The 56,294-nt window shown below is 72.1% G+C and carries 47 protein-coding genes (2 of these 47 running past the window's edge); 16 read left to right on the top strand and 31 right to left on the bottom strand.

Annotated elements, in window-relative coordinates; all coding sequences use genetic code 11:
• Positions 1-507, top strand: partial view of a hypothetical protein gene (locus tag ACZ63F_RS01775; protein ID WP_469707717.1) — the 3' portion only. Its footprint begins 282 nt before the window's first position; 507 of the gene's 789 nt are visible here — the last part of the coding sequence; the start codon falls outside the window, past its left edge; its stop codon occupies positions 505-507.
• Between the two features lie 65 nt (positions 508-572).
• On the opposite strand, the gene ACZ63F_RS01770 is transcribed toward ACZ63F_RS01775, so the two are convergent.
• Positions 573-1,340 carry a hypothetical protein gene (locus ACZ63F_RS01770; protein WP_469707715.1) on the bottom strand — a complete coding sequence of 256 codons (768 nt, stop codon included), beginning with the start codon at positions 1,338-1,340 and terminating at the stop codon, positions 573-575.
• A gap of 335 nt (positions 1,341-1,675) precedes the next feature.
• On the opposite strand from ACZ63F_RS01770, the gene ACZ63F_RS01765 reads away from it, so the two are divergent.
• Positions 1,676-2,350: a class F sortase gene (locus ACZ63F_RS01765; protein WP_469707714.1), complete on the top strand. Its 675-nt coding sequence runs from the start codon at positions 1,676-1,678 to the stop codon at positions 2,348-2,350.
• A 28-nt stretch (positions 2,351-2,378) separates the two neighbouring features.
• Here ACZ63F_RS01765 and ACZ63F_RS01760 read toward each other — a convergent pair whose 3' ends face one another.
• Entirely contained in the window at positions 2,379-3,215 is an 837-nt protein-coding gene (locus ACZ63F_RS01760; RefSeq protein ID WP_469707712.1) for a polysaccharide deacetylase family protein, read from the bottom strand.
• Positions 3,216-3,331: 116 nt separating this feature from the next.
• Entirely contained in the window at positions 3,332-6,604 is a 3,273-nt protein-coding gene (gene lysX / locus ACZ63F_RS01755) for a bifunctional lysylphosphatidylglycerol synthetase/lysine--tRNA ligase LysX (protein WP_469707711.1), read from the bottom strand.
• 201 nt (positions 6,605-6,805) lie between these two features.
• Between lysX and ACZ63F_RS01750 the strand changes: the two genes are divergently transcribed.
• Positions 6,806-7,261: a universal stress protein gene (locus tag ACZ63F_RS01750; RefSeq protein ID WP_469707709.1), complete on the top strand. Its 456-nt coding sequence runs from the start codon at positions 6,806-6,808 to the stop codon at positions 7,259-7,261.
• Here ACZ63F_RS01750 and ACZ63F_RS01745 read toward each other — a convergent pair.
• Positions 7,197-8,444: an MFS transporter gene (locus ACZ63F_RS01745; protein WP_469707708.1), complete on the bottom strand. Its 1,248-nt coding sequence runs from the start codon at positions 8,442-8,444 to the stop codon at positions 7,197-7,199. The two genes, ACZ63F_RS01750 and ACZ63F_RS01745, sit on opposite strands and share 65 nt — an antisense overlap.
• Positions 8,445-8,546: 102 nt before the next feature.
• Between ACZ63F_RS01745 and ACZ63F_RS01740 the strand changes: the two genes are divergently transcribed.
• Together ACZ63F_RS01740 and ACZ63F_RS01735 are read left to right on the top strand one after the other, a co-directional pair.
• Positions 8,547-9,497, top strand: a complete 951-nt coding sequence (locus tag ACZ63F_RS01740) for a LysR family transcriptional regulator (protein ID WP_469707706.1) — start codon at positions 8,547-8,549, stop codon at positions 9,495-9,497.
• Positions 9,498-9,557: 60 nt separating this feature from the next.
• A complete protein-coding gene (locus ACZ63F_RS01735) occupies positions 9,558-10,970 on the top strand; it encodes an amino acid permease (protein WP_469707703.1) in 1,413 nt (470 codons plus the stop codon).
• A 201-nt stretch (positions 10,971-11,171) separates the two neighbouring features.
• On the opposite strand, the gene ACZ63F_RS01730 is transcribed toward ACZ63F_RS01735, so the two are convergent.
• On the bottom strand, positions 11,172-11,987 hold the full coding sequence (locus ACZ63F_RS01730; protein WP_469707702.1) for an alpha/beta fold hydrolase: 816 nt from the start codon (positions 11,985-11,987) through the stop codon (positions 11,172-11,174).
• Positions 11,988-12,061: 74 nt separating this feature from the next.
• Between ACZ63F_RS01730 and ACZ63F_RS01725 the strand changes: the two genes are divergently transcribed.
• On the top strand, positions 12,062-12,535 hold the full coding sequence (locus ACZ63F_RS01725) for a MarR family winged helix-turn-helix transcriptional regulator (protein ID WP_469707700.1): 474 nt from the start codon (positions 12,062-12,064) through the stop codon (positions 12,533-12,535).
• A 22-nt stretch (positions 12,536-12,557) separates the two neighbouring features.
• On the opposite strand, the gene ACZ63F_RS01720 is transcribed toward ACZ63F_RS01725, so the two are convergent.
• Positions 12,558-13,706 (bottom strand): CapA family protein, encoded by a 1,149-nt coding sequence (locus ACZ63F_RS01720; protein ID WP_469707698.1) that lies wholly within the window; start codon positions 13,704-13,706, stop codon positions 12,558-12,560.
• A 221-nt stretch (positions 13,707-13,927) separates the two neighbouring features.
• On the opposite strand from ACZ63F_RS01720, the gene ACZ63F_RS01715 reads away from it, so the two are divergent.
• The 3 genes from ACZ63F_RS01715 to ACZ63F_RS01705 all read left to right on the top strand — a co-directional run bounded on the left by ACZ63F_RS01715 (position 13,928) and on the right by ACZ63F_RS01705 (position 15,942).
• On the top strand, positions 13,928-14,476 hold the full coding sequence (locus ACZ63F_RS01715) for a sigma-70 family RNA polymerase sigma factor (protein WP_352356260.1): 549 nt from the start codon (positions 13,928-13,930) through the stop codon (positions 14,474-14,476).
• A gap of 144 nt (positions 14,477-14,620) precedes the next feature.
• On the top strand, positions 14,621-15,136 hold the full coding sequence (locus tag ACZ63F_RS01710; RefSeq protein ID WP_352356258.1) for a hypothetical protein: 516 nt from the start codon (positions 14,621-14,623) through the stop codon (positions 15,134-15,136).
• A 149-nt stretch (positions 15,137-15,285) separates the two neighbouring features.
• Positions 15,286-15,942 (top strand): zf-HC2 domain-containing protein, encoded by a 657-nt coding sequence (locus ACZ63F_RS01705; protein ID WP_469707696.1) that lies wholly within the window; start codon positions 15,286-15,288, stop codon positions 15,940-15,942.
• A 7-nt stretch (positions 15,943-15,949) separates the two neighbouring features.
• Here the strand turns inward: ACZ63F_RS01705 and ACZ63F_RS01700 are convergent, their stop codons facing one another.
• Complete coding sequence (locus ACZ63F_RS01700; protein ID WP_469707694.1) at positions 15,950-16,813, bottom strand: Fpg/Nei family DNA glycosylase; 864 nt, start codon at positions 16,811-16,813, stop codon at positions 15,950-15,952.
• Between the two features lie 78 nt (positions 16,814-16,891).
• A complete protein-coding gene (locus tag ACZ63F_RS01695) occupies positions 16,892-18,997 on the bottom strand; it encodes a SpoIIE family protein phosphatase (RefSeq protein ID WP_469707692.1) in 2,106 nt (701 codons plus the stop codon).
• A gap of 158 nt (positions 18,998-19,155) precedes the next feature.
• Here ACZ63F_RS01695 and ACZ63F_RS01690 point away from each other — a divergent pair, with 158 nt between their 5' ends.
• Positions 19,156-20,577 (top strand): lipase maturation factor family protein, encoded by a 1,422-nt coding sequence (locus tag ACZ63F_RS01690; protein WP_469707691.1) that lies wholly within the window; start codon positions 19,156-19,158, stop codon positions 20,575-20,577.
• Here the strand turns inward: ACZ63F_RS01690 and ACZ63F_RS01685 are convergent.
• The 8 genes from ACZ63F_RS01685 to ACZ63F_RS01650 are packed head-to-tail and all read right to left on the bottom strand — an operon-like array spanning position 20,565 to position 28,455.
• Entirely contained in the window at positions 20,565-21,395 is an 831-nt protein-coding gene (locus ACZ63F_RS01685; protein WP_469707690.1) for an amidohydrolase family protein, read from the bottom strand. The genes ACZ63F_RS01690 and ACZ63F_RS01685 overlap by 13 nt on opposite strands.
• Complete coding sequence (locus ACZ63F_RS01680) at positions 21,392-21,742, bottom strand: L-rhamnose mutarotase (protein ID WP_469707688.1); 351 nt, start codon at positions 21,740-21,742, stop codon at positions 21,392-21,394. Before ACZ63F_RS01680 ends, ACZ63F_RS01685 begins: the two co-directional genes overlap by 4 nt.
• The gene (locus tag ACZ63F_RS01675; RefSeq protein WP_469707687.1) at positions 21,739-22,725 is read right to left on the bottom strand and encodes an aldo/keto reductase; all 987 of its coding nucleotides are present in this window, start codon (positions 22,723-22,725) and stop codon (positions 21,739-21,741) included. The genes ACZ63F_RS01680 and ACZ63F_RS01675 overlap by 4 nt, the downstream gene beginning before the upstream one ends.
• Positions 22,722-23,477 carry an SDR family NAD(P)-dependent oxidoreductase gene (locus tag ACZ63F_RS01670; protein ID WP_469707686.1) on the bottom strand — a complete coding sequence of 252 codons (756 nt, stop codon included), beginning with the start codon at positions 23,475-23,477 and terminating at the stop codon, positions 22,722-22,724. Before ACZ63F_RS01670 ends, ACZ63F_RS01675 begins: the two co-directional genes overlap by 4 nt.
• Positions 23,474-24,814 carry an L-fuconate dehydratase gene (locus ACZ63F_RS01665; protein ID WP_469707684.1) on the bottom strand — a complete coding sequence of 447 codons (1,341 nt, stop codon included), beginning with the start codon at positions 24,812-24,814 and terminating at the stop codon, positions 23,474-23,476. The genes ACZ63F_RS01670 and ACZ63F_RS01665 overlap by 4 nt, the downstream gene beginning before the upstream one ends.
• Positions 24,815-24,855: 41 nt before the next feature.
• Positions 24,856-25,881: an ABC transporter permease gene (locus ACZ63F_RS01660; RefSeq protein WP_388601099.1), complete on the bottom strand. Its 1,026-nt coding sequence runs from the start codon at positions 25,879-25,881 to the stop codon at positions 24,856-24,858.
• The gene (locus ACZ63F_RS01655; protein WP_469707682.1) at positions 25,874-27,388 is read right to left on the bottom strand and encodes a sugar ABC transporter ATP-binding protein; all 1,515 of its coding nucleotides are present in this window, start codon (positions 27,386-27,388) and stop codon (positions 25,874-25,876) included. The genes ACZ63F_RS01660 and ACZ63F_RS01655 overlap by 8 nt, the downstream gene beginning before the upstream one ends.
• Entirely contained in the window at positions 27,385-28,455 is a 1,071-nt protein-coding gene (locus ACZ63F_RS01650; protein WP_469707680.1) for a sugar ABC transporter substrate-binding protein, read from the bottom strand. The genes ACZ63F_RS01655 and ACZ63F_RS01650 overlap by 4 nt, the downstream gene beginning before the upstream one ends.
• A 175-nt stretch (positions 28,456-28,630) precedes the next feature.
• Between ACZ63F_RS01650 and ACZ63F_RS01645 the strand changes: the two genes are divergently transcribed.
• On the top strand, positions 28,631-29,332 hold the full coding sequence (locus ACZ63F_RS01645; protein ID WP_469707677.1) for a FadR/GntR family transcriptional regulator: 702 nt from the start codon (positions 28,631-28,633) through the stop codon (positions 29,330-29,332).
• A gap of 219 nt (positions 29,333-29,551) precedes the next feature.
• Here the strand turns inward: ACZ63F_RS01645 and ACZ63F_RS01640 are convergent, their stop codons facing one another.
• Genes ACZ63F_RS01640 through ACZ63F_RS01615 form a run of 6 tightly spaced genes read right to left on the bottom strand, consistent with a single transcriptional unit; the run spans position 29,552 to position 38,952 of the window.
• Positions 29,552-32,560 (bottom strand): alpha-mannosidase, encoded by a 3,009-nt coding sequence (locus ACZ63F_RS01640; RefSeq protein ID WP_469707675.1) that lies wholly within the window; start codon positions 32,558-32,560, stop codon positions 29,552-29,554.
• Between the two features lie 28 nt (positions 32,561-32,588).
• Positions 32,589-34,598: an endo-beta-N-acetylglucosaminidase gene (locus ACZ63F_RS01635; RefSeq protein WP_469707673.1), complete on the bottom strand. Its 2,010-nt coding sequence runs from the start codon at positions 34,596-34,598 to the stop codon at positions 32,589-32,591.
• Entirely contained in the window at positions 34,595-35,842 is a 1,248-nt protein-coding gene (locus ACZ63F_RS01630; RefSeq protein ID WP_469707672.1) for a glycoside hydrolase 5 family protein, read from the bottom strand. The genes ACZ63F_RS01635 and ACZ63F_RS01630 overlap by 4 nt, the downstream gene beginning before the upstream one ends.
• A 26-nt stretch (positions 35,843-35,868) precedes the next feature.
• Positions 35,869-36,768: a carbohydrate ABC transporter permease gene (locus tag ACZ63F_RS01625; RefSeq protein WP_469707670.1), complete on the bottom strand. Its 900-nt coding sequence runs from the start codon at positions 36,766-36,768 to the stop codon at positions 35,869-35,871.
• Entirely contained in the window at positions 36,765-37,652 is an 888-nt protein-coding gene (locus ACZ63F_RS01620; protein ID WP_469707668.1) for a carbohydrate ABC transporter permease, read from the bottom strand. The genes ACZ63F_RS01625 and ACZ63F_RS01620 overlap by 4 nt, the downstream gene beginning before the upstream one ends.
• A 7-nt stretch (positions 37,653-37,659) precedes the next feature.
• Complete coding sequence (locus tag ACZ63F_RS01615; protein WP_469707666.1) at positions 37,660-38,952, bottom strand: ABC transporter substrate-binding protein; 1,293 nt, start codon at positions 38,950-38,952, stop codon at positions 37,660-37,662.
• Positions 38,953-39,216: 264 nt separating this feature from the next.
• Between ACZ63F_RS01615 and ACZ63F_RS01610 the strand changes: the two genes are divergently transcribed.
• Entirely contained in the window at positions 39,217-40,224 is a 1,008-nt protein-coding gene (locus ACZ63F_RS01610; protein ID WP_469709285.1) for a LacI family DNA-binding transcriptional regulator, read from the top strand.
• 28 nt (positions 40,225-40,252) lie between these two features.
• Here the strand turns inward: ACZ63F_RS01610 and ACZ63F_RS01605 are convergent, their stop codons facing one another.
• Entirely contained in the window at positions 40,253-42,631 is a 2,379-nt protein-coding gene (locus tag ACZ63F_RS01605) for an alpha-L-fucosidase (RefSeq protein WP_469709283.1), read from the bottom strand.
• Between the two features lie 257 nt (positions 42,632-42,888).
• On the opposite strand from ACZ63F_RS01605, the gene ACZ63F_RS01600 reads away from it, so the two are divergent.
• A complete protein-coding gene (locus ACZ63F_RS01600; protein ID WP_469707664.1) occupies positions 42,889-44,232 on the top strand; it encodes an amidase in 1,344 nt (447 codons plus the stop codon).
• A 93-nt stretch (positions 44,233-44,325) separates the two neighbouring features.
• On the opposite strand, the gene ACZ63F_RS01595 is transcribed toward ACZ63F_RS01600, so the two are convergent.
• Positions 44,326-44,907: a TetR/AcrR family transcriptional regulator gene (locus ACZ63F_RS01595; protein WP_469707662.1), complete on the bottom strand. Its 582-nt coding sequence runs from the start codon at positions 44,905-44,907 to the stop codon at positions 44,326-44,328.
• A 359-nt stretch (positions 44,908-45,266) separates the two neighbouring features.
• On the opposite strand from ACZ63F_RS01595, the gene ACZ63F_RS01590 reads away from it, so the two are divergent.
• Complete coding sequence (locus ACZ63F_RS01590) at positions 45,267-46,223, top strand: SDR family NAD(P)-dependent oxidoreductase (RefSeq protein ID WP_469707661.1); 957 nt, start codon at positions 45,267-45,269, stop codon at positions 46,221-46,223.
• Between the two features lie 25 nt (positions 46,224-46,248).
• On the opposite strand, the gene ACZ63F_RS01585 is transcribed toward ACZ63F_RS01590, so the two are convergent.
• Both ACZ63F_RS01585 and ACZ63F_RS01580 read right to left on the bottom strand, forming a co-directional pair.
• Positions 46,249-46,731: a GNAT family N-acetyltransferase gene (locus ACZ63F_RS01585; protein ID WP_469707659.1), complete on the bottom strand. Its 483-nt coding sequence runs from the start codon at positions 46,729-46,731 to the stop codon at positions 46,249-46,251.
• Positions 46,732-46,789: 58 nt separating this feature from the next.
• Complete coding sequence (locus ACZ63F_RS01580) at positions 46,790-46,963, bottom strand: hypothetical protein (protein WP_352356208.1); 174 nt, start codon at positions 46,961-46,963, stop codon at positions 46,790-46,792.
• Positions 46,964-47,468: 505 nt separating this feature from the next.
• On the opposite strand from ACZ63F_RS01580, the gene ACZ63F_RS01575 reads away from it, so the two are divergent.
• The gene (locus ACZ63F_RS01575; protein ID WP_469707657.1) at positions 47,469-47,846 is read left to right on the top strand and encodes a hypothetical protein; all 378 of its coding nucleotides are present in this window, start codon (positions 47,469-47,471) and stop codon (positions 47,844-47,846) included.
• Positions 47,847-47,871: 25 nt separating this feature from the next.
• Complete coding sequence (locus ACZ63F_RS01570; RefSeq protein WP_469707656.1) at positions 47,872-48,642, top strand: SDR family oxidoreductase; 771 nt, start codon at positions 47,872-47,874, stop codon at positions 48,640-48,642.
• Between the two features lie 90 nt (positions 48,643-48,732).
• Here the strand turns inward: ACZ63F_RS01570 and ACZ63F_RS01565 are convergent, their stop codons facing one another.
• The 5 genes from ACZ63F_RS01565 to glgA all read right to left on the bottom strand — a co-directional run.
• A complete protein-coding gene (locus ACZ63F_RS01565; RefSeq protein WP_469707654.1) occupies positions 48,733-50,259 on the bottom strand; it encodes an SDR family NAD(P)-dependent oxidoreductase in 1,527 nt (508 codons plus the stop codon).
• Between the two features lie 103 nt (positions 50,260-50,362).
• Positions 50,363-51,694: a wax ester/triacylglycerol synthase family O-acyltransferase gene (locus ACZ63F_RS01560; protein WP_352356200.1), complete on the bottom strand. Its 1,332-nt coding sequence runs from the start codon at positions 51,692-51,694 to the stop codon at positions 50,363-50,365.
• A 149-nt stretch (positions 51,695-51,843) separates the two neighbouring features.
• Entirely contained in the window at positions 51,844-54,177 is a 2,334-nt protein-coding gene (locus ACZ63F_RS01555; RefSeq protein WP_469707652.1) for a GH92 family glycosyl hydrolase, read from the bottom strand.
• Positions 54,178-54,327: 150 nt separating this feature from the next.
• Entirely contained in the window at positions 54,328-55,548 is a 1,221-nt protein-coding gene (gene glgC, locus ACZ63F_RS01550; RefSeq protein ID WP_469707650.1) for a glucose-1-phosphate adenylyltransferase, read from the bottom strand.
• A 104-nt stretch (positions 55,549-55,652) separates the two neighbouring features.
• Positions 55,653-56,294 carry the 3' portion of a glycogen synthase gene (glgA, locus tag ACZ63F_RS01545; protein WP_351955773.1) on the bottom strand. It continues 510 nt past the right edge of the window, so the window shows 642 of its 1,152 coding nt (coding positions 511-1,152); its start codon lies beyond the right edge, outside the window; the stop codon is at positions 55,653-55,655.

The following is a 56,294-nucleotide window of genomic DNA, read 5'->3' as shown; positions in this document are numbered from 1 at the left end:
ACGGTCGACCGGACGGCGAAGTCGCAGTCGTCGTACCGGGTGACGTTCAACTGCGACGGCACCAGCGCGTCCACCGAGCTGGCCATCGCGAGCAGCACGCCGGCCGGACGGGACGCCGTGCACGCGGCCGGGAACGGCGACGGGAACGGCGTGGGAAGCGCGCGCACCGACGGGCGGACCGGCGGAGGTACGGACAGCGGTACCGATGCGCACGCGGACAGCGGCACCGACGGCGGTACGGACGCAATGACGCACAGCGGCAGCGGTACGGACGGTCGCGCCGACGGTGTGGCCGACGGCCGTGCGGACACCGCCGGTTCCGGCAGCCGCCAGGCGCTCAACCCGCAGCCCCTGCCGCCCGGGCGGGGTGTGCAGGCCGGTGAGGGCGGCAGCGTCGGCGGGTTCGATCTCGGGGAGATCGGCTTCGGTGCGGCGCTCGTCGCGCTGTCGGTCGGTACGGCGTACCGGCGCTCGCGCAGACACGCCGGCGACGAGGAGGGCGCCTGATCATGGTGCGGCCGGGCGGGTCCGTGTCCCGGTCCGCCGCGGAACCGGGACACGGACCCGCCGGCTCAGAGCCGCTTCTCGCCCCGGCGGCGCAGCCAGAACCCGCAGCCGGCGAGCACGGACGCACCCACCAGGCCGCCGCCGATCGCCATGTCCGCGGGGGTGGCCCCGCTGGAGACGCTGCCGCCGAGTCCGCCGTGGACGCCGCCGAGCACGAAGAACGCGTCCCGCCGCAGCAGGGTGCGTCCGTCGCAGCGCACGGTCAGGTCGTACGGGCCGGGGCTGGCGTTGCGGTCGATGGTGGCGACACCGCGCGCCATGTCGCCGCCGAACGGGAACAGCGATGTCGTACGGAAGGCGCGCGAGGTCATGGTGCCGCTGCGGCAGTTGTTGACGGTGACGGTGATCCGCTGGCCGGTGGCGATCGACCGGGGCTGGACGTCGATGTCGCGGGCGCCGTCGCCCCGGTCGCCCCGGTCGTCGAAGTCGTCGAAGCGGCCGTCGTCGCCCCGGCCGCGGTTGCCGTTGTCGAAACGCCGGTCGCCGAACCCGCCCACCCCGTATCCGGGGACCACGACGCCCGGGACCGCGATCCCGGGGGCCACGCCGAAACCGCCGACGCCGGGGGCGACCCCGACCCCGCCGACGCCCGGACCGACGCCGACCCCGCCGACTCCGGTCCCGGGGGCGACGCCCGCCCCACCGACGACCGGGGCCTGGGTGTTGGGCGGGCCGCCGGGGTTGCCCAGGCCGTCGGCGACGGCCACGGGGGCGGCGGCGCCGAGAACGGCGACCACGGTGCACGCGGCCGCCAGCGCACGTGAGTTTCGCATCTCTTCCTCCGCGGAAGGCGCCCCGGGAACGGTCCCCGGTGGATCGGCGAGAAAGCACCTCCCGAATAGACCCTCAGTTGCCCGGAACACGCCCGCATTTCGAGAATGGTCCGTCCTGGTGAGGGGACACGCCGAACGAAAAGCGCACAATCAGATATTGCCGCAGGTCACGGACCGTCAGAAAAATCCTGAGAACGGCAACTCGGATGGCGCACCCGAATACCCGCGGGCCACCCGTTCGCCCGTCGCCCCGTCGCCGCACGCGCGTGGGGGACTTAGCTTTTTCCCATGCGTGATACGGACCCGAGCGCGGCCGCGTCGAGAGGGGATGGCGAATGTCTGCGTCCGAACTTTCCGAGCTCGCCGAAGAGGAGGAGCGCCGGAGGAAGCGTGCCCCCTGGGGCGTGATAGCGCTCGTTCTGCTGACCGGTCTGGCGCTCATTCGCAACGGTTCGGGAGAGTTCGACGTCGGCCCGCCGCAGCCGGCCTCGGCCGCCGCACCTGACAGCCGTATCACGGTTCCGGGCACCTTCGCCACGGCGCCGGCCGCGCTGCCGTTCGCCGCGGCGGACCGGATCAGGATCCCGGCGATCCGGGTCGACGCGCCGGTGATGCCGGTGGGTCTGGACACGGACGGCTGGATCGCGGCGCCGCCGCCGGACGACCCGAACCTGGCCGGATGGTTCAGCGGTGGCGTCTCGCCCGGGGAAAAGGGCACGTCCGTCGTCGTGGGCCATGTCGACAACACGAAGGGCCCGGCCGTCTTCTACGGGCTCGGTGCCCTGAAGAAGGGAAACCGGATCGAGGTCGACCGCCAGGACGGCCGGACGGCGGTGTTCGAGATCTACGGAATCGAGGTCTTCGCGAAGGCCAGCTTCCCGGGCGACCGGGTCTACGGCTCCAAGGGCACACCGGAGTTGCGGGTCATCACCTGCGGCGGCGGTTTCTCGAAGCAGAACGGCTACGACGGGAACGTCGTGGTCTTCGCCCGCCTGGTCGAGGCCCGCTGAGGCCGCCACCCGGCGGGCGTGGGCCCGTTCAGGTCCGGCGGCGGGGCACGGTCAGGTGGTAGCCGTTGTCCAGCAGGTAGGGCAGGTACTCGCGCAGGGCCTTGACGCTCTGCGAGCGGTCGCCCCCGGCGTCGTGGGAGAGGACCACGACACCGGGGGCGGCGCCGTTCTCGATCGTGTCGACGATGGTGCGGGTGCCCGGCTCGGTCCAGTCGGTGCTGTCCACGGTCCAGGCCATCGGCTCCATGCCCATCTCGGCGCCGAGTTGGAAGGCGGCGCGGTTCCAGGCGCCGTAGGGGGCGCGGAACCACTGCGGGCGTTCGCCGTAGGTGTCCTCGATGGCGTCGCTGGTACTCGTCATCTCGTCGCGGATCGCACGGCGGTTCAGGGTGGTCAGCAGCGGATGCGTCCAGGTGTGGTTGCCCACGACGTGGCCCGCCTCGGCCATCCGCGCGACCAGTTCCCGGTTCACGACGATGCACTCCCCGCACAGGAAGAACATCGCCCGCACGTCGTACTTGGCGAGGGTGTCCAGGATGTGCGGGGTGTAGTTCGGGTTGGGGCCGTCGTCGAAGGTGAGCATCATGCGCCGGCCGCTGCGGGAGATCTCCGTGATGGGTTCCGTGCGGACCTTGAGCTTGCGCGGCGCGGTGCGCGGCGGCCCGTACCCGGTGAGCGGCTGGAGCCGGAAGGCGGAGGACTTGAGTGCCGCACGGGCCTGCGGGCCCGCGGCCGGGGCGGCCGCCCCGCCGGCCGTCTCCGCGGCGCTGCCCGCCAGCACGATGCCCGCGGTGCCCGCGGCTCCCAGAGCGGCGCCGCCGGCGAGGAGCAGCCGGCGCCGGGTGAACAACTGATCCTTCTGCATGACTCATCACTCGCCCGGCAGGACTCCGGCGCAGCACATCAACACCGGTGCGGCGGTGGGAAAGCACCCGCACGGACCAGCAACAAAAGGTTTCGGTAAGAAAAGGCCAAGAAGCGTCAGCGGTGGCGGACCAACGGGAAGGGAAGCGTCTCACGGATGGTCAGGCCGGTGAGGAACATGACCAGCCGGTCGACGCCGAGGCCGAGTCCGCCGGTGGGAGGCATCGCGTACTCGAGGGCGTCGAGGAAGTCCTCGTCGAGCTCCATCGCCTCGGGGTCGCCGCCGGCGGCGAGCAGCGACTGGGCGGTGAGCCGACGACGCTGTTCGAGCGGGTCGGTCAGTTCGGTGTAGGCGGTGCCCAGTTCGGTGCCGAAGGCGACCAGGTCCCAGCGCTCGGCGAGCCGGGGGTCGGTGCGGTGCTGCCGGGTGAGCGGGGAGACGTCGGTGGGGAAGTCCTTGTAGAAGGTGGGCAGCCGGGTCCGCTCCTCCACCAGGCGCTCGTACATCTCCAGGACCACGTCGCCGGGCCCGTCGTCGGCGGTGTACGGCACCCCGGTCCGATCGCAGTGCCGGTGCAGCCGCAGCAGTTCGGTGCCGGGGCCGATCTCCTCGCCCAGCACGTCGGAGATCGCCCCGTACACGGTCCGGACCGGCCAGGCGCCCGAGATGTCGTACTCCTGTCCGTCCCTGCGGGCCACCGGTGTGCCGAAGGCGGCGGTCGCGGCGCCCTGGACCAGTTCGCGGGCGAGGTCGAGCATCACGTCGTAGTCGGCGTACGCCTGGTAGGCCTCCAGCATCGTGAACTCGGGGTTGTGCTTGTGGGAGACGCCCTCGTTGCGGAAGGTCCGGCCGAGTTCGAAGACTTTCTCCAGGCCGCCGACGCAGAGCCGTTTGAGGTACAGCTCGGGGGCGATGCGCAGGTGCAGGTCGAGGTCGTAGGCGTTGCTGTGGGTGGTGAAGGGCCGGGCGTTGGCGCCGCCGTGGATCTGCTGGAGGACCGGGGTCTCGACCTCCAGGTAGCCCCGGTCCAGGAGTCCCTGGCGCAGCGCCTGCACGAGGGTGGAGCGGGTACGGACGACGGTGCGGGCGGCGGGGCTGGTGGCGAGGTCGAGGTAGCGGCGGCGGACCCTGGCCTCGGGGTCGGCGAGCCCGCGGTGCTTGTCGGGCAGCGGGCGCAGGCACTTCGCGGTGAGCTGCCAGTCGGTGACGAAGAGGGTCGGCTCGCCCCGGTCGCTGACGCCCATGCGGCCGGTCGCGGTGATCTGGTCGCCGATGTCGGTGTCGGCGGTGAACCGGTCGAGGGCGGCACCCGACCCGTCGCGGGTCAGGGCCAGTTGGCGGTCGCCGGACCAGTCGCGCAGCGTCACGAAGACGATGCCGCCGAAGTCTCGGACCAGCATGACCCGCCCGCCCACGGTGGCCGTCTCGCCCTCGCGCACCTCGGCGAGGGCACGGGGCGGTGGACCGGTGGCCACCGGGTAGGGGTCGGCGCCCGCCGCCCGCAGCCGCTCCAGCTTGCGGCGCCGGACCCGGAACTGGTCCGGCAGGCCGGCGTCCGGCGCGCCGGGCCCGGTTCCGTCCCCTCCGTCGACACCGGGCACCGGCGCGGACTGCGGCGCCTCGACGGGCCGCGGTCCGGTCTGCGGGTGCCCCTTTCCCCAGAGTTTGCGCAGGGACGGTACGGAGACGAAGCCCTCGGCGATTCCGGAGGCGAGGCCGATCCGGGCGAGGGAGCCGGCCTCGCCGTAGCAGAGGAAGCGCGGGTACCACTCGGGGCGGTACTTGGCGTTGGAGCGGTACAGGGCCTCCAGCTGCCACCAGCGGGAGAAGAACAGCAGCAGCCGGCGCCACAGCCGCAGCACCGGTCCGGCGCCGATGCGGGCGCCCTCCTCGAAGACCGAGCGGAAGACGGCGAAGTTCAGCGAGATGCGGCGCACGCCCAGTTTGGGGGCGGCCTCGCACAGGTCGGCGACCATGAACTCCATGACCCCGTTGGGGGCGGCGCGGTCACGGCGCATCAGGTCCAGGGAGATGCCGTCGCCGCCCCAGGGCACGAAGGAGAGCAGGGCGAGCAGCCGGCCGTCCTCGGACACGGCCTCGACGAGCAGGCAGTCGCCGTCGGCGGGGTCGCCGAGCCGGTCCAGGGCCATGGAGAAGCCGCGCTCGGTCTCGGTGTCGCGCCAGGCGTCGGCCTTGTCGACGACCTCCTCCATCTCCGTCTCGGTGAGGGTGGCGTGGCGGTGGATGCGGGTGGTCGCACCGGTGCGCCGGACGCGGTTGACGGCCTGCCGGGTGACCCGCATCTCGCGGCCGCCCAGGTCGAAGTCGGCGACGTGCAGGATCGCCTCGTCGCCGAGTTGCAGGGCGCCGAGCCCGGCGCGGACGTAGGCCTTGGCGCCGTCCTCGGAGGCGCCCATCACCGCGGGCACCCAGGCGTGCCTGCGGGCCACGTCCAGCCAGGCGGCGATGGCGTGCGGCCAGGCCTCCGGGTCGCCGACGGGGTCGCCGCTGGCCAGGCAGACCCCGGCCTCCACCCGGTAGGTGACGGCGGCCTTGCCGCTGGGTGAGAAGACCACGGCCTTGTCGCGCCGGGTGGCGAAGTAGCCGAGGGAGTCCCGGTCGCCGTAGGCCTTGAGGAGGGCGCGGATGCGGGTCTCCTCGTCGCCGTGCAGGGCCGCTTCGAGGCGCTGCGAACGGAACAGGGTGGCGGCGGCGTTGAGCAGGGCGAGGGCGCCGAAGAGGCCGAGCAGGAACGCGACGAAGCGGGGCGGACGGCCGCCGTAGCTGCCGCCGGAGACAAGGCCGCCGCAGACCCGGTCGGCGGCCCAGGCCAGGTGCTGGCCGTGCGGGAGCGAGCCGGGGAAGAGCGAGACCAGACCCCAGCCGGCCAGGATCGCCACGAGCAGGCCGATCAGCAGGACGGCGAGGGCGCGGCGGACGGCGGCTCTGCGGGAGGCCGCGTAGAACTCCCGGCGGGCCACGATCAGCAGGGCCAGGGCGAGTCCGCAGACCACCAGTGAGCTGAACGGGTACCAGCCGAAGCCGAAGGCGACGGTCAGGACGTCGGCCAGCACCAGCAGGCCGAGGTAGATCACCACCAGCCACCAGGCGACCTTCTTGCGGGCGGCGGTGGCGCCGCCGAGCAGGAACAGGAAGACCGCGTAGGCCAGGTTGGGGCTGACGGGCACCACGACGGCGTCGACGAAGTGCACGACCGGGTGGAGCAGCACGCGCAGCGGGGCGATGAAGGAGAGCAGGGCGCACAGCAGGGCGAGGCCGCCGAAGAACGTCCCGAAGGCCTCGGGCACCCAGGTCAGCCGCCCGCCGCGAGGCGGGCGTATCGGCCCCGCCGGCTCTCTGCCCGTGGCGGGCTGCACGGCGGCACTCATGTCTCCGACTGTAGGAAGAGCCCGCCGGGCCCGCCCGTCGAGCCGCCCGCGGCCGTCGGGCGGCTGCGGGCCGGTGGGTGGTTGCTCGCGCAGTTCCCCGCGCCCCTGAAGGGGCGCTGGCCGCACCCGTACGGCGCACGGTGAACCCGGCGGGAGGCCCCGGGCACTGACCGGACCTGCGTATTCCGATAGCCTCGGATCGTGGCGGAACAACACCAGTTCGAGCGGGGCACGGACGGCCCCAAGGTCATCGTGGTCGGTATGGACGGCTCGGACTCCTCGTGGCGCGCAACCTCCTACGCCGCGGGGCTGGCCCGGCGACAGCACGCACTGCTGGCCATCGTGTACGTCCAGCCGGTCCTGGCGGCCGGCGCGGCGCTCGGGGCGCCGGTGGCGGAGACCACGGACGAGATCGCGGAGGAGTTGATCGGGCAGATCCGGGAGGCGGCCGAGCGGCTCAAGGGGATATTCGAGGTGCGCTGGGAGTTCCACACCTTCCGGGGCGACGCCTACAGCGGCATGGTGAAGGCGGCCGACGAACTGAAGGCCGACGCGGTCGTGGTGGGCGCCTCCGAGCAGGCCGGGCACCGGTTCATCGGCTCGGTCGCGATCCGTCTGGTGAAGGCGGGACGGTGGCCGGTGACGGTCGTGCCGTAGTGGTCTCCCGCAGGAGCAGCAGCGGGGTCGCCAGGAGCAGGAGGCCGGCCAGGGCGATCGCGGTGCGCGGTCCGGTGAGGCTCGCCAGCAGGCCCCACAGGGCGGTCAGGGCGGCCGTGGTGGCCTTGCCGGTGACCGACCACGCGGACAGGGTGCGGGCCACCCGGTCGTCCGGGGTGTGCTCCAGGCGGCGGGTGGCGTAGACCGGACTGTAGACGGCCGAGCAGGTGATCACCCCGAGCTCCAGGACCATCACCAGCAGCAGTCCTGGCAGCCCGGGCCCGACGAAGGCCAGCCCGAGGGGCCAGACGGCACGCAGGGCGCTCGCGGCGCGCAGCACCCGCCACTGGCCGTACCGGGCGACCAGCGGCCGGGCGGCCCGGGCGCCGAGGAGGCCGCCCAGGCAGGGCACGGCGAAGGCGAGGCCGTACTGCCAGGGGGTGAAGCCGAGCCGGCCGAGCATGAGGACCGCCAGCGGGGGTGCGGCGACCATGATCAGGGCGTTGCCGGCGAGGCTGTTGAAGAAGAGGGGCCGCAGGGCGGGGCTGGTGAGGATGTGCCGCCAGCCGTCGAGCAGGTCCGCGGCGCGCAGCCGCTGCACCTCCCGCTGTGCGGGGCGCGGCTCGCCGCCGCCGACGGCCCGGATGCCCAGCGCCGACAGCAGGAAGCTGACCGCGTTCGCCGCGACGGTCGTCACCGGCCCGAACAGGCCGATCGCGGCGCCGCCGAGGGGCGGGCCGAGGACCAGCGCGGTCCAGTTGGTGGACTCGAACCGTGCGTTCGCGGTGAGCAGCCGGTCGGCCGGGACGAGCGACTTCAGGAAGGCGCCGGAGGCCGCGTTGAAGGTGATGTCGGCGGCCGCGACGACCACCGAGACAAGCAGCAGCTGGCCGAGGCCGAGGGCGCCGAGCGCGTAGGCGGCGGGGACGGTGAGCAGGGCCGCGAACCTGATCAGGTCCATCGCCGTCATCACCGGCCGCTTGCGCCGGAACTCCACCCACGGCCCCAGCGGCAGCGCGGCCACCGCGCCCACGGCCGGGCCGGCCGCGGCGAGCAGCGCCACCTCGGCCGGTCCCGCGTGCAGCGCGATGACGGCGATCACCGAGAACGCGTCGAAGGCGAGCCAGGTGCCGAGCGCACTCACCGAGTACGCGGCCCACAGCCACCCGAACCGCCGCCCCATGCACAACCTCCCGTTGACCCGGGACATGAAAACGCGCAGGTGGCTGCCGGATCAAACAACCTTCAGGCCCGCCGCCACAACCATCGGTTGTACGGTGTGGAGGTGGACCTCACCGCCGTGCGCACCTTCGTCGCCGTGGCCGACTCCGGGCAGTTCCAGGAGGCCGCGGCGGTGCTGGGGGTCACCCAGCAGGCCGTGTCCAAGCGGATCGCCTCGCTGGAGAAGGAGCTGGGGGTGCGGCTGTTCACCCGGACCGCGCGGGGTGCCGAGCCGACCGCCGACGGCCGGGCCTTCCTGCCGCCCGCCCGCGAGCTGCTGCTGGCCGAGGAGCGGGCGGCCGCCTCGGTACGGCGGGGCCGGCGCCCGCTGCGGGTCGACGTGGTCGGCGCCCGGCTCGCCCCGGCAGCGCTGCTGCGCGGCTTCCACGAGACGCACCCGGACCTCGCCCTGGACGTCGTCACCCTCTTCGACGTGGAGTCGGCGCTGACCGCCCTGCGCTCCGGCGCCATCGACGCGTCCTTCCGGGCGGTCGCCATGCCGGGCCGGCCGCTGCCGAGGGGTGTCGAGGCGGTCCGGGTGTGCGACGATCCGGTCCAGCTGCTCACCGGTCCCGGGCACGCCCTGGCCGGCCGGGCCTCGGTCACGCCCGCGGAGCTGGCCGGGCACCGGATCTGGATCCCGGGGATCGTGGCGGGCACCGAGTGGGCCGCGTACTACGCCGACCTCGCCGCCGAGTTCGGACTCGCCATCGACTCCTCCGGCGCCAACTTCTCCGGGGCGTTGCAGGACGCCCTCGCGGCCTCCGGCACCGTGGCGACCCTGGTCACCGAGCAGACCAGGCTGACCTGGCCCGACGGCCACGACCTGCGCCGGATCCCGCTGCTCGACCCGACCCCCCTCTACCCCCACTCCCTGCTCTGGGCCACCGCCAACCCGCACCCGGCGCTCGCCGCCCTGCGCGCCCATCTCGTCGGGACCCGCCCGCCGCGCACCGCCGCCCGGACCTGGACGCCGGGCTGGGCCGAGACCGTGCGTGGCGTCTTCCGTCCCTGAGGCCCCTGGGCCATCATGATCGGCCGTCAGCCGTTCGCGATCGGCGAAGAGGTGAGGCACATGGCCAAGCTCCGTATGGGTGAAGGAATTCTCCGTCGCAAACCCATCGAACACATCGAGGAGACCGAGGTCACCGAGGGCGCCCGGCTCGACAGGTCGCTCGGTCTTGTGCAGCTCACCGCGATCGGCGTGGGCGGCATCATCGGCGCGGGCATCTTCACGCTCGCGGGCACGGTCGCCAACGAGACGGCCGGGCCCGCCGTCCTGGTCTCGTTCCTCATCGCCGGGGTGGCGAGCGCCTGCGCCGCGCTGTCGTACGCCGAGTTCGCCGGGCTGATCCCGAAGGCGGGGTCGGCGTACACGTACGGCTACGCGGTGCTCGGCGAGTTCGCGGGCTGGTTCATCGGCTGGGACCTGCTCCTGGAGTACACGGCGATCGTGGCGGTGGTCGCGATCGGCATCTCGGGGTACTTCAGCTTCCTGGTCGAGGAGATGGGCGCGAACCTGCCGCACTGGATGCTCGGCGCGCCCGGCACCGGCCACGGCCACCGGGTCGACCTGTTCGCCGCCCTGCTCTGTCTCCTCATCGCGTATCTGCTCAACCTCGGCATCCGCAGCGCGGCCCGCTTCGAGACGTTCGTGGTGGTGCTCAAGGTGCTGGTGGTGCTGCTGGTGATCGGCGTCGGGGTGTTCCACATCAGCACGCCGAACTACCACCCCTTCTTCCCGTTCGGCGTCAGCAGCGCGTTCACCGGCGCGGCGACCGTGTTCTTCGCGGTCTTCGGGTACGACGCGATGTCGACGGCGGCCGAGGAGTCGAAGGACGCCCAGCGGCACATGCCGAAGGCGATCATCTACTCGCTGGCGATCTCGATGGTGCTGTACGTGGCGGCCTGCCTGGTCCTGACGGGCATGCAGAACTACAAGGACATCGACCCGGAGAGCGGCTTCTCGACAGCGTTCAAGTCGGTGGGGCTGAGCGGTCTCGCCGACGTGATCGCGGTGGGCGCGATCATCGGCATCCTGACCGTCATGTTCACGTTCATGCTGGGTGTGACCCGCGTCTGGTTCTCGATGTCGCGGGACGGACTGCTGCCCGGCTGGTTCGCGAAGACGCACCCGACGCGGCACGTGCCGACCCGGGTGACCTGGATCGTCGGGGTGGCCTCGGCACTGCTCGCGGGGTTCGTGCCGATCGGCGAGGCGGCCGAGCTCACCAACATCGGCATCCTGCTGGCGTTCGTGGTGGTGTGCGCGGCGGTCATCGTGCTGCGCTACCGGCAGCCGGAGCTGCCGCGCACCTTCCGTACCCCGTGGATGCCGTTCGTGCCGGCGCTGGGTGGTGTCTTCTCGATCTGGCTGATCACGTTCCTGAAGTGGGAGACCTGGGTGCGGTTCGCGGTCTGGTTCGTGATCGGGTGCGTGATCTACTTCGGCTACTCGTACAAGAGGTCGCGGCTGGCCGGGCGCTGACCGCTTTGCCGGGGCGCTGGGCCCGCCTAGGGCCTGTCTGACAATTCCCGCCTGCCTCACGACGCCATGCACGCACTCTCGCCGCACCGGGCCCTGACCCAAGTACGTCCAGTACGTGGGCCAGGGCCCGGCACACCGAGAGCACGCACCTGACGCCGCGAGGCCGCCCTCCGGGCGACGACGGGAATTGTCAGACAGGCCCTAGAGGCCGCGGAGGAAGCCGAGCAGGAGGGCGTTGAACTCCTCGGGCTTCTCCAGGTTCGGGTAGTGGTCGGTGCCCTCGACGATCTCGGCGCGCCCGTTCGGGACCTCGCGGGCCAGGCGCTCCGCGGCGGCGAGCAGGTCGGCGGGTTCCAGGCCGCCGTTGACCGTGAGCACCGGGACGTCGATCTTCGGCACCCGTGACCAGGAGGCGGCCACGCGCACCAGCCGGTCGGGCTCGTCGGGCGTGTGCTTGGAGATCGTGTGCAGGGCCAGTTCCCGCAGCCGGCGCGGGATCTCCGGGTCGACGGCGTCGAGGGTGCGGTGCTCGCCGGCCACGACCTTCACGAAGGCGTCGAGCCAGCCCTCGACGTCACCGGCGCCCAGGGTGCGGGCGTACTCGGCCTGGAGTTCCGTGTGCCAGGGGTCCGTGTACCGGAAGTCGCCCGTCGCCGCCCCGCAGGTGACCACCGCGCGGACCAGTTCGGGGTGTTCCAGCACGGTGTCGGTGGCGATCACCCCGCCCATCGAGACGCCGACGAGGACGGCGGGCCCGGCGTCGAGGTGGCGCAGGAGCGCGGCGAGGTCGTCGGCCCAGCGGAACGGCTCGCTCGCGTTGGCGGAGAAGCCGTGGCCGCGCACGTCCGGGGCGATCACCCGGTACTCGGCGGCGAGCGCCGGGATCTGCCGGTACCAGAAGCGGTGGTCGACGTACCCGGAGTGGAGCAGGACCACCGGGTCGCCGGAGCCGGTGTCGAGGTAGGCGAGGTCGCCGTCAAAGGACGGGAAGAAGCGGACGTCCGCAGCAGCATTCATGACAACCAAGGTGTCATCGTCGAGAAACTTTGACAACCCGGTTGTCATGTTGACGGGAGGTGCATGATGGCCGGGTGAACGACATCGACAGGCCCCTCGCCCCCGACGAGCTGGGCGAGCGCATCACCGAGGTGTTCGATCTGATCGGCCCGCTCTACCGGCGCGCCTTCCGCAAGGTCGAGCAGGGCGAGCAGATCGAGGGCGCCTCGGTCGGGGTGCGCTCGGTGCTGGACCTGCTGCGCCGGTACGAGCCCATGACGGTGCCCCAGATGGGCCGGATCATGGCGCTGAGCCGGCAGTTCGTGCAGCGCATGGTGAACGACGCGGTGGCGCGCGGCTGGGCCGAGGTCACCCCCAACCCGGCGCACCAGCGCTCCTCCCTGATCCGGCTCACGGACGAGGGCCGGGCGACCATCACCGCGGTCCTCGCCCGCGAGCACGCCCTGAACCGGCAGGTCGGCGGCGACCTGACCGACGCCGAGCTCACGGCGTGCGTGCGGGTGCTGAAGCAGCTGCTCGTGACCTTCGACCACGTCGACGTCGAGTGACCGGCCGGTGCGGGGACCGCCGCTACTCCCCCATGATCAGCCCGTCCTTGGCGGCGCCACGGCTGAGCACGACGTCCCGGATGGCGTCCCGGGCGGCGGTGAAGTCGGCCCCCTGGTCGATGGCCGCGTTGAGGTCGACGACCCGGCCGGCGTCGACGTCGTAGAGCTGCGGGACGAACTCGGCCTTGGCGACCTCCCAGCGGCCGCCCGGGGTGGTGGGAGGGGTGAAGGTGAAGCGGGCGAGGGTGGACTGGTTGCCGCGCGGGTCCTGCCGGCCCTGGCTGTTGACCATCTCGCCGGCCAGCTGGTCACCGAGGCCGTAGACCACCCAGGTCCCATTGACCTTCTCGTAGGCCTGCGGGATGTGCGCGTGGGTGCCGAGGATCAGGTCGATGTCGGGGCGGCCGCCGGTGCGGGCCTCGGTGAGCCGTTTGGCGAGGGTGAGCTGCTGCTGGTCGGGGGCGTCCGTGCCCTCGGCGCCCCAGTGCACGGAGACCACGACCACGTCGGCACCGGCCTGCCGGGCGGCGCGGGCGTCGGCGAGGATGCGGTTCTCGTCGAGGAGGCCGACCGCCCAGGGCTGGCCGGGCGGCAGGGAGTTGCCGTTGACGTCGTAGGTGTAGGAGAGCTGGGCCACCTTGGCGCGGCCCGCGTTCATCAGGGTGAGGGTGCCGGCCTCGGACTGGGTGCGGGCGGTGCCGGCGTGCCTGACGCCCACCCGGTCCAGGGCGTCGAGGGTGCGCTGGATGCCCGCGGCGCCGTCGTCCAGGGCGCGGTCGGAGGCGGTGGAACAGCCGTCGTAGCCGGTGGCGGCCAGTGCCTCCGCGAGCTGCGGCGGGGAGGTGAGCCCGGGCCGGTCGCCGTCCTTGCCGGTGACGGTCGCCAGGTGACAGAGCGCCAGGTCGGCGCGGGAGACGACGGGTGCGACGCCGGCGAGCATCGCGCGGAAGTCGTAGCCGTTGCCGCCCGCGTCGAAGTTCGCGTGGTCGTAGGCGGAGTTCAGCGGCATGACGTCACCCGAAGCGACGAGGGTGAAGCCGGTGGCGGGCACGGCCGGTGCCGGTTGCGGGGGCGGCGCGGCGCTCTCCTCCCGCGCGTGGTTCTGGCATGCGGCCGCGGCGGCGAGCAGGGCGGTCAGGGCCAGGGCCGCCTGGCGTCTGCGATTGATCATCAGGAGTACCCCAGAGTCGCAAGCCTTGTCCGATTTACAGATCAATGGGTACGAAGGTGGAGGCGGCCGCAAACAACTCAGGCGCCCCGATTGACCCATCCGGGTCGGGTACGGGGGGTGCAGGACCGTTCGTCGCACCGTTCACCGACGCGATCGACCGTCCGCCGCACATCCCGGCATGCCCCCTGTCCCCCGGCCGGGCCCTGCGATGCCATACGGCCATGACGGCCGGAACCACCCTTCCCCACGGGACGACGACCGCCGAGCACGAGCTCGTGGCGCTCCAGCGCGAGCACGGCCGACCGCTCTTCGCGCTGCTGCTCCGGCTCAGCGACGGGGACCGGCAGCGGGCCGAGGACCTCGTCCAGGAGACCCTCGTACGCGCCTGGCAGCACCCCGAGGCGCTGCGCGCCGACGACTTCGACTCCGTGCTGCCCTGGCTGCTGACGGTCGGCCGGCGGCTCGCCATCGACGCGCGCCGGGCCCGGCAGGCGCGGCCCGCCGAGGTGCACGACGCCGTCCTGGAGAACACCCGGGCCGCCGGCGACCACGCCGAACGCGCCGCCGCGACGCTCGACGTCCGTGAGGCTGTGAAGACTCTCACCCCCGAGCACCGTGAAGTCCTGGTGCTGGTGTATTTCCAGGGGGCGAGTGTGGCGGAAGCAGCCGAGACCCTCGGGATCCCACCCGGTACCGTGAAGTCGCGGGCGTACTACGCGCTGCGCGCCCTGCGCCGGGTTCTGCCCGGTTATGCACCCGACCTGCACTGAAACCGCCAGCCAGGTCAAACCTCGGTAAAGCGCCTTGCTGAGGACCATGTTTGAGCAATCAGCTGTCTTCATCCGTGTTCCGCACCGGGAGAGGGACGGACCCGGGGTCGGGGCCACGCGCGCACCGGAGGAAGGCAGGACGGGATGCTGCACAGAGGTCAAGAGAGCACGGACGGGGCCGGGAGCGGGGAACTGGCGGTCCCGATGGCCTGGTTCTACGCCGAGTACATCGCCGACGAGCTGCTGCGCACCGGCGATCTCATGCCACCGACGTCCTTCGAGTTCCGGGCCGGCCGCGACGCGCTGGCGCTGACCATCTTCCTCTCCGACACGGACGGCGAACTGTCGGGCATCCGGGTCGTGTCCCAGTTGGAGAACTGGCTTTCGCTCACGGCGTACGACCAGCCGTGGCAGGACTGGGTCAGCGAACGTATGGCAGTGGTGACGGCCGAGACGGCCGAGTCGGGCGGCCCGTCACCGGACCTGGATCTGGCCACGGCCGCCTGGCGCTGGCTGGAGGAGACCGAGCTGCTGGCACCCGACCTGGACGCGGTGCCGGGCGGCGGTTCGGTGTTCGGCGAGGACGACGGACCGAAGGTGTGGACCCCCGCCTGGCGGCTCGGGCTGCCCCTCGGACACCTCGCCATCCATCTTTTTTGATTCAGGACCAATCCGCGGGCCCGGCCGCTCCGAATCCGTTGATTACGATTCTGTACGTGGCTTGAGTGAAACGGCTGCCGACTGCGTACGGGTGGGAGCAAGGAACAACGAGTAACCCCCACCCGCACCCATCGGCACGAGGATTCGGCATGAGGTCCCTGGAAAGGCATCGCGACGTCGGCGCGTACGCGCTCGGCGTGCTGGACGAGGCGGAGGCCTTCCGCTTCGAGGACCATCTCATGGAGTGCCCCAGCTGCACGGCACACGTGACCGAGTTCGGCCCCGCGGCACGGCAGTTGATGCTGTACCGCCGGGCCACGCCGCGCTTCGTGCACCCCATGGCCCAGCCCGGGCCCCGGCTCCTGGACCGGCTGCTCGCCGAGGTCGCGACCCGGCACCGGGCCAAGCGCCGCAAGCTGCTGTACGGCCTGGCCGCCTCGGTGGTCTTCGCGGTCGCGGGCCCCGGCATCGCGGCCTACGTCGGCCACGACGCCGCGCCGGCCGTCCAGGTCACCGCGGCCACCGACGCGCACTCCGGCATCTGGGCGCAGGTGAAGTCGGAGGACACGGACTCGGGCAGCACGATCGAGCTGCAGGTCAAGGACCCGGACGGGCCGCGCTCCTGCCGCCTGGTCGCCGTCGGCGACGACGGCTCCGAGCAGATCGTCACCACCTGGGCGGAGCGGGACCACGACGGCCGGGTGAGCACCATGACGGGCGGTTCCTCGATGCACTCCGACGAGATCGAACGCTACGAGGTGCGCAACGCGGACGGGCAGCGCCTGGTGACCCTGGACCCCAAGTGAGCGCCGGCTACCTGAGCAGCCGGGACATGCGGCGGTCCGCGAGCGGCTTGCCACCGGTCTGGCAGGTCGGGCAGTACTGCAGCGAGGAGTCGCTGAAGGAGACCTCGCGGATCGTGTCGCCGCAGACCGGGCATGGCTCCCCGGTCCGCCCGTGGACGCGCAGACCACTCTTCTTCTCGGCCTTGAGCCGCCCCGCCGCCAGGCCGTGGGAGCGCTCCACCGCCTCGGTGAGGGTGGTGCGCAGCGCCTCGTACAGCCGGTGCGTCTCCTCCGGTGTCAGGGACGCGGCGAGCTTGAACGGGGACATCTTCGCCGCGTGCAGGATCTCGTCGCTGTAGGCGTTGCCCACTCCGGCGATCAGGCTCTGGTCGCGCAGGGCGCCCTTGAGCTGCCGTCGCTCGTGCGCCAGCAGGGCGGCCAGGCGGGCCTCGTCGAAGTCCGCGGCGAGCGGGTCGGGACCGAGCCGGGCGATACCGGGGACGTCCTGCGGGTCGCGGACGACGTACACGGCCAGCTTCTTCTGGGTGCCGGCCTCGGTGAGGTCGAACCCCGCGCCCGTCTCCAGCGCCGCCCGCAGCGCAAGCGGGCCCTTCCCCGGGCGGGGCAGCCCGTCCGGCAGCCGGTCCTTCCACTGGAGCCAGCCGGCGCGGGCCAGGTGGGTCACGAACCGCAGTCCGCGGTCGCCCTCGATGTCCAGGAACTTGCCGTGCCGGTGCACGGCGACGACCTCGCTGCCCTCGAAGGCGCCGACCGGAGGGTCGTACGTCTTCAGGACGCTGATGGCGACCGGCAGCACGCGCACGACCTGGCGGCCGACCAGGTTCTCGGTCAGGAAGTCCCTGAGTGCTTCGACCTCGGGCAGTTCGGGCATGCGTCCAGGGTGCCACCCGCTGCGCGTGCGGTCCGCCGGAAGTGCCGCATCAGGCGCCGGGGGTGCCCCCAGCGCCTCTTACGGGGCGCTGCCGTCGCCCTTCTCCGGCATGCGGAACTCGCACCAGACCGCCTTGCCGCCGCCGCGTGCCTCCACGCCCCAGGCGTCGGCGATCTGGTCGACGAGCAGCAGGCCCCGTCCGGAGACGCCGTCCTCGCCGGCCTCGCGGCGGCGTGGCAGGGCGCTGGAGGAGTCCTCGACCTCGACGCGCAGCCGGCGGTCGGTGCCGACGAGGACCCGGAGGGTGACGATCGCGGAGCCCTCGGTGTGCATCAGGGCGTTGGTGATCAGTTCGTCGGCGACCAGCTCGATCTCGTCGGCGCGGTCCCCGGCGCCCCAGGCCCGGACGGCTGCGCGGACCATGTGCCGGGCCAGGGCGAGCGCCTCGGGGTCGCCGGAGGCCACGTGCTGCTGGAGGCGGCCGACGGCCTGCGCGGTGTCGGAGCCGCGGCGGCGCAGCAGGAGCAGGGCCACGTCGTCGTCGCCGCCCTGCTCGTCGGCGATCTCGATCAGCAGGTCGGCGAGTTCGCGCACGTCGTCCGGCCCCTTGGCGACCTGCTCGGCAAGCGTCCGTATGCCGTCCCCGAGGTCCTTGCCGGGCTGTTCGACGAGCCCGTCGGTGCACAGCAGCAGCGTCTCGCCGGGGTCCAGCTCCAGGGTGGACACCGGGTACTCCAGGCTGTGGAACTCGGCGGACAGGCCGAGCGGCAGTCCGCCCTCGACGGGCACCCGGCGGCAGCCGCCGTCGTCGGTGCGCACCAGCGGATCGATGTGTCCGGCACGGACCACCTGGACGACGCCGGTGGCGAGGTCGGCCTCGGCGTACAGGCAGGTGGCGAAGCGGTCGGTGTCGAGCTCGTCCAGGAAGACGGAGGCGCGGGCCATCACGGTGGCCGGGGCGTGGCCCTCGGCGGCGTAGGCGCGCAGCACGATGCGCAGCTGGCCCATGACGGCCGCCGCGTGCGTGTCGTGGCCCTGGACGTCGCCGATGACCGCGCCGACCCGGCCGCCGGGCAGCGGGATGAGGTCGTACCAGTCGCCGCCGATGTCCCGGCCCAGGGAGCCGCCGGCGGCCGCGGAGCGGTAGCGGACGGCGACGTCGGCACCGGGCACGCTGGGGATGGTGCGCGGCAGCATGGCCTGCTGGAGGCCCTGGGCGAGGTCCTTCTCCTGTTCGAAGAGCATGGCCCGCTGGAGGCTCTGCGCGATGCTGCTGCCGAGGGCGACCAGGACGGCGCGTTCCTCGGTGGAGAAGCCGAGCCGGTCGTTGTAGAGCAGGCCCATGGCGCCGATCGGGCGGGCCTGGGCGATCAGCGGCAGATAGGCCGCCGAGGTGATGCGCAGGTCGGTGATGTGCGGCCACAGGATCGGGTAGCCCTCGGCGAACTCCTCGGGAGACTCGATGAAGCGCGGGGCGAGGGTCCGCACCACCTCGCCCATCGGGTACGGCTCGTCTATCCGGGTGATCCGGGTGCCCGGCACGAAGCTGCCGGCCGGCCCCTCGGCGACCAGCCGGATCCGGCCGGCCTCGACCAGGCCCATCACCAGGCTGGTGGCACCCAGGTTGGGGATGCCGTGGGTGTCCTTGAGGACGTCGATGACCTCCTGGACGCTGCTGGCGTGGGCGAGCGCGGCGGTGACCGCCTGGACGACACCGGTCTGCCGGCGCAGTGCCTGCCCCTGGGCGTCCCGGAGGTTGCGGGCCTCGCTGTCCTCCAGTTCCTGGGTGGCGTCCCGGACGATCCCGAGGACCCGGCGCGGGCGGCCCGTCTCGTCGCGCCGGATGTGGCCCTGCGTGTGGGTCCAGCGCGGGGTGCCGTCGCGGCGCCGGATGCGGAAGTAGGTCCCGTAGTTCTCGCTGCCGTCCTTGATGGCCTGGGACACCACCGCGTCCAGCCTGCTGGACTCGGCCGGGGGTACCCGCAGGGCGAGGGACTCGGGGCGGCCGTCGTACTCCTCGGGGGTCAGGTCGAACACCTCGTACGCCTGAGCGTCCATGTGGAACAGGCCGGCGTCGAGATCCCAGTCGAAGGTGCCCATGTGGTTGAGCGCCAGGATCGGGTGGTCCAGATGGGCGGGCCAGTCGTCCGGGAGTGACGGAGCGCTCGCTCCCCGGTCAGCCATGGGGCCACCATGCCAGGGGAACCCCGCATGGGCAATTTCTTCCTATTGTCCGTTTCGCCCGCCCGGGTTACGCAAGCGGGGAGGCACGGTACACAGGGTGACAGGCACCCTTGCGGTCCCAGGGGCCGCACACTGGAGAGAGGCAGGAGCGCACGGCCGTGGACTGGTTCACCGACCCCGGGTACTGGGTGAGCCGGCTGGTCTTCCAGCGGGCTCTGGCTGCCGTGTACCTCGTCGCGTTCCTGACGGCGGCGCTGCAGTTCCGGGCCCTGCTCGGCGAGCGCGGGATGCTGCCGATCCCGAGGTACGTCGCCCGCGTCCCCTTCCGGCGGGCGCCGAGCCTGTTCCAGCTGCGCTACTCGGACCGTCTCTTCGCGGGCTGCGCCTGGGCGGGCTGTGCGGTCTCCGCGGCACTGCTGGCGGGCGCGGACTCCGAACTCCCGCTGGGGGCCGCAATGGTGCTGTGGCTGGTCCCCTGGGCGCTGTACCTCTCGATCGTCAACGTCGGCCAGACCTGGTACGCGTTCGGCTGGGAGTCGCTGCTCCTGGAGACCGGCTTCCTCGCCGTCTTCCTCGGCAACGACGAGGTGGCCCCGCCGGTCGTGGTGCTCTTCCTGCTGCGCTGGATCCTGTTCCGGGTGGAGTTCGGGGCGGGGCTGATCAAGATGCGCGGGGACGACTGCTGGCGCAAGCTCACCTGCCTCCACTACCACCACGAGACCCAGCCGATGCCGGGCCCGCTGAGCTGGTTCTTCCACCACCTGCCCGGGCCGGTGCACAAGGCGGAGGTAGCCGCGAACCACGTCACCCAGCTGCTGGTCCCCTTCCTGCTGTTCACCCCGCAGCCGGTCGCGACGGCGGCCGCGTCCCTGATGATCCTCACCCAGCTGTGGCTGGTGGCCTCCGGCAACTTCTCCTGGCTCAACTGGATCACCATCGTGCTGGCCGTGTCGGCGCTCCGCCTCCCCACGGACCGCCGCACGGCACCCCCCACTCCGCTCTGGTACGAGGTGGTCGTCCTCGCCGTGGCCGCGCTGCTCCTCTTCCTGAGCTACCGCCCGGTGGTGAACATGGTCTCCCGCCGCCAGGTCATGAACCGCTCCTTCGACCCCCTCCACCTGGTCAACACCTACGGCGCGTTCGGCAGCGTCAGCCGGATCCGCTACGAGGTGGTGGTCGAGGGCACGCTGGACGGCACCCCGCGCGAGGAATCGGACTGGCGGGAGTACGAGTTCAGGGGGAAACCGGGCGATCCCCGGCACTGGCCGCGCCAGTTCGCGCCGTACCACCTCCGCCTGGACTGGCTGATGTGGTTCGCCGCCCTCTCCCCCGCGTACGCCGGGGACTGGTTCGGCGGTCTGGTCGAGCGCCTCCTGGAGAACGACCGGGACACACTCCGGCTGCTGCGCCGCTCCCCCTTCCCGCCCGACGAGCCCCCGCGCTTCGTCCGCGCCCGCCTCTTCCGCTACCGCTACACCAGCCGGCGGGAGCTTCGGGAGACGGGCGCGTGCTGGGAGCGGACGTACGTACGGGAGTTCCTGCCGCCGACCCGGCTGGCGGGGACGGCTCAGAGGCCGTAGACCCGGGCGGCGGTGGTCTCGAAGACGGCGCTGTGGTCGGTCGGGGCGACCAACTGGTGTGCCGCGTCGAGGACTTCGCCGTAGGTCCCGGCCAGGACGCACACCGGCCAGTCCGAGCCGAACATCAGGCGGCCGGGACCGAAGGCGTCCAGGACCGCGTCGGCGTACGGGCGCAGGTCGTCGACGGTCCAGGAGGCGGGGTCGGCCTCCGTGACCATGCCGGAGAGCTTGCAGACGGTGTTGGGCCGGGCGGCGAGGGCGCGGACGGCGGTGGACCAGGGTTCGAGGGTGCCGGACGCGATGGGGGGCTTGCCCAGGTGGTCGAGGACGAAGGTGAGGTCCGGGTGGGACTCGGCGGCCTTGACGGCGGCCGGGAGCTGGCGGGCCTGGACGACGAGGTCGTAGACGAGGCCCACGTCCGCGAGCGCGGCCAGGCCCCGGGCGACGTCCGGGCGCAGCAGCCACTCCGGGTCGGGTTCGCCCTGGACCTGGTGGCGGATGCCCTTCAGGTAGGTGCCGCCGGGGAGTTCGCGCAGGCGGGCGAGTTCGTCGGCGACGTCCGGGCGGGTCAGGTCGGTCCATCCGACGACTCCGGCGACCAGGTCGTGGGCGTCGGCGAGGGCGAGGAACTCGGGGGTCTCCTCGGGGACGGTGACCGTCTGCACGAGGACCGTGCGGGTGACCCCGGCCGCCGCCGCCTCGGGTGCGAGGTCCTCGACGGTGAAGTTCCGCCGGAGCGGCTGGAGTTCGGGTCCGGCGATCCAGTCCTGGTCCCGTACCGAGAGGTCCCAGAAGTGGTGGTGGGCGTCGATCGTCATGGCAGCTCCCATACGACGGGCAGGCCGGCCTGCGAGCCCGCCTCGGAGTAGTCGTGGACGACGTCGAGGAGCTCGGCCATCCGGGCCTGCCAGGCCACGTTGACCGGGAGCTTCTCCAGTTCGGCGAGGAGCCGGCCGTAGTCGGCGCAGTCCAGGACGTGGAAGAGGTCGGTCCCTCCCCCACGCTCGGCTTCGCTCGCGCGGGGGGACCCCCATCGCCAGATGGTCCAGGAGATGGCGCCGGCGGCCCGGATGGCGTCGGTGAGTTCGGCGGGCACCTCGCGGTGGGCCGCCTCGTACTCGGGGATGCGGTCGGCCCGGACCCTGGTGTGCAGGGCGACCCTCATGACCGGTCCAGCGTGGGTACGGGGGCGTCGGCGGGCAGCAGGCCGGAGGCGTGCAGCTCCTGCCAGAAGGCGGCGGGGACGTGTGCGGCGAACTGCTCGGCCCCGTCCGCGATCTCGGCCGCCGAGCGGGCCCCGACCAGGACGCTCGCCACGGCCGGGTGGGCCGCGCAGAAGGCGAGGGCGGCGGCACGCAGCGTGGTCCCGTGTTCCTCCGCGAGCGCCTTGAGGCGCAGGGCGCGGGACAGCAAGTCGTTCGAGACCTGGGCGTAGTCGTAGGTGGCGTCGGGTTTCGGGTCGGCGAGCAGACCGGAGTTGAAGGCCCCGCCGATCACCACCGAGGTGCCGCGTTCCGCGGCGGCCGGAAGCAGGTCGGTGAGGGCGCTCTGGTCGAGGAGGGTGTAGCGGCCGGCGCACAGCACCACGTCGACGTCGGTGTCGCGGACGAACCGGGTGAGCATGGCCGTCTGGTTCATGCCGGCGCCGATCGCGCCCACGACACCCTCGGCGCGCAGCTTCTCCAGGGCCGGGTAGCCCTCGCGGAAGGCCTGTTCGGCGTGGTCGTCGGGGTCGTGCAGGTAGACGACGTCGATACGGTCGAGGCCGAGCCGCTCCAGGCTGGTCTCCAGGGTGCGGCGGATGCCGTCGGCGGTGAAGTCCCAGACCCGGCGCAGGGTGTCGGGCACGGCGAAGCCGTGGGCGAGGTCGTCGCCGTCGCCGGGCCCCGGTTCCAGGCGGCGGCCGGCCTTGGTGGAGAGGGTGTAGGCGTCCCGGTCGTACTGGCGCAGGGCCTCGCCCAGCCGTCGCTCCGAGAGCCCCAGGCCGTAGTGCGGGGCGGTGTCGAAGTAGCGGATGCCGTGCTGCCAGGCGGCGGTGACGGTGTCGTACGCCTGCTGGTCGGGGAGTTCGGTGTAGAGGTTGCCGATCACGGCGGCGCCGAGGCCCAGCGGGCTGACCCGGACGCCGCTGCGGCCGAGGGCGTTCACTGGCCCACCGGCCGCAGCCTGAGGCCCTGCATGCCGCCGTCGACGGCGAGGGAGGTGCCGGTGGTGGCGCCGGAGAGCGGGCTCGCCAGGTAGGCGATGGCGCCGGCGACCTCGGCGGGCGAGACCAGGCGCCCGCCGGGCTGCCGGGCCTCCAGGGCGGCGCGCTCGGCGGCCGGGTCGGACGCCCTGTCCAGGAGGCGGCCGATCCACGGGGTGTCGGCCGTGCCGGGGTTGACGCAGTTCACGCGGACCCCCTCGCGGACGTGGTCGGCGGCCATGGCCAGCGTCAGGGAGTACACGGCGCCCTTGGTGGCGCTGTACAGGGCGCGCTGCGGCAGGCCGGCGGTGGCGGCGATGGAGCAGGTGTTGACGATCGCCGCGTGCTCGGAGCGGCGCAGGTGCGGGAGGGCGGCGCGGGCCGCGCGGACCATGCCGAGGACGTTGACGTCGAAGACGCGGCGCCACTCGTCGTCGTCGTTGTCCTCGACCGTGCCCTGGGCGCCGATGCCCGCGTTGTTGACCAGGACGTCGAGGCCGCCCAGTGCTTCCACGGCGCTCGCCACGGCCGTCCGCACGGACGCGTCGTCGGTGACGTCGGCCTGGAAACCGAGCAGCGGCTTCTCGACGGCGGACGGGTCGAGGTCGAGGACGGCGACCTGGGCACCGCGCGCGGCGAGCAGTTCGGCGGTGGCCCGCCCGATCCCGGAGGCGCCGCCGGTGACCAGGGCCCTCAGACCCTCGAAGTCGGTCATGCCGCCTGTCCCTTCTGTGTTTCGGGGTCGGCGGCCCAGAAGGTGCCGCCGGGGTAGGTGTACTCCGCGACGGACTCCGGCAGCAGGGCGGCCGAGAAGCCCGGTGCGGTGGGTGCCGCGTAATGACCTTCGCGGATCACCACCGGGTCGCGGAAGTGGTCGTGCAGGTGGTCGACGTACTCGATGACCCGGTCCTCGGTGGTGCCGGAGACGGCCAGGTAGTCGTACATCGAGAGGTGCTGGACGAGTTCGCACAGGCCGACCCCGCCCGCGTGCGGGCAGACCGGGACCCCGAACTTGGCGGCCAGCAGCAGGACGGCGAGGTTCTCGTTGACGCCGGCGACCCGGGCCGCGTCGATCTGGACGATGTCGATGGCACCGGCCTGGAGCAGCTGCTTGAAGACGATCCGGTTCTGTACGTGCTCGCCGGTGGCCACCTTCACCGGGGCGACGGCGCGGCGGATCGCCGCGTGGCCGAGGATGTCGTCGGGGCTGGTGGGCTCCTCGATCCAGTACGGGTCGAACTCGGCGAGGGCCTTGGTCCAGCGGATCGCCTCGTCGACGTTCCAGCGCTGGTTGGCGTCGATGGCCATGCGGATGTCCGGGCCGACGACCTGGCGGGCGACCCGGCAGCGTCTGATGTCGTCGTCGAGGTCGGCGCCGACCTTGAGCTTGATCTGCCGGAACCCGTCGGCGACCGCCTGGGCGGCCAGCCGGGTGAGCTTCTCGTCGTCGTAGCCGAGCCAGCCGGCCGACGTGGTGTAGGCGGGAAAGCCGTGGCCGAGGAGGCGGGCCCGCCGCTCCTCGTCACCCTCCCGGCCCCGCTGGAGGATGTCCAGGGCCTCCTCGGGGGTGAGGGCGTCGGTGAGGTAGCGGAAGTCGATCTGCCGGACGATCCACTCGGGGTCGGCGTCGGCGAGCAGCTGCCACAGCGGCTTGCCGGCGCGGCGGGCGGCGAGGTCCCAGACGGCGTTGACGACCGCGCCGATCGCCATGTGCATCACACCCTTCTCGGGGCCGAGCCAGCGCAGCTGGCTGTCGCCGATCAGGTCCCGGTAGACGGATCCGGGGTCGTCGCAGACCTCGTCGACCGGGCGGCCGAGCACATGGTTCCGCAGCGCGTCGATCGCGGCGACCTGGACGTCGTTGCCCCGCCCGATGGTGAACGTGAACCCGTGCCCCTCGTGCCCGTCGCCCGCGTCGGTGCTCAGCACGACGTAGGCCGCCGAGTAGTCGGGGTCCGGGTTCATCGCGTCGGAGCCGTCGAGCTCGCGCGAGGTGGGGAAGCGGATGTCGTAGGTGTCGACCGCGGTGATGCGGGCGGGGCTCGGGGACACGGATTGCCTTTCCGTCGGGGGGAGTTCGGGACGCGGGCCGGTCAGTCCTGGGCCCGTCCTGTGGTGACACGGGCGATCATGAGCGCGACGAGGATGATGCCCCCGTAGATGGCCTGGATCCAGAACGACGGCACCTGCGCCAGGGTGAGCAGGTTCTGCACGACGCCCAGGAGGAGTACGCCGGTCAGGGCGCCGAACATGGTGCCCTTGCCGCCGTCCAGGCTGATGCCGCCGATCACCGCCGCGGCGAAGACCGTGAAGATCATGTTGTTGCCCTGGTTGGCGCTGATCGCGCCCACGTACCCGGTCTGCATGATGCCGCCGACGGAGGCGAGGACACCGGCCACCACGAACACCCCGAGCATCACCCGGTCGACGCGGATACCGGCGGCGCGGGCCGCGTCGGCGTTGCCGCCGATGGCGTACAGGGCGCGGCCGACCCGGTGGTACTTCAGCACCAGGCCGGTGACCGCGAAGGCGACCGCGGCCAGCCACACCGACATGGGGACGCTGAGGAACGTGGTGGTGGCCAGGGTGAAGAAGCTGTCGGGCATCCCGAAGAGAGTCTTGCCCTTGGTGGCGCCGACCAGCACACCGCGCAGCACGATCAGCATCGCCAGCGTCACGATGAACGCGTTGAGCTTGAACTTGACGACCAGGATGCCGTTGAAGGCGCCGACCGCCGCGCCGACGACCAGGATCGCCACCATGGCGAGGGCGGCCGGGAACTCCGTGCCCCAGCCGGACTCGGCCGACGGCAGGACGAGGAGGGCGCCGACGGCCGGGGCGATGCCGACGACCGACTCCAGGGAGAGGTCGAACTTGCCGGTGATCAGGACCAGCGACTCGGCGAGCACCACCATCGCGAGGGCGGCGGAGGCGCCGAGGATGGAGATCAGGTTGCGCTCGGTGAGGAACGAGTCGTTGACCACCGCGCCGAGCACCATGAGGAGCAACAGGGCTGGCACGAGGGCGAGTTCACGGGCCCGGCGCAGGATGACCGTGCGGGCCGTGCGCGGGTCCGGGGAGCGCACCGGGGTGAGCGGCGGGGCCTTGGTCTCAGCCATGGTCCACTCCTTCGGGCATGGAGTCCACTCCTTCTATGGAGGCGATCAGCTCGTGGTCGTGCCAGCCGGCCGGGTGTTCGGCGACGGTCCGGCCGTGGAAGAGGACGAGGACGCGGTCGCAGCGGCGCAGGTCGTCGAGTTCGTCGGAGACGACCAGCACGGCGGTGCCGTCCTCACGGGCGCTGTCCACGCGGGCCAGCAGCGACTCCTTCGACTTCACGTCGACGCCCGCGGTGGGGTTGACCAGGACCAGCAGCCGCGGCTGCGAGGCGAGGGCGCGGGCCATGACGACCTTCTGCGCGTTGCCGCCGGACAGGTCGGAGACGGGCTGGTCGGGGCCCTCGGCATGGATGTCGAGGCGCTCGATCAGCCCGGCGGCGAAGCCCCGTTTGCGGTCGGTACCGACGAACCCGCCGCGGCCGAGCCGGTCGAGGACGGTCATGGTCGCGTTGTCACCGATGCTCATGCCGGCCACGAGCCCCTGGTCGTGCCGGTCACGGGGCACGAAGCCGACGCCCGCCCGGAGCGCGGCCCGCACGTCTCCGAACGGCAGCCCCCTGCCTTCCAGTTGCGCGGTCCCGGCGGTGGGGGTGCGCAGCCCGGCGATGGTCTCGGCGAGTTCGATCTTGCCACTGCCGCTGGTGCCGGCCAGGCCGACGACCTCGCCGCTGCGTACGGTGAGGTCGATGCCGTCGTACGACTCCGCGGTGAGCCCGCTGGTGCTCAGGACGACGGGTGCCTCGGCGGGCACCGCGTCCCGTGCCGCCTGTTCCCGCCGGGTCACGGCCTCCCCGGCCATCGCCTCCACCAGCGCGGCCCTGGGCAGCTCGGCGACGGGGGCGGTGACGATCCAGCGGGCGTCGCGGAGCACGGTGACGGTCTGGCAGACCTCGTAGACCTCCTGGAGGTGGTGCGAGATGAACAGGAAGGTCACGCCCGAGTCCTGGAGCGCCCGCATCCGGCTGAACAGCCGCTCGATCTCCCGGTTGTCGAGCTGCGCGGTCGGCTCGTCGAGGACGATGAACCGGGCGCCGAAGCTCAGCGCCCGGGCGATCTCGACCATCTGCCGGTCCTCGACCTTGAGGTCGGCGGTGCGCGCCTCGGGGTCGACGCGGACGTCCCAGGTGTCGAGGAGCGCGGCGGCTTCCCTGCGGAGCCGCCGCCAGCTGATGAAACCCCGGTGCAGGGGCTGCCGGTTGATGAAGAGGTTCTCGGCGACCGTCAGCTCCGGCACGACGGTGGGCTTCTGGTAGACGCAGGCCACCTTGCGCCGCCAGGCGTCCCGGTCGGCGAGCGCGGGCGCGGGCTCGCCGTCGAAGCGGACCGTGCCCTCGTCCGGGGCCTGCAGGCCGGTGAGGACGTTGACCAGGGTGGACTTGCCGGCGCCGTTGCGGCCGACGAGGGCGTGGGACTCGCCCGGCAGGACGGTGAGCCGGCCGTCGGCGAGGGCGACGGTGGGGCCGTACCGCTTGACGACGTCCCTGGCCTCAACGAGTGGCGTGATCATTTGACCGTGTTGCCCCACAGCTTCGGGTCGTCCACGTTGTCCTTGGTGACCAGGGGCGCCGGGAGCTGGTCCTCCAGGATCCCGCTGGGCAGCTTGACGATCGTGGAGTCGTGGTCGGTCGGACCGGGCTTGAAGGTCTTCCCCCGCATCGCCGCCTTGATGTAGTACATGCCGTACTTGGCGTAGGCGTCGGCGGGCTGGGAGACGGTCGCGTCGATCTGGCCCTTGCGGATGGCGTCGAACTCCTGCGGGATGCCGTCGTTGGAGACGATCACGATGTGCCCGCTCTGCCCGGCCGTCTTGAGCATGCCCTTGGACTTCAGGGTCTGCAGGGTCGGGGCGAGGTAGACGCCGCCGGCCTGCATGTAGATGCCCTTGATGTCGGGGTTGGCGTTGAGCAGGGTGCCCAGCTGGGAGGCGGCCGTGTCGGACTCCCACTTGGCGGGGATCTCCAGGACCTTGAGATTCGGGTACTTCTTCTTCACGCAGGACCGGAACGCCTCGGAGCGGTCGCGGCCGTTGACCGAGGCCAGGTCGCCCATGATCTGTACGACCTTGCCGCTGGTGACGTGCTGGCCGAGGTAGTCGCAGGCCTTCTCGCCGTAGGCGACGTTGTCGGCGCGTACGACCATGGCGACCTTGCCCTTGTCGGGCGCCACGTCCACGGCGACCACGGGCACGCCCTTGCGCTCGGCCTGGTCGAGGCCCGCCTCGATGGCGGCGCTGTCCAACGGGGCGACGACCAGCCCCTTCACGCCCTGGTTCAGCTCGTTGTTGATGTCGGTGATCTGCTGCGAGGGGTCGCTGTTGGAGTTGACGGTCTTCAGCGCGTCCACGCCCTCGGACGTCGCCATCTTGGGCACGTAGTCGTTGTACGACTGCCAGAACGGCGAGGTCAGCAGGGGCAGGATCACCCCGACCTTGCCGGTACCGCCGCCTTTGGCGCTGTCGCTGCCGGTGTCCTTGGTGCTGCCGCACGCGGCGAGCGCGAGCGAGGCTCCGACGGCGACGGCCGTGGCGGCGATGATCCGGGACCTGTTCCGCTTCCTCAGTGTTCTGCCGGGCATCTTGGCAGCTCCTCATCGAGCGTGTTCGAGCAGATGCCCGCATACTTATCAGACCACTCGGCGGATTCAACACCCCGCGGACGCTTATTTTCCGTAGATGGACCGTCGAACGAGCCATAGTGGTCGGACCACCTCGCTGGTTAGACTTCGGCGCACCGGAGACAGGAGGAGCGGTGTGGACGAGACGGCGCCACAGAAGGGCACGGTGACGCAGCGCGCCATCGAGCGCATCAAGGCGATGATCGCGGAGGGCCGCCTGGAGCCGGGCCAGCGGCTGCCGACGGAACGGGACCTCGCCGCCCAGCTGGGCATGTCCCGCAGCTCCATGCGCGAGGCGATCCGCGCGCTGACGGTCCTCGGCGTCCTTGAGGCCCGGCACGGATCGGGGATCTACGTCACCCAGCTGGAGGCGGGTGACCTGCTGGAGACGTTCGGTGTGGTCGCCGACCTGTCCCGCGGGCCGCAGCTGGTGGAGCTGCTGGAGGTGCGGCGGGTCCTCGAGTCGACGGCGACGGCGCTGGCCGCCGCACGGATCACGGCCGATCAGCTGGCCGAGGTGGAGAAGCACCTCAAGGCGATGAACGCGACGGACGACCCCGAGGAGATCCTCGCGCACGACCTCGCGTTCCACCGGGTGATCGCGGGGGCCGCCGGGAACGACACGATGGCCGCGATCCTGGAGGGTCTGTCGTCCCGGACGTTCCGGGCCCGGGTGTGGCGGGGGTACGAGGAGGAGGGGGCGTTCGACAGGACGCGGCGGGAGCATGCGGCGATCCACCGCGCCCTCGTCGCCCGGGATCCGGAGGCGGCGAGGGCTGCGGCGGCTGCGCATGTCGGTGAAGTGGAGGAGTGGCTGCGCGCACAGCTCGGCACCTGAGCGGACGCGCCCGAAGGGGCGCTGGGGGTACCCCCGGCCGAAGGCTGGGGGAGGAACTGCGCGACCAGCCCCCCACGCACCCGCAGTCACGACACTGCGCCAAGCGCTCCGCTGGAAGTGCTGCGAAATGCCGTCGGTCAACTGCGGCGCCGACGTGGCTGGTCGCGCCCACGCGGCGGAGCCGCACATGAATACAGCCCCGCGCCCCTTCGGGGGCGCTCAGGCTCGCCGGAGTCGCAAAGTCACCAACTCGAACGGGCGCAGGCGCAGTTCGACGCTGTTGCCGGCGCGCTGCGGCGCGTCGGGGAGCGGTCGCTCCAGGAGGTCCGTCGTCGTGACATCCGCGACCTCGAACCCCGCCGTCAGCGTCGCGCGGGCCCTGCCCCCGTGCGCCTCGTGGAAGCGGACCACCACGTCGCCGCTCCCGTCGTCCGCCAGTTTCACGGCCGTGATCACCACCGCGTCGTTGTCGACCGTGACCAGCGGAGCGACGTCGTTCGCTCCCGTCACCCGGCGCTCCGCCAGGTTGATCCGCCAGCCCTCGCGGACCGCGTCCGCGATTGCCGCGCCCGGCACCAGGGCGTGCCGGAAGCGGTGGATGCCCTGGTCGGTCTCGGGGTCGGGGAAGCGGGGGGCGCGCAGCAGGGATGCGCGGACCGTGGTGGTCGTGCCCTGGTCGCCGTCCGTGCGGACGCTGCGCGTGACGTCATGGCCGTAGGTCGAGTCGTTGACGATCGCCACGCCCCAGCCCGGCTCCTCCAGGTGGACGAAGCGGTGGTTGCAGGCCTCGAACTTCGCCGCCTCCCATGAGGTGTTGGTGTGGGTCGGGCGGTGGAAGTGACCGAATTGGGTCTCGGACGCGTACCGTTCGGCGTGCACGTCCAGGGGGAAGGCCAGTTTCAGGAACTTCTCCGTCTCGTGCCAGTCGACCTCCGTGTCGATCAGCAGCCGGCGCTCCCCCGGCTGCAGGGACAGCACCTGGGTGACCCGGGACGAGCCGAAGGACCGCACGATCCGGACGCCGTCCGCGCCGGCCGTCAGCTCGTCGGTCTGGGTGAGGTCCGTGACCGCGTTGCGGTAGAAGGCGTCGACGTCCCAGGCGTCCCACATGTTCGGGAAGTCCGGGTGGAGCTGGAGCAGGTTGGCGGCCGTGCCGGGGGCGATGGTCTCGCGGTCGGCGTCGAGGTCGTACGCGGACACGACGAGGCCGCGGGCGTCGATCTCGACGCGCAGGAGGCCGTTGGCGAGGACGTGTCCGCCCTCGGGCCGGTCCGACACGGTCACCTCGCCGGACGGCTGCTCCCGCGCCGCACCGCCGGCGGGGACGCCGCCCCGGCTGTGCGGGGCCGCGTTGAACAGCAGCGGCCGGTCGCCCTCCCCCGCCAGGGCCCGCTGGGCCGCGTCGATGATCCCGGTGAGTTCGGCCGCGAGCCGCTGGTAGGTCGCCCTGGCCTCCCGGTGCACCCAGGCGATCGAGGAACCCGGCAGGATGTCGTGGAACTGGTGGAGCAGGACCGTCTTCCAGATCCGGTCCAAGTCCGCGTAGGGGTAGCTGAATCCGGTGCGTACGGCCGCCGTCGCCGCCCACAGTTCGGCCTCGCGCAGCAGGTGTTCGCTGCGCCGGTTGCCCTGCTTGGTCTTCGCCTGGCTGGTGAGGGTGGCGCGGTGCAGTTCGAGGTAGAGCTCGCCGACCCAGACGGGCGGGTCCGGGTACTCGGCCTCGGCCTTGGCGAAGAACTGTCCCGGGGTCTCCCAGACGACCGTCGGTGCGCCCTCCAGGTTCCGTACCCGGGCCGCCTTGGCGACCATCTCGCGGGTCGTGCCGCCGCCTCCGTCGCCCCAGCCGGTGGGTGCGAGGGAGTGCCGGGCCCGGCCCTTGTCCTTGAAGTTGCGGGCCGCGTGGGCGAGTTCGCTGCCCTTCATGGAGCAGTTGTAGGTGTCGACGGGCGGGAAGTGGGTGAAGATCCGGGTGCCGTCGATGCCCTCCCAGTGGAAGGTGTGGTGCGGGAACTTGTTCGTCTGGGACCAGGAGATCTTCTGGGTGAGGAGGCGGGTCGAGCCCGCCGCCCTGATGATCTGCGGAAGTCCGGCGGCGAAGCCGAAGGTGTCGGGCAGCCACGCCTCGTCGTTCTCGATCCCGAACTCCTCGAGGAAGAACCGCTTGCCGTGCACGAACTGACGGGCCATCGCCTCCGAACCCGGCATGTTGGTGTCCGACTCCACCCACATCCCGCCGGCCGGCACGAACCGCCCCTCGGCGACCGCCTTCTTCACCCGCGCCCACACCTCGGGCCGGTGCTCCTTCACCCAGGCCCACTGCTGGGCCTGGGACATGGCGAACACGAAGTCGGGCTCGTCCTCGACGAGGGCGGTCATGTTGGCCGTGGTGCGGGCCACCTTGCGGACCGTCTCGCGCAGCGGCCACAGCCACGCCGAGTCGATGTGCGCGTGCCCGACCGCGCTGATCCGGTGCGCGGAGGGCACGGCCGGGGTGGCGAGGACCTGGGCGAGACGGGAACGGGCCTCGGCCGCCGTGCCGTTCACGTCCTGGAGGTCGACCGCGTCCAGGGCCCGATCGACCGCGCGCAGGATCTCGTGGCGACGCTGTGCGTCGGCCGGCAGTTCGGCCATCAGCTCGCCGAGCACCTCCAGGTCGATGACGAGCTGCCACACGGTCTCGTCGAAGACGGCGAGGTCCATCCGGGTGAGCGTGTACTGCGGTTCGTGCCCGGCGGTGTCCTTGTCGCCGAGCCAGGTGGGCCGGAACGGGTGGTAGTCGAGGATCACGGGGTTGGAGGCGGCCTCGATGTGCAGCCTGACCTGTTCGCCGCCCTCGGCGGGGGCGCCGACGCGGACCCACTGGTTGCGCGGGTTGAGGCCCTTCACCGGGGTGCCGTCGGAGCGGTAGACCAGGCCCTCGCACTGGAAGCCGGGCATGTTCTCGTCGAAGCCGAGGTCGAGGAGGGCCTCCACGGTCCGTCCGGCCCACTCCTCGGGGACGGTTCCGGTCACCCGGAACCAGCTGGTGCCCCACGGAGCACCCCACCGGGCGCCCACCGCGATCGGCTCGGGCTCGGCCGCGAGCCCCTCGTCGACCGGCACGGGCTCGCCGGGCGCGTGCCACACCGCGACGTCGAGCGGCACGGACTCGGGGTACACGGCGGGGCGGATGCGCTCGTCGAGGACGCGCCTCAGGCGGGCTTCGACCAGGCTGCGGTCGTCATGCATGTGGGGTGCTCCGTTTGTTGGTTACCGGTTACCAGGTGTGCGTGACGGTGACGGGATCCGACGAGGTGTACAGCTCCCCTACGGCACGCACTTCGAACCGTCCCGTCGTCTCGCCCTGCTCCGGCTGGAGGCCGGTCAGGTAGTAGGCCCGCTGGCCGGTGGCGCCGAGGAAACGCCGGGTGCCGTCGGGGAGGAGGCGGTGCAGGGTGTACTGCCGTACGGCGCCGGGTGCCGCGTCCCACGCGAGGCGCAGGTTGCCGCCGTCGGCGGCCGTGATCCGCGGGCGGGCGGGAGCGGCGGGGGTGCTCGCCGCCTCCCGTACGGCGATGCCGCCGAGCCGCCAGCGGACCGGCCCGGCGGTCGCCGTGAGGCGGACACCGAGGGCGTGGACCGTGCCGGAGAGTGCGGTGAGCGGCACGGTCGCGGTCGACCAGCCGTCGCCGGAGTCCACCGGCACAAAGGTGTACGGCGGTGCCGCGCCGGCACCGCCCGGCTCCGCGGTGGCGATGGCCAGTTCGACGTCCACGCTCCCAGCGTCGGTCCGGTACGTCAGCTCGACAACCGTCCGTGCCGTGATCGGCAGCCGGGTCGCGTAGAGGTCGAGCACCGCGGGCTGGTCCAGGGCACCGTCCACCAGCACGCTGCTGCCGCCCCGCCAGGCGTCGGCGAAGTCGAAGGTCACGGCCGGCCGGGTGCCGGACGTCCGGACCGCCCAGCGCCGGGACGGGAGCCGGTCCTGCAGGCCGAGGTGGTTCCAGGGCGTGTCCGAGGCGACCTCGCCGTTCTCGTACCAGCGCAGCCCGTGCCCGGTGTTGAAGACGCTCGCGAACGGCACCGCCGTCACCGTCGAGCGGTCCGCGACCGACACGGCCGGCGCCCGCCAGGGGTCCGTGCCGTCGGGCCGGGACGGGTCCAGCGACCGCCCGGTCCAGAAGCGGTCGTCGGCGGCGTGGAAGTCACCGGGGGTACGGCTCGCGGGCAGGTGGTTGCGGGTCCACTCGGGCCGGTAGAAGCCGACGGACGTGAGGTGCGCAGAACCGGTCGGGACCATCGCGTCCCAGTTCACGGAGGTGTCGGAGCCGTTGGACTCGACGTCGACCCCGGCCCACAGCTCGTAGCGGCTGCGGCCGAGCTGGACCGCCTTCGTGCCCGAGGAGGCGAGGGTCGAGGCGCTCCACCGGAAGTCGACGAACATGTCGTCGGCGGCCTGGAAGAAGGCCTGGTTCTGGCTGTTCAGCGCGCCCTGCCAGCTGACCGTGCCGCTCACGGTCATCGCGTCGTACCAGGTGACCCGCTGGCCCCGGACCGCGGCCAGCGACTTGAGCTCGGTGACGAAGCCGAGCATGGCGGTGCCGAGGGCGGTGTTGCCGCCGCCTGTCTCGGCGTTCACGAACCAGCCGTCGAAGCCGTAGGCGGCGGCCAGGGCGACGAGCTGGGCGGCGAGCGGGTAGTGGCCGCCGGCGTCCTTCTGGACCAGGTCGCGGGTCCACTGGAGCTGGCCGCCGTAGGCGGTGGGCGGCAGGAAGATGTTGCCGAGGACGGGGACGCCGTGCCGGTGGGCCGCGTCGACGATCGGCGCGTTCGGGGCGAGGATCAGCCCTTCTCCGGCCGAGCCGCCCCAGAAGACCAGTTCGTCGAGGTAGGCCCAGTGGGTGAGGGCGTAGTAGTCGGCGGTGGCCGAGCCCTGGGAGGGGTTGCCGGACGTCGGTCCGAAGGACACCAGCGACTGGATGCGGGCCTGGCCGGAGCGGGCGGTGGTGTTGGCGGGGGTCGGGGTGAAGCGGGTGGCGAGCGGCACGGAGGCGGCGTTGAAGGCGAGGTCGGGGTCGCCGGCCGCCGTCCAGGTCTTCAGGCTGCGCCAGGTGATGCCGGCGCCCGGGCTGCCGGAAGGGAAGGAGTCCGGGTAGAAGTAGGACGCGTAGGGCGGGGTGGCCGTGGTGGCCGCGGCGGTGGCCTTCCGGGTGGTGGCCAGGGCGGGGGTGGGTGCGAGGGCCGCCGCGGTGGCGGCGATGAGGACGGTGCGTCTGCTGGGGTTCACGAGCGGGTGCCTCCTTGTGGGGTGGGGAGAACCTGTTCGGGGGTGACGACCTCGGTGATGCCGCGCGCGGTGAGATGGTCCCGGTCGGCCGCGCGGGTGTCGAGGACGGTGGTGGGGCGGGCGCCGTCGGCGGCGAGCCGGAACCAGGCGTCGAAGACGGGTCCGCCGGGGGCGTTGTGGGAGCGCAGGGCCGGGTCGGCGGGCACGACGAGCGCCGTGGAGCGGGGACGCGGCGCGGCGGGCTCGACCGCCGCGAGGACGTGGGCGATGTCCTTGGGCTTGCGGTCGTTGGTCAGCAGGCCGAGCCCGTATTCGAGTTCGGGGAAGTCGGCGAGGCTCCGGCTGACGTCGTGGGAGCACCACCAGGTGACGCCCCACAGGCCGGGGCAGTCCAGGACGGCGCTGATCGTCGCCTCGGCGAAGGCGGCCGCGTGTTCGGCGGGGATCAGCGGCGCGGGGGCGCCCACCTCCTGGAGCCAGACGGGCCGGTGGACGTCCTCGGCCCAGGCCTTGCTCAACTCGACGAGATAGGCGGCGTGCTGCTCGGTCTGCGGGGCGGTGCGGCCGTGCCGCTGGGCGGTGCCGTCGAACACCCAGGAGTGCACGGCGGTGACCGCGCCGAGGCGGGCCGAGTGGGCGGGGGTGAAGGGCTGGTCGTCCTGGTACCAGGCGGCGTCGTAGGAGGCGTGCAGGTGCAGCCCGCCGGGGGCTCCCTCGGCGCAGGCGGCCAGCAGCCGGACGAGCCACTTCGCCGCGTCGGCCGCGCCGATCCGGTCGGGATCGGGGTGCGGTCCGGCGGCGAACTGGTTGATCTCGTTGCCGATGGTCATCCCTATGAAGTTGGGCCGGTCCGCGAGGGCCGCGGCGAGCGTGCGCAGGTAGGCGGCCTCGCCCTCGACGACCTGCGGGTCGGTGAAGAGGTTGCGCCGGTGCCAGGTGCGGGTCCAGGCGGGCAGGAAGTCGAAGCTGCTCAGGTGTCCCTGGAGGCCGTCGACGTTGACGTCAAGACCGCGCTCCGCAGCCGCGTCGGCGAGGGCGACGAGCTGCTCCACCGCACGGGGGCGGATCAAAGTGCGGTCGGGCTGGAAGTAGGGCCACAGCGGGAAGACCCGGATGTGGTCGAGTCCCAGCGCGGCGATCGAGTCGAGGTCGGCGCGCACCGAGTCCAGGTCGAAGTCGAGCCAGTGGTGGAACCACCCTTCGCTGGGCGTGTAGTTGACGCCGAAGCGCACGGCAGGAGGCATGCGGTCTCCTTGCGGGAACGGGGTGTTCAGCCTTTGACGGCGCCTTCGCCGACGCCGCGGAAGAAGTACCGCTGGAGGCAGGCGAACAGGACGATGAGCGGGGCCACGGCGATCACGGTGCCGGCGGCGACGAGGCGTTCGTCGTTGGCGAAGGTGCCGTGCAGGTAGTTGAGGCCGATGGTGAGCGTGAACCTGGAGGGGTCGCTGAGCACGATCAGCGGCCAGAGGAAGTCGTCCCAGGCACCCATGAAGGCGAAGATCGCGACGACGGCGACGGTGCCCCTGACCGACGGCAGGGCGATCCGCAGGAACCGCTGCCAGACGTCGGCGCCGTCGACGTAGGCCGCTTCCTCGATCTCGTAGGGCAGGTTGAGGAAGGCGTTGCGCATCAGCAGCACGTTCATGGCGCCGATGGAGCCGGGCAGGACGACGCCGATGAGGGTGTTGTTGAGGCCGAGTTCGCGCATGGTGGTGAACTGGGCGATGATGATGCCCTCCACCGGGACGAGCATCGCGAGGATGAAGACCAGGGTGGCGATCCGGCGGCCGCGGTAGCGCAGCCGGGCCAGGGCGTACCCAGCGAGTGCCGAGCCGACGCAGTTGGTGACGACGCTGGCGCTCGCGACCTTCAGGGAGTTGAGGGCGTAGTCCCAGACGGGGATGGTGTCGGCGACCCGCCGGTAGTTGTGCAGGGTGGGGTGTTCCGGCACGAAGCCGGGCGGCGAGCTGAAGATGTCCTCGGTCGGGCCCTTGAGCGAGGTGGACAGCTGCCACAGGAACGGGCCGACGGTGACGGCCAGGACGAGCAGCAGCAGGGCGTAGCGCAGGACGAGTTCGCCGATCCGGATGCGGCGGCCGTGTTCGTCGGTGACGCGCGCCTCCTTGGCCCGGGGCACGGTCCGCACGCGTTCCTCGGTGACGGTCATGTCCGCTCCCTCCGGTCGGCGCGCAGCACGAGGAGCATCAGGGCCACGGTCACCACGAAGACGACGACGGAGAGCGCCGAGGCGTAGCCGACCCTTCCGGTCAGTCCGGTGCCGGTCCGCTGGACGAGCATCACGAGGGTGGTGTCCTCGCCTGCCGGGCCGCCGTCCGGGCCCGCCAGCAGGTAGACCTCGGAGAACGTCTTGAAGGCGGCGACCGAGGAGAGCGCGGCGACCAGCACCATGGTGGAGCGGACGGCGGGCACGGTGACGGTGAGGAAGCGGCGGACCGCTCCGGCGCCGTCCACGGCGGCGGCCTCGTGCAGCTCGCGCGGCACGTTGGCGAGCGCCGCCAGATAGATGATCATGTAGTAGCCGAGGCCCTTCCAGACCGTGACCGCCATGGCGCTCAGCAGGAGCAGCCACTGGTCGCTGAGGAAGCCGACCCGGCCGATCCCGACGGTCTCGAGCAGCGAGTTGACCAGGCCGCGTTCGTCGAGGAGCCACACCCAGACGAGCCCGACCACGACGACCGAGGCGACCACCGGGGTGTAGAAGGCGGACCGGAAGAAGGTGATGCCGGGGATGTTCTTCTGCACCAGCAGGGCGAGCAGCAGCGGCAGGACGACGAGGGCGGGCACCACCCCGACGATGTACAGGATGCTGTTGCGCAGGCCGGTCCAGAACATGTCGTCGTGGATCAGCTCGCGGAAGTTGGCGAGGCCGACGAAGCGGCCCGGGATCAGGGTGCGGCGGTCCGTGAAGGAGTTGACCACCGTCGAGACGAACGGGTAGAGCACGAAGGCGCCGACGACCAGCAGCCCGGGGGCGGCGAACAGCCAGGGGCTGGTGGGCAGTTGGCGCCGCACGCGGGACACGTCGGCCATCGGGGTCTCAGCCCTCCTGCTGGAGCAGCCGGTCGCAGGCCCTGACAGCGTTGTCGAGGGCCGCCTTGGGGCTCTCCTTGCCCTGCAGCGTCTTGGCGACCTCGTTGCGCAGCGCGGTCTTCATCTGGTCGCTGAACAGCACCGGCGTGTAGTTGACCGCGTTCTTCAGCGACTTGGCGGCGGCGATGCGCACCCGGGTCTCGTCAGTGCCGTCCTCCTTGGTGAAGTACGGGTCGTCGAGGGAGCCGGCGGTGCTGGGGAAGATGGCGACCTTCTTGGCGAAGGACATCTGGTTCTGCGCGTCGGTCACGAAGTGCGCGAAGGCGACGGCGGCCGCCGTGTGCCTGGTCCGGGAGTTGACCATCACGCCCATCACGTACATGTTGACGTGGCCGGTGCTGGTGATCTGGTCGGTGATGCCGATGTTCTTGTACAGGTTCGGCGCCTGCTTCTTGAAGTTGTCGAGGTCGAGGGCGCTGCCGGGGTTCATGGCGACGGCCCCGGTGAGGAACTTCTTGCCGGTGGACTCGGGGGTCGCGGTCAGGGCCTGCGGGTCGAGCGCCTTGGCGTCGTACAACTCCTTGTACCTGGTGAGCAGTTCGACGCCCTTGGTGTCGTTGAAGGCGAATCCGTTCCCCGCCTTGTTCATCAGCTGCGAGCCGTACCGCCCGAAGTCCTCGATCGTCGGCACGTTGGCGAGGGTGGCGACCTTGCCGTCGCTCTGGTGCGCCATCTTCAGCGCGTCGGCGAAGAGTTCGTCGTACGTCTTCGGCGGCTGTTCGGGGTCGAGCCCGGCCTGCTTGAACAGGGTCTTGTTGTAGAAGAGCGGCCCGGTGTTCAGGTACCAGGGGAAGGCGTACGTCCCGCTCGTCCCCGGTATCCGATGGCTGGCCCAGGCTCCTGCCAGGTACTCGGACCTGTACTTGGCCGCCGCCTTGTCCAGGTCGAGGGCGAGGCCCGCCTTGGCGAGCGGGGCGACCAGGTCCGGGGAGACGTTGACGACGTCGGGGAGGGTGCCGCCGGCCGCGTCCGCGCTGATCTTGTCGGCATAGCCCTCGGCGGGCTGGTCGATCCACTTCACGTGGGTGCCGGGGTACTTCTTCTCGAAGTCCGCGACCAGGCCGTCGAAGTACGACTTGAAGTTCGCGCGCAGGTTCCAGGTCTGGAAGGTGATGTCGCCCTCGACCTTGCCCGAGGCGTCGGTGGAGCCGCCGTCGTCCCCGCCGGAACCGCAGGCGCTCAGCGGCAGGGCGAGGACGGCGGCAGCGGCGAGGGCGAAGGCTCTGCGGGAGATGCGCATGGTCCGTTGCTCCTTTGCAGCGGGGTCGGCCGAAGGTGCCGCGCCAGACCTTGCACGCCGTTTTGACGCCACGTCAATGGATTCGGCGGAGCTAAAGACATTAGTGACTCAAAACCCCTGCTCAGAAAGGTGTTACGGACGCATTGCCACGGATCACTAATGCGCTTTAGGGTGTGGCGACTCAAGCGCATTAGCAGATCGCGGTCCCGAACCGAATGAGGAAGTGAGTTGGCGGAGAAACGCAGCCCCGCGCGCCGGCCGACGATGAAGGACATCGCGCGCCGCGCCGGGATCTCCGAGAGCGCGGTCTCCTTCGCGCTCAACGGCCGCCCCGGAGTCTCCGAGACGACCAGGGCCCGGGTCCAGCGGGTCGCCGAGCAGCTCGGCTGGCGCCCCAGCACGGCCGCCCGCGCCCTGTCCGGCGAGGGTGCGGCCACGGTCGGCTTCGTCCTCGCCCGCCCCGCGCACTCGCTGGGCGTGGACTCCTTCTTCCTGCAGCTGGTCTCGGGCATCCAGGAGGTGCTCGCCGAGCGCCATCTCGGGCTGCTCTTCCAGATGGCGGAGGACGTGGCCGACGAGTGCGCGGTCTACCGCCGCTGGTGGGCCGAACACCGGGTCGACGGCGTCCTGGTCGTCGACCCCCGCGCCGACGACCCCCGCCCCGACCTGCTCGACGAACTGGGCCTGCCCGCCGTGGTGATCGGCGGTGCCCCCGACGAACGCCACCCTGAACTCTCCACGGTCTGGGCGGACGACGCGGCCGCGATGGCCTCGGTTGTCGACGAGCTGACCCGGCTGGGTCACCGGCGCATCGTGCACATCGCCGGCCTGCCCGGCCTCGCGCACACCCAGCGCCGGATCCGCACCCTGCGCGCCGAGGCCGACCGGCGCGGCCTGTCCGAGGTCCACTCGGTCACCACCGACTACTCCGACGCCGAGGGCGCGGCCGTCACCCGCGGCGTCCTGCGCGCGACCCCGCCGCCCACGGCCCTCATCTACGACAACGACGTGATGGCCGTGGCCGGCGTGGCCGCGGCGGCCGAACTCGGCTGCACCGTCCCCGCCGACGTCTCCGTCGTCTCCTGGGAGGACTCGGCCCTGTGCCGCATGGTCAAGCCCTGGCTCTCCGCCCTCTCCCGCGACAGCACGGAGTTCGGCCGCACGGCCGCACGGGAGCTGACCACCCTGCTGGACGGCGGCACGGCCCGGGCGGTACGGGTGCCGGTGCCGCGTCTGACGGTCCGGGGCAGCACGGCACCCGCACGCGCCTAGAGCGAGCCGCGGCGGCCTCCTGCCGGGCTCACCTGCGCCAGTCGATCTTGAACACCCACACGTGCCGTCCCGCCCGCCGGGCTGCCTCGGGCACGTCGACCACCAGGGCGCCGTGGGAGAGCGTCCAGGTCAGGGGGCGGCCGTGGCCGAGCATGGTCACCTTGTCGCCGGGGCGGACCGGTACCGGGGCCTCGACGGTGAGCCTGGTGCCCGGCCGGGTGAGGGAGTGGATGTAGAAGGCCTCGTCCGGGCGGACCGTGAAGCGGAGGTCGTCGCCCAGCTGGGGCATGCGCGACCAGTACGTGGTGCCGTGGATCGCCTCGCCGTTGACGGCGAGCCAGGCGCCCGTCTCGCGCAGCCGGGTCTGCATGATCTCCGGGATGGTGCCGTCGGCGCGCGGGCCGATGTCCAGGAGGAAGTTGCCGTTCTTGGAGACGATGTCGACCAGGCTGTGCACGACCTCCTCGGTGGTCATGTAGGCGTCGTCCGGGGTCTGCCGGTTGTAGCCGTAGCTGCGGGGGTCCAGGCCGCGGCTGGCCTCCCACTTGGCGACGACCGTGTCCGCGTACGTCGTGTACTCGGGCGTGGTGAAGTCGTGGAAGCCGATCCCCGAGCGGTCGTTGACGGTCACGTCGACGGGACGGGCGCGGTTCTTGGCGTGGTTGAAGTACTCGGCGAGGACGTCGACGCTGTCGTTGGCGCCGCCGATGTCGCACCAGATGATCTCCGGGTCGTAGCCGTGGATCAGTTCCAGCATCTGCGGGGCCTGGTAGTCCCGGACGAAGTCCTTGCCGGAGGTGTAGCCGGTGTACGGCAGCGGATCCAGGGTGTACGGGTTGCGTGGGGCGTGGCCCATCCAGGGGCTGTCCGGGTTGAACCACTCGGGCATGGAGAAGTAGAGGCCGCGGTGGAGTTCGGGCGTGTACCGCCGGGACGCCTCGAACAGCTCCTTGACCAGGTCCCGTTTCGGGCCGAGCCTGACGGCGTTGCGGTCGGAGACCTTGGTGTCCCACAGGGCGAAGCCCTCGTGGTGCTTGGAGGTCAGCACGTGGTACTGGGCACCGGCGTCGCGGAACAGCTCCACCCAGGCACGCGGGTCGAACTTCTCGGCCGTGAAGCGCGGGATGAAGTCGTCGTAGGCGAAGTCCGCGCCGTAGGTGTCCCGGTGGTAGGCGTACGTCGGGTTGTCCGGGTCCTGCATCTGGTCCCAGTACCACTCGGCGTACTGCACCCCGACCGGCGCCCACGCGGGCACCGAGTACACGCCCCAGTGGATGAAGATGCCGAACTTGGCGTCGTTGAACCAGTAGGGCGCGCGGTGGCCGGCCAACGAGGTCTCGGTGGGCCCGTAGTCGGCGGTGCCGAGCGTCAACGTACGTCGGCTGGACGCGACGTGCGCGCCGCGGCCGTGGACGGTGACCGTGCCGTCCTGTTCGGTGCCGGGCACGGTGCCCGTGCGGTTGCGGATGCCGACGCGGACGCGTGCCTGTTCGCCGGGGTCGAGGCGGTGGATGCGGGCGGGCTCGACGGTGCGGGCGCCGGGGACGTCCACGCGTACGGACACCGCGTCGCCCGCGAGGATCGCGACGGTGCCCGCGTTGACGACGGTGGCCTCGACGCTCTGGGCGCCGGTGGTGTCGAGCAGGGAGCTGGTCGACCGCGTGTCCCGCAGGGTCAGCGCCCGCCCCTGGGCGACGGGTTGCAGGGAGAGCGCGAAGACGTGCAGGGCGGTCCTGCCGGCCTCCGCCGGGTTGGTGACCGGCAGGGTGAGGGCGACGGCCTCGCGCTGCGGGTCGATCCACACCTCGGAGGTGCCGATCCCGACGCTGTGCGCGTCCTTGCCGCCGTCCGGCTGGTAGCGGTACGGCGCCGACAGGGGCCCGCCCACCGAGTACCAGTCGCCGCCGCTCAGGCCACCGGTGCTGGTCGTGCCGTCGGCGTAGTGGACCGTGGCCGTACCGGAGGCGTTGCCGTAGCTGCCGGCGGTGAGGAAGAGCGCCGAGAGGTAGCGGCCCTTGGGGAGGTCCAGGCGCTGGCCGAGCGCGACGACGTTGTTCCTGGCGCCCGCGGTGGCCGCCGGGAACTCGAAGGGGATGCCGTCGACCTCGACCCGGCCGGCCGGGAGTTCCTCGCCCGGGAACGTGTAGCCGGAGCCGTCGAAGTCACCGCCCCGGGCGGCGGCGGTGTCGATGCCATCGTTGTCATAGAGGGAGTCGAGCGGTACGGGAACGGGGTCGGGGACGGGAACCCAGGACGACACGGACTCCGCTTCGGCCCGGTCGCCGTCCGCCCCTGTGCCGTCCGCCCCGGCGGCGTGCGCCTCGGCCGGTACCGCGAGGGGCAGGGCGACCGCCGCGGCGGCACCCGCCGCGATCCCCAGGACCTGACGTCTTGGACAAGGAGACATGCTCATTGCGCGGCTCCATTCATCGGATGTCTGATGATCGAGCGGGCGCAGAGGCCTGTCAATGGGGCCTGCACGAGCAAGAGTTGACCCAGTGATCGGATGACCCCCGAGGAGAAGGCGGTCGCCGACGGCTGCGCCCCGGCGGATCAGGTCCCTGCGACCGGGAGCCGGGACTCTCGACGTGGAGCCCCGCGACCGGGCAGAGTGCCCTTTCGTACCGACGAGTAAGCCCCCTTCCCGCACCCCGAGGAGTGCCCGTGACCGACTGGGCCGGACGGACCGCCGCCGAGATCGCCGCCGCCGTACGCGAGAAGCGGGCCACTCCCCGGGAGGTGGTCGCCGGGCACCTGGAGCGGATCGCCCGGCTGGACGGGCGGATCGGCGCGTTCCGCAAGGTCCGGGCGGACGCGGCACTGGCCGAGGCGGACGAGATCGAGGCCCGTGCCGACCTCGCCGAACTCCCCCTCGCCGGGGTGCCGTTGGCGGTGAAGGACAACCTGGCGGTGCGCGGCGAGGCGCACCTGGACGGTTCGGCCGCGATGCCGGACACGCCCGCCGGCGCGGACCACGTCACCGTGGCGCGGCTGCGGGCGGCGGGCGCCGTGGTCATCGGGCTGACCAACGTGCCCGAGCTGTGTGTCTTCGGCACCACCGAGGGAGCCCACGGCATCACCCGCAACCCGTGGGACACCCGGCGCAGTGCGGGCGGCTCCTCGGGCGGCAGCGCGGCCGCGGTCGCCGCCGGGCTGGCGCCGATCGCCCTCGGCAACGACGGCATGGGCTCGCTGCGCATCCCCGCGGCCAACTGCGGTCTGGTCACCATCAAGCCGGGGTTCGGCGTGGTGCCGGCCGGGATCGGCAACGGCGACTGGTTCGGCATGTCGGAGAACGGGCCGCTGGCGACCACCGTGGCGGACGCCCGGCTGATGCTCTCGGTACTGGCGGAGAAGGAGTTCGAGGACGCCGCCGGGCGCGCCCCGCTGAAGATCGCCGTCTCGCTGCGCAGCCCGCTGGTGGGCGTGACCGTCAGCAGACCGTATACGAAGGCGGCGACGGAGGCGGCCGGGCTGCTCGCAGGCACCGGGCACGAGGTACGGCGCGCCGAGCCGCCCTACCCGGTGTCGATCGGGGTCACCGCGATCCGGCACTGGACCGCCGGGACGGCCGTGGACGCCGCCGGCCTGGACCCCGCCCTGCTGGCCCGGCGGACCCGGGTGCACGCGGCCATCGGGCGCCGCTTCCTGCGCGGGGTGCAGGCGGGCGACGCCCGCGAGCGGCTGCGGGCACGGCTCACCCCGTTCTTCACCGAGCACGACGTGCTGCTCACCCCGGCCCTGGCCCGCCACGCCCCGAAGGCCGGCCCCTGGCACGAGCGCGGCTGGCTGCGCAACGCCCTGGCCGGGTCCAACCACTCCCCCCTGACCCCGGCCTGGAACCTCACCGGCTGGCCGGCGATGTCGGTCCCGTTCGGCACGCTGCCCTCGGGCGCGCCCTGCGCCGTACAGCTGGTGGGCCGGCCGGGGTCGGAGGCGGTCCTGCTGGAGCTGGCGCGGCAACTGGAGACGCTGCGGCCCTGGCAGCGGACGGCACCGGTCGGCTGAGCGCCGCGACGGGCCGTCGTTCGAGCACGGCGCCGTCGCGGCCGGCCCCGCAGCTCCTCCCGCATCAGGCAGTGGAGTGCCCCTCGAGGGGTGCTACGCCCCCTTCGGCTCGGTCATCCGGCGGGCGGCCTCCACGACCGCCGCGCGGTGCAGGGCGAGCCGCTCCTCGTTCCAGGACTCGCTGATCTCCTTGGGATCGACGCCCTCGGCGGCCCAGAACCAGGCCTGGGCCGCGGCGAGCACCAGGGTCAGGAGGTCGTCGGGGGCCATGGCCGGGTCGAGGTCGCCGCGCTGCTGCGCCTGGGCGACCAGGGCCGCCTTGTTCCGGAAGGCGTCCTGTTCGAGTCCGGTGGCGGAGGGACGCTCCAGCAGCTTCCACAGTCGCAGGCGCATCAGGTCCGGCCGGGCGACCAGGTGGTCGAAGACCGCTCCGGCGTATCCGGGCAGGTCCTCGACGTCGAACGGCACGGACTCGGCGCCGGCCGTCATCGCCCGGGTCAGCACCTCGTCGAAGAGCTGTTCCTTGTTGCCGAAGTAGACGTAGATCAGCCGCTTGTTGGCCCCCGCGGCCTCGGCGATCCGGTCCACCCGGGCGCCGGCGATGCCGTACGCGGCGAACTCGCTGAAGGCGGCGTCGAGCAGCCGGGCCTTGGTGGCGCTGGAATCCCGTGACATGACCATCACCCTACCAAGTAACTATCCAGTTATTGACATGCCGGACCAGGCGGCTTACGGTCAGGGTATCTATCCAGTTAGTTATGGAATTGAGGAACCAAGCGGCGGCGCTACCTGGAGGAGAACATCGCCGCCACCGGGATCACCCTCACCGCCGACGACCTCGCGGCCATCGAGGCAGTCGCCCCGCACGGCGTGGTCACCGGCGAGCGGTACGCACCGGAGCACATGGGGACCCTCGACGGCTGACCGCCGACGCTGCCCTTGCCCTCGGAGATCGTGCCGATCCTCAGGTGACCGGGCCGGGACGCGTCCCGGTCACACCACACCCCCCCACAGACCCACAGGAGACACCCCTCATGTCCGCATCCCAGACCCCCGGCACCTTCGGGGTCACCACCACCGCCGCCGAGGTCGTCGACGGCGTCGACCTGCACGGCCGCCGGGCCGTGGTGACCGGAGCCAGTTCCGGAATCGGCGTGGAGACGGCCCGCGCGCTCGCCTCGGCCGGCGCCGACGTCACCCTGGCCGTGCGCGACACCGCGGCGGGCGACCGCGTGGCGGCCCGTCTCGCGGCCGGACTCCCGGCCGGGTCGGGCGAGTTGACCGTGCGGCGGCTCGACCTCGCCGACCGGTCGACCGTCGCGGCCTTCGCGGCCGGCTGGCAGGGCCCGCTGCACATCCTGGTCAACAACGCCGGCGTGATGGCCCCGGCGGAGGTCACCCGCACCCCCGACGGCCACGAGCAGCAGTTCGGCGTCAACCACCTGGGCCACTTCGCCCTCACCACCGGCCTGCACCGGGCGCTGGCGGCGGCGGACGGCGCCCGGATCGTCTCGGTCAGCTCCACCGGCCACCTCTTCTCCCCCGTCGTCTTCGACGACCTGGACTACCGGTTCCGCCCCTACGACCCGTGGACCTCCTACGGCCAGTCGAAGAGCGCCAACATCCTGTTCGCCGTCGCCGCGGCCGAACGCTGGGCCGACGACGGCATCACGGCCAACGCCCTGATGCCGGGCAACATCGCCGACACCAACCTGGCCCGGCACGTGGACATGAAGCAGGTCGAGGAGTTCATCGCGTCGGGCGAACTCGCCCTGCCGCCGCAGAAGACGGCGGAGCAGGGCGCCGCCACCTCGGTGCTGCTGGCCGCGTCGCCGTCCGTGGCGGGGGTCAGCGGCCGCTACTTCGAGGACTGCGCGGAGGCCAGGCCGGTCACCGGGCGGGCAGGTGCCGTCGGCGGGGTCGCGCCGTACGCCCTGGACCGGGACAGCGCGGCGCGGCTGTGGCACGTCTCCGAGGCACTGGTGGGCTAGGACGCCGGGGCGCAGGCCGGCCGGGTCACAGGGCGCGGTACATGACGTGCAGGCCGACCGGTCCGTGCTTCGGGTGGTCGAAGGCCTGCGGGACCGTGCCGAGGATCGTGAAGCCGAGGGAGGTCCACAGGGCCACGGCGGGGTTGGTCTCGACGACGGCGTTGAAGACCATCGCCCGGTAGCCGTGCGCCCGGGCCTCGGCGAGGACGTGCTCGGCGAGGGCGCGTCCGATGCCCTGGCCGCCGCGGTCCGGGTCGACCATGAAGCCGGCGTTGGCGACCCGTGCGGCGGGCCCCCCGTAGTTGGGGGTCAGGTAGGCGGAGCCGACGACGGCTCCGGTGGGGTCCTCGGCGACGTAGACCCGTTTCGCCGGGCTCATCCACAGGGCGCGGGCCGCCTGCTCCGGGGTGTCGGGGTCCCAGCCGTAGGTCTCGGCGGCGGCGACGATCCGGTGCCAGAAGGGCCAGATCTGCGGCCAGTCGTCCGCGGTGGCTTCTCTGATCAGCATGGGCGTGAGTCTCGCACGCCCATGCGCGTCGGCGATCGCGACGGGACTGACCGGCCGGTCAGTCCACGCTGGGCAGGATGTGGGGCTCGGCGAGATCCTCCTCGTAGCCGGCGAGGCGGATCGGGGCGGACCGGGCCCACACGTCGAGGCTGCCGAGTTGTCCGGGCCTGCTGCCCGCGCGCTCCGTGCGTTCCTTGGGGCGCTGCTCGCGATTCGTCTTGTCAGGTGTCACCGCGCACTCCTTCTGTGTCGGTCACCCTCGGGGCGGTACCGGACAGTCTGCGTTCCGGTGCTCGGCGCCCGCTCGGGTCTGGGTCAAAGGCCGGTTCGGACGCGGTGGCGCCGGTAACTCACAAGAGAGCAGGCCGTTGTCGACCGGCTTGTCCCCGGGACGGACCGTGGGTGTGGGTGGGACCCCTTGGTGCTGTCCGTCCCCTATAGATTAACCAAATGAGCGGGGGTCCGCTCGATAGGGAGTGCAAACAAGGTGTAACTATCGCGAGTCGCTCCGCAATTCAGCGATCCCGAAATGAACCTGTTCGTAACATCATGCCCTGTTTACGGCCCACCGGCCCAATCCTTGAATTCGAACATGGATTCCAAAAGGTCGGCACCCGACCGACCGCGGCGGCCCGCGGCCGCAACAGGCTGTGCAGTTCAGGTTGCGTTGGCCGGGTCGAAAACTCGGCATGATGCGATGGCGCAGGACAACGGCTGTCTCGCGGAAGGACTGACGCATGGAGCTGCGCAGCGTCGAGGAGCTGATGGATCTGCTGTACGCCTGCCGGCACCAGCGCGCACTGCGTGCCGCGGCGCTGCTGCGCCGCAGGCGCCCCGCCGACAAGGAGCTCCAGGTGGCAGGCCTGGTGCACGGCATCGGGGAGCTGCTCGGCCCCGCCGACGGCGCCGCGCACGCGGTCCGCCACCTGCTCGGGGAGCGCGTCTACCACCTCGTCCGCGGGGACCGCACCGCCGGCGCCGACGACGTGCTGCGCCTGCGCCAGGCGGACGAGGAGAGCCGCACCGCGGGCTTCGACGCGGGCGTCCTGGAGGACTGGCGGACCGTCCTGGAACTGGTCGCGGCCAGCAACTCCCGCCTGGGGGCTGTCGACTGACGTCCCGTCATGAGACGGTACGGCGATGACGTCATCGTACGGGCCGTCGTACGGGCTCCGGGGCCGGGCGGCCGTCGTCACCGGCGGCACCCGTGGGATCGGGCGCGCGGTCGCCGAGGCGCTCGCGGCGGCCGGTGCGCTGGTGTGCGTGAGCGCCCGGGACCCGGACGAGGTGCGGCGTACGGCGGCCGGGCTGGGCGGGGTCGGACTGGCCGGCAGCGTCGGCGAGCCGGAGCACGCCCGGGAGCTGACCCGGCTGGCGCTGACCGAGTTCGGGCGGCTGGACGTCCTTGTCAACAACGCGGCGACCAACCGCCCGTACGGCCCGCTCATGGATGCCGACCTGGGCCTGTGGCGGGAGGCGTTCACGGTCAACGTGGAGGCCCCGCTGCGGCTCACGCAGTGCGCGTGGCGCGGCTGGATGCGGGAGCACGGCGGCTCCGTGATCAACATCTGCACGGAGGGCGCGGCCCATGTCGGCCCCCACGTGGGCGCGTACGGCACCAGCAAGGCGGCGCTGCTCCACCTCACCCAGCAGCTGGCGGGCGAACTGGCACCCCGGGTACGCGTCAACTCGGTCTCCCCCGGCCTGGTACGCACGGAGATGGCCCGCTTCATGTGGGAGCCGCGCGAGCAGGAGATCGCCGCCGGGCTGCCCCTGGGGCGGATCGGGGAGCCGGAGGACGTGGCGGCCGCGGTGCTGTGGCTGGCCTCGGACGCGGCGGAGTGGGTGACGGGGGCGGACCTGGTGGTGGACGGCGGTACGAGGGTACGAGCGGCGCGTGTCCCTACCTGAAGGGGCGCTGCGGGTACCCCCGGCCGAAGGCCGGGGAGGACCTGCGCGACCAGCCCCCCGCACACCCGCACCCGCCCGACCAGGCCGAGCTCACCACTTGCCGGGCGCGTAGTCCTTCAGGAAGACCCCGTACACGTCGTCGCCCGTCTCGCCCCGCACGATCGGGTCGTAGACGCGGGCGGCCCCGTCGACCAGGTCGAGCGGCGCGTGGAAGCCGGCCTCGGCCAGGCGCAGCTTGTCGTAGTGCGGGCGCTCGTCGGTGATCCAGCCCGTGTCGACGGAGGTCATGAGGATGCCGTCGGTCTCGAACATCTCCGTCGCGCTGGTCCGCGTGACCATGTTCATGGCGGCCTTGGCGGCGTTGGTGTTGGGGTGCCCGGCGCCCTTGTAGCCGCGGCCGAAGACGCCCTCCATCGCCGAGACGTTGACCACGTAGGCCCGGCCGCGTGCCGCCCGCTTCGCGGCCGCGGCCATGGCCGGCCGGAGCGCGCTGATCAGGATGAACGGCGAGGTGTAGTTGCAGAGCTGGGTCTCGAGCAGCTCGATCGGCGAGATCTGGTCGATGGTCTGCACCCAGGTGTTGGTGTCCACGACGTCCGGGACGAGGCCACCGGCGTCGATGGCGGTGCCGTCCAGGTGCCGGGCCACGCTGGCGTTGCCCGCGACGAGGGCGAGGTCGGCGACCTGCTGCGCGTCCAGGCCGCTGGTGCCCAGCGGCAGCGCGGCGAGGCCGTCGACCGCGCCCGAGTTGAAGGCGCCGATGACCTGGTGGGCGGGGAGCTCACCGGCGGGCAGCGGGGCGCTCTCGCCCTCGACCAGGGCCGCGTACGCGGACGGCAGCCGGCGTACCGTCTGGGTCGCGTTGTTGATCAGGATGTCGAGCGGGCCGGCCGCACCGACCCGTTCCGCGAGGGCGACGGCCTGCGCGGGGTCGCGCAGGTCGACGCCGACGACCTCCAGCCGGTGCAGCCAGTCCGCCGAGTCCTCCATCGCCTTGAACCGGCGGATGGCGTCCTTCGGGAAGCGCGTGGTGATCGTCGTGTGGGCGCCGTCCCGCAGCAGCCGCAGCGCGATGTACATGCCGATCTTGGCGCGGCCGCCGGTGAGCAGGGCACGCTTGCCGGTCAGGTCGGCGCGGGCGTCGCGCTTGGCGCGGTTCAGCTCGGCGCAGTCCGGACAGAGCTGGTGGTAGAAGTAGTCGACCTCGACGTAGCGGGCCTTGCAGGTGTAGCAGGAGCGCGGGCGCTGGAGTATCCCCGCGACCCTGCCCTCCTCGGTCCGGGAGGAGGGCAGCAGGCCCTCGGTCTCGTCGTCGATGCGCTGCGCGGACCCGGTCGCGGTGGCCTCGGTGACCGCCTTGTCGTGGGCGGTCTTGGCGGCCCGGCGCTCCTGGCGGCGGCGCTGCTTGACCGTGCGGTAGACGCCGGCCGTGGCCCGGCGCACCGCGATGGCGTCCGGGTGGTCGACCTCCAGCTCGTCCAGCTCCGCGAGCACGCCGAGGCAGACGGCGAGCCGCTCGGGGTCGATGCCGGGGCCGTGGACCACGGCTCCGTCCACGGCCTCGTCCGCGGCCCGCACCGCTTCCTCGGCCGCCGGGCCGTCCTGTGTCACCGTCATCGCGCTGCCGTTTCCGTGATCCACCAGCGGCGCTCCGACTCGCGCCCGCTTTCGAACCCGGAATTTTACGGAGCGCCGGGCATTACCTCCAAACCCGGCCGGATCACGGATCGCAGACCGCGATCAGCGAGACCACCTCGTCGGTGACCGCGCGGGCCAGCACGTCGAGGTCGGGGACGGCGCTCGCGTCGGCGACCAGGCCGTAGTGGACACGGTTGCGGTAGGTGGAGATGGCGACCGCCAGGGACTGGCCGGGCGCGAGCGGGGCCAGCGGGTAGACGGCCGTGAGCGGGTGGCCGCCGAGGCACAGGCCGACGCCCGGCAGCGGAACGCTGGTGACCAGGATGTCGAACCAGAGCCGGGCGGCCTGGCCGACGAGCGGGCCGCCGAGCCGGTGCCCGAGCGCGGGCACGTGGTCGGCCAGCAGGGCGACGGCACCGGCGCCCCGGTTGGGGCCGGCGTCCTTGTTGCGGACCATCGCCGTGCGGACGCGGTCGAGGCGGGCGAGCGGGTCGGGGTTGTCGACCGGAAGCCGTATCAGGTACCCGGAGAGCCGGTTGCCCTGGGGGGCCGCGGTGCGCGGGCGGCGCCTGGAGACCGGGATCAGGGCGCGCGGGGCGACGCCCTCGGTGCCGTCGCCGCGCTCGTCCAGCCAGCGCCGCAGGGCGCCGGCGACGACGGCGATCAGGACGTCGTTGACGGTGCCGCCGACGGCCTTGCGGACCCGGTGCACGTCGTCGATGTCGAGGTCGACCCCGGCGATGCTGCGGGTACCGGTGGGCTCGGACCTCAGCGCGGCCGACGAGCTCACCCCGAGGGCGGACAGCGCGACGGAGGCACCGATGTCGAGGGCCCGGCCCACGTCGGAGAGGGCGCCGCGCACCAGCTCGGGGAGCCTGCGCACGTCGGGCAGGGCCAGCATGGGGCGCGGCGGCTCGATCGAGCGGGGGGCGCGCACCGGCAGGTCGAGCGGGTCCATGACGCCCGCCGCCAGCTTGAGGGCGCGCAGCCCGTCGGCGAGGGCGTGGTGGAACTTGAACAGCACCGCGAAGGACACCCCGTCCTCGCCGGGCAGCACGTGCGCCTCCCACGGCGGCCTGCCGCGCTCCAGCGGACGCTCCATCAGCCGGCCGGCGACGGCGTGGAAGTCGGCGGTCGGGGCGTGCAGCCGGACGTGGTTGAGGGGGTCGAAGTCCGGGTCGGTCTCGCGGGCGGCACCGCCGAACGCGAGCGGCTGCCAGACGTCTCTGATGCGCATCCGCAGTCCGGGGACCGCGGCAGCCCGGGCCGCGAGCAGGTCGGCGGCGTGCGCGCCGGCGGTCGGCGAGTGCGCCGAGAAGACGCCCAGCGCGCCGAGGTGCATCGGGTGCTGTTCGGACTCGATGTTCCAGAAGGCCAGATCGAGCGGGGCGAGCAGGTCAGCAGTCGCAGTCATCGAAAAGGGTGCCTCGCGTTGACGGAGGGTGGATCAGCAGTCAAACGCCGACTCATGATTACGGTCAAGTACGATCACGCTACGCTCAGTTAACAGCAGATTAAGTCCCGCCTCCTCCGAAAGAGGCGGGACTCCTGCGGCACCTGAGGTCACTTCAGCGCCGGTGGTCCCGCCTCGGGTGACGTACCCCACTCTGACGGGCGCGGGCCGACCGTGAACGCCAGCGAGCGCAGGGAGCGCAGCGCCCCGGTCGTCAGATACGTGCGGCCGTAGTCGGTGCCGTCGGTGCGGGCCCGCTGGATGTACCGGTGGCCGGCGGAGGTCCCCGGCGCGGTCACCGTGAACCCACCGCTCGGCCAGAAGTGCCGGTCGAGGCGGACGTCGGCTCGGTCGAAGACGGGCGTGGACAGGCCCCAGGTGCCGTAGCCGGGCTGCACCGGGAAGAGGCCGAGCGACGACAGCACGTTCCAGGCGGACATGGTGCCGAGGTCGTCGTTGCCGGTCATCCCGGTCGGGCCGTCGGTGAACAGGGTCAGCGCCGCGTGCACCACGTCGGTGGTCTTCCAGGGCTGGCCGGTGGAGAGGTAGGTGTACGGGGCGATCAGGTCGGGCTCGTTCATGGGGTTGTAGACGGCCGCGTTGTAGTAGGTGTACGCGTTGCCGTGCACCCACACGTCCCGCGCGGTCTTCGCCGGGTCGGCGAGCAGCCTGTCGTAGGCGAAGAAGGAGTCGAGCCGTGCGTTGGTGGCGCGCTCGCCGCCGATCAGGGAGATCACGCCGGGCAGGTCCTGCGGGACGAGCCACTGGTACTGCCAGGCGGTGCCCTCGTGGAAGCCGATGCCGCGGGCCGGGTCGGGGTCGCCGGTGAAGGCGCCGGAGGCGTCGCGGGCGCGGAAGAAGCCGGTGGAGGGGTCGAAGACGTTGCGGTAGTTCTGCGCCCGGGTGGCGTAGCGGGCCGCGTCCTCGACATGGCCGAGGTCCCGGGCCATCTGCCCGAGCATCGCGTCCGACAGCGCGTACTCCAGGGTGACGGAGGCGCCGTGGTCGTAGTCGGAGTCGCCCACCTTGGTGTGCGGGCGGCCCTTGAGGTACGGCGCGTAGCCGTCGGCGAGGTACTCGGCGTTGGCCTCGCGGCCGACCCCGGCGTTGGCGGCCGGCGGCACGCCGTCGGCGTTCTGCCGCAGCGCCCGGTAGGCCTGCTCCTCGTGGCCCTTGAGCAGGCCCAGCTGGTAGGCGGTGGTCAGGAACGGGGTGACCGGGTCGCCGGTCATGATGTTCGTCTCGACCGTGCCGTAGCCCCACTTGGGCAGCCAGCCGCCCTCCTCGGCGATCCTCAGCACCGACAGGGCCATGTCGCGGGCCTCGCGCGGGGCGAGCAGGGCGAGGGCCTGGGCCTGGGTGCGGTAGGTGTCCCAGAGCGACCAGTTCTGGTAGTAGGTGAACCCCTGGGCGCGGTGGATCCGGCGGTCCCAGCCGGTGTAGCGTCCGTCGGCGTCCTCCCCGACGTTGGGCGCGAGAAAGGTGCGGTACAGGGACGAGTAGAAGGTGCGGCGCAGGGCCGGCGAGCCGCCCTGGACCCGGATGCCGGCGAGCCGCCGCTCCCAGGCGTCCCGGGCCGCCCGTCGTACCGCGTCGAACGAACGGCCGCCCTCGGCGCGCAGATTGGCCTCGGCGCCGTGCGCGTCGACGTATGACAGGGCGGTGGTCGCCTCGACCGTACGGTCCCGGGTGGTGTCGAAGCGGACGTAGGCGCCGTCGGCCCCGGTGCGGGCGCCGGGGGTGACCGCGGTGCCGTTCCAGGTGCCGTACGCGGTGAAGGGACGGCTGAAGCGGGTGACCGTGTAGACGGTGTAGGGGGCGGTCTCGCGGCAGAAGCCGTGGCCGGTGATCCGCGTGCGGACGGTGTGGTCGTCGAGGATCTCGATCTCGCTGCCGGCCGGCTTGTGCAGCGCCTGGTGCGCGTTGAGCAGGACGTTGGCCTTGCCGGTGGCCGGGAAGGTGTAGCGCTGGACGCCGGTGCGGGCGGTCGCGGTCAGTTCCGCCGTCACGCCCGAGTCGAGGCCGACACGGTAGTAGCCGGGGCTCGCCGTCTCGTCGGCGTGGTCGAACCCGGCGGCGTACCTGGCGTAGTCCGTCTGCGTGACGTCGCCGGTGGTGGGCAGCACGGGCAGGTCGCCGCCGATGGCGCAGCCGACGCCGGAGAGGTGGACCAGGGAGAAGCCGCGGATCCGGTGCTGGGCGTAGTCGTAGCCGGTGCTGTGCCCGGTGTCCGGGGAGAGCTGCACCATGCCGAAGGGCACGGCCGCGCCGGGGAACGTGTTGCCGTCGTCCTGACTGCCGATGAACGGGTTCACCAGGTCGGCGAGGCTGCCGCCGGCCGGTTCGGCGGCCTCCGCGGCGGGGGCGGTGAGCAGCGCGGACGCTGTCAGCACGGCGGCGAGGCAGAGCCGGGTGCACCGGAGAGCCGCGGTGGTATGTGACATACCACTGGCCTCTCTCGTCCCTCTCATGTCGGATGACCTCCGAAGTTCGACATTGCTGTCTGCATCGTGAGGGGAGAGTGGCCCAAAGTCCGGCAAATGAGGGTTATTCACTCGCAGCGCGTCGCGCCCGAGTTGGCGTGCGCGCGAGGGCTACGAGACGATCTGGCCCTTCCCGAGGGCGATGACCCCGCCCTTGGAGACGGTGTACAGCTCGCTGTCCCGGTCCGGGTTGACGCCTATCGTCGCGCCCGGCGGGACCTCGACGTTCTTGTCCAGGACCGCGCCGCGCACCACCGCGCCCCGGCCCACCACGACGTTGTCGTGCAGCACCGACCCCTGGACCACGGCACCCGGGTCGACCCGCACCCCCGGGGACAGCACCGACCGGGTGACCTGGCCCCGGATCAGGCAGCCCGCGCTGATGATGGACTCGCTCGCCATGCCGCCGGCGTTGAAGCGGGCCGGGGAGAGCTGGTACGAGTGGGTGTAGATGGGCCAGCTGCGGTTGAAGAGGTTGAAGGCGGGCCGCTCGGCGATCAGGTCCATGTGGGCGTCGTAGTACGCGTCGAGGGTGCCGACGTCCCGCCAGTAGCCGCGGTCGCGGCTGGTCTCGCCGGGGACGTGGTTGGCGGCGAAGTCGTAGAGCTGGGCCTCGCCGCGGGCGGTCAGCTGGGGCAGGATCGAGCCGCCCATGTCGTGCACCGAGTCGTCGTCCTCGGCATCCCGGTGCAGCGCCTCCACCAGGGCCTTGGTGGTGAAGATGTAGTTGCCCATGGAGGCGAAGACGCAGTCCGGGGCGTCCGGCAGGCCCGGCGGGTCGGCGGGCTTCTCCAGGAAGGTCTCTATCGTCTGCCCGTCCGAGGCCGGGGTGATCACCCCGAACGCCGAGGACTCCGCGCGCGGAACGCGGATGCCCGCGACCGTGACCCCGGCGCCGCCCTCGATGTGCTGCTGGAGCATCTGCCGGGGGTCCATGCGGTAGACGTGGTCGGCGCCGAACACCGCGACGTAGTCGGGCTGTTCGTCGTGGACCAGGTTGAGGGACTGCAGGATGGCGTCGGCGCTGCCCAGGTACCAGCGCGGGCCGAGCCGCTGCTGCGCCGGGACCGGGGTGACGTAGTTGCCGAGCAGGCTGGACATCCGCCAGGTGGTGGTGATGTGCCGGTCCAGCGAGTGCGACTTGTACTGGGTCAGCACGCAGATGCGCAGCACGTCCGCGTTGACCAGGTTGGACAGCACGAAGTCGACCAGGCGGTAGGTGCCGCCGAAGGTGACCGCTGGTTTCGCCCGGTCGGCGGTCAGCGGCATCAGGCGCTTGCCCTCCCCGCCGGCCAGCACGATCCCGAGTACCGAAGGTCCACCACGACGCATGGCCGCTCCCCTCACCCTGGTGCTCCATGCCTGCCCTGGGAGCACTCCCGTTAAGCCTGCACCGTGATCGCGTCGAACAGGCGGCCTGTTCGTTACGCCTGTCGTTACGCCTGTTTGAGGATCTCCTCGTAGAGCCGGACCGTGCGCCGGGCCACCGCGTCCCACCCGAACTCCCCGACCGCGCGCTCGCGTCCGGCCTCGCCCATACGGCGGGCCGTCTCCCGGTCGCCGACGACGGCGTCCAGGGCCCGCGCCAGGCCGTCCTCGAAGTCGTCGTCCAGGTCGACCAGCAGGCCCGTCTTGCCGTCCTCGACGACTTCGGGGATCCCGCCGACCCGGGACGCCACCACGGGCGTGCCGCAGGCCATCGCCTCCAGGTTGACGATGCCGAGCGGCTCGTAGACCGAGGGGCAGGCGAACACGGCGGCGTGGGTGAGGAGTTGGATGACGTCGGCGCGGGGCAGCATCTGCGGGATCCAGTGCACGCCCTCGCGGACCCGGCTCAGCTCCGCGAACAGCTCGCGGAACTCCCGGTCGATCTCCGGGGTGTCGGGCGCGCCGGCGCAGAGGACGACCTGTGCCGCCGGGTCGATGTCCCGTACGGCGCGCAGCAGATGGGGCACGCCCTTCTGGCGGGTGATCCGGCCGACGAACAGCACGTAGGGGCGGCCGGGGTCGATGCCGGTCCGGGCGAGGACGTCGGTGGCGCGGTCCGGGCGGTAGAGGGCGGTGTCGATGCCGTTGTG

The sequence above is a fragment of the Streptomyces sp. NPDC104761 genome (assembly GCF_055583445.1).
The sequence above is the reverse complement of the archived record's forward strand: the minus strand, read 5'-3'. Positions and strand labels throughout refer to the sequence as shown.

What these genes read in the sequence shown, in the direction of transcription:
- ACZ63F_RS01605 (WP_469709283.1), bottom strand. Translation starts at nt 42,631, where the DNA reads ATGTCTCCTTGTCCAAGACGTCAGGTCCTGGGGATCGCGGCGGGTGCC.
- ACZ63F_RS01615 (WP_469707666.1), bottom strand. Translation starts at nt 38,952, where the DNA reads ATGCGCATCTCCCGCAGAGCCTTCGCCCTCGCCGCTGCCGCCGTCCTC.
- ACZ63F_RS01720 (WP_469707698.1), bottom strand. Translation starts at nt 13,706, where the DNA reads ATGATCAATCGCAGACGCCAGGCGGCCCTGGCCCTGACCGCCCTGCTC.
- ACZ63F_RS01610 (WP_469709285.1), top strand. Translation starts at nt 39,217, where the DNA reads ATGAAGGACATCGCGCGCCGCGCCGGGATCTCCGAGAGCGCGGTCTCC.
- ACZ63F_RS01570 (WP_469707656.1), top strand. Translation starts at nt 47,872, where the DNA reads ATGACGTCATCGTACGGGCCGTCGTACGGGCTCCGGGGCCGGGCGGCC.
- ACZ63F_RS01705 (WP_469707696.1), top strand. Translation starts at nt 15,286, where the DNA reads ATGAGGTCCCTGGAAAGGCATCGCGACGTCGGCGCGTACGCGCTCGGC.
- ACZ63F_RS01575 (WP_469707657.1), top strand. Translation starts at nt 47,469, where the DNA reads ATGGAGCTGCGCAGCGTCGAGGAGCTGATGGATCTGCTGTACGCCTGC.
- ACZ63F_RS01650 (WP_469707680.1), bottom strand. Translation starts at nt 28,455, where the DNA reads ATGCCCGGCAGAACACTGAGGAAGCGGAACAGGTCCCGGATCATCGCC.
- ACZ63F_RS01595 (WP_469707662.1), bottom strand. Translation starts at nt 44,907, where the DNA reads ATGTCACGGGATTCCAGCGCCACCAAGGCCCGGCTGCTCGACGCCGCC.
- ACZ63F_RS01685 (WP_469707690.1), bottom strand. Translation starts at nt 21,395, where the DNA reads ATGACGATCGACGCCCACCACCACTTCTGGGACCTCTCGGTACGGGAC.
- ACZ63F_RS01555 (WP_469707652.1), bottom strand. Translation starts at nt 54,177, where the DNA reads ATGTCACATACCACCGCGGCTCTCCGGTGCACCCGGCTCTGCCTCGCC.
- ACZ63F_RS01560 (WP_352356200.1), bottom strand. Translation starts at nt 51,694, where the DNA reads ATGACTGCGACTGCTGACCTGCTCGCCCCGCTCGATCTGGCCTTCTGG.
- ACZ63F_RS01585 (WP_469707659.1), bottom strand. Translation starts at nt 46,731, where the DNA reads ATGCTGATCAGAGAAGCCACCGCGGACGACTGGCCGCAGATCTGGCCC.
- ACZ63F_RS01760 (WP_469707712.1), bottom strand. Translation starts at nt 3,215, where the DNA reads ATGCAGAAGGATCAGTTGTTCACCCGGCGCCGGCTGCTCCTCGCCGGC.
- ACZ63F_RS01660 (WP_388601099.1), bottom strand. Translation starts at nt 25,881, where the DNA reads ATGGCTGAGACCAAGGCCCCGCCGCTCACCCCGGTGCGCTCCCCGGAC.
- ACZ63F_RS01680 (WP_469707688.1), bottom strand. Translation starts at nt 21,742, where the DNA reads ATGAGGGTCGCCCTGCACACCAGGGTCCGGGCCGACCGCATCCCCGAG.
- ACZ63F_RS01730 (WP_469707702.1), bottom strand. Translation starts at nt 11,987, where the DNA reads ATGAATGCTGCTGCGGACGTCCGCTTCTTCCCGTCCTTTGACGGCGAC.
- ACZ63F_RS01670 (WP_469707686.1), bottom strand. Translation starts at nt 23,477, where the DNA reads ATGACCGACTTCGAGGGTCTGAGGGCCCTGGTCACCGGCGGCGCCTCC.
- ACZ63F_RS01765 (WP_469707714.1), top strand. Translation starts at nt 1,676, where the DNA reads ATGTCTGCGTCCGAACTTTCCGAGCTCGCCGAAGAGGAGGAGCGCCGG.
- ACZ63F_RS01695 (WP_469707692.1), bottom strand. Translation starts at nt 18,997, where the DNA reads ATGGCTGACCGGGGAGCGAGCGCTCCGTCACTCCCGGACGACTGGCCC.
- ACZ63F_RS01565 (WP_469707654.1), bottom strand. Translation starts at nt 50,259, where the DNA reads ATGACGGTGACACAGGACGGCCCGGCGGCCGAGGAAGCGGTGCGGGCC.
- lysX (WP_469707711.1), bottom strand. Translation starts at nt 6,604, where the DNA reads ATGAGTGCCGCCGTGCAGCCCGCCACGGGCAGAGAGCCGGCGGGGCCG.
- ACZ63F_RS01655 (WP_469707682.1), bottom strand. Translation starts at nt 27,388, where the DNA reads ATGATCACGCCACTCGTTGAGGCCAGGGACGTCGTCAAGCGGTACGGC.
- ACZ63F_RS01640 (WP_469707675.1), bottom strand. Translation starts at nt 32,560, where the DNA reads ATGCATGACGACCGCAGCCTGGTCGAAGCCCGCCTGAGGCGCGTCCTC.
- ACZ63F_RS01590 (WP_469707661.1), top strand. Translation starts at nt 45,267, where the DNA reads ATGTCCGCATCCCAGACCCCCGGCACCTTCGGGGTCACCACCACCGCC.
- ACZ63F_RS01770 (WP_469707715.1), bottom strand. Translation starts at nt 1,340, where the DNA reads ATGCGAAACTCACGTGCGCTGGCGGCCGCGTGCACCGTGGTCGCCGTT.
- ACZ63F_RS01625 (WP_469707670.1), bottom strand. Translation starts at nt 36,768, where the DNA reads ATGACCGTCACCGAGGAACGCGTGCGGACCGTGCCCCGGGCCAAGGAG.
- ACZ63F_RS01630 (WP_469707672.1), bottom strand. Translation starts at nt 35,842, where the DNA reads ATGCCTCCTGCCGTGCGCTTCGGCGTCAACTACACGCCCAGCGAAGGG.
- ACZ63F_RS01620 (WP_469707668.1), bottom strand. Translation starts at nt 37,652, where the DNA reads ATGGCCGACGTGTCCCGCGTGCGGCGCCAACTGCCCACCAGCCCCTGG.
- ACZ63F_RS01735 (WP_469707703.1), top strand. Translation starts at nt 9,558, where the DNA reads ATGGCCAAGCTCCGTATGGGTGAAGGAATTCTCCGTCGCAAACCCATC.
- ACZ63F_RS01715 (WP_352356260.1), top strand. Translation starts at nt 13,928, where the DNA reads ATGACGGCCGGAACCACCCTTCCCCACGGGACGACGACCGCCGAGCAC.
- glgC (WP_469707650.1), bottom strand. Translation starts at nt 55,548, where the DNA reads ATGCGTCGTGGTGGACCTTCGGTACTCGGGATCGTGCTGGCCGGCGGG.
- ACZ63F_RS01700 (WP_469707694.1), bottom strand. Translation starts at nt 16,813, where the DNA reads ATGCCCGAACTGCCCGAGGTCGAAGCACTCAGGGACTTCCTGACCGAG.
- ACZ63F_RS01710 (WP_352356258.1), top strand. Translation starts at nt 14,621, where the DNA reads ATGCTGCACAGAGGTCAAGAGAGCACGGACGGGGCCGGGAGCGGGGAA.
- ACZ63F_RS01745 (WP_469707708.1), bottom strand. Translation starts at nt 8,444, where the DNA reads ATGGGGCGGCGGTTCGGGTGGCTGTGGGCCGCGTACTCGGTGAGTGCG.